At 40.5% G+C, this 40,657-nt stretch carries 41 protein-coding genes; 16 read left to right on the top strand and 25 right to left on the bottom strand.

Features of this window, described 5'->3' with window-relative positions:
- Positions 1 to 127: 127 nt before the first annotated feature.
- The 7 genes from ACE01U_RS15700 to ACE01U_RS15670 form a co-directional block, all read right to left on the bottom strand.
- Positions 128 to 535 (bottom strand): roadblock/LC7 domain-containing protein, encoded by a 408-nt coding sequence (locus ACE01U_RS15700; protein ID WP_395579898.1) that lies wholly within the window; start codon positions 533 to 535, stop codon positions 128 to 130.
- An 18-nt stretch (positions 536 to 553) separates the two neighbouring features.
- Complete coding sequence (locus tag ACE01U_RS15695; protein WP_395579897.1) at positions 554 to 1,102, bottom strand: GTP-binding protein; 549 nt, start codon at positions 1,100 to 1,102, stop codon at positions 554 to 556.
- 9 nt (positions 1,103 to 1,111) lie between these two features.
- Positions 1,112 to 2,083: a hypothetical protein gene (locus ACE01U_RS15690; RefSeq protein ID WP_395579896.1), complete on the bottom strand. Its 972-nt coding sequence runs from the start codon at positions 2,081 to 2,083 to the stop codon at positions 1,112 to 1,114.
- A gap of 83 nt (positions 2,084 to 2,166) precedes the next feature.
- Positions 2,167 to 2,526: a hypothetical protein gene (locus ACE01U_RS15685; protein WP_086208866.1), complete on the bottom strand. Its 360-nt coding sequence runs from the start codon at positions 2,524 to 2,526 to the stop codon at positions 2,167 to 2,169.
- Between the two features lie 405 nt (positions 2,527 to 2,931).
- Entirely contained in the window at positions 2,932 to 3,591 is a 660-nt protein-coding gene (locus tag ACE01U_RS15680; protein ID WP_086208865.1) for a hypothetical protein, read from the bottom strand.
- Positions 3,592 to 3,608: 17 nt separating this feature from the next.
- Positions 3,609 to 4,040, bottom strand: a complete 432-nt coding sequence (locus ACE01U_RS15675) for a ClpXP protease specificity-enhancing factor (protein WP_086208864.1) — start codon at positions 4,038 to 4,040, stop codon at positions 3,609 to 3,611.
- 8 nt (positions 4,041 to 4,048) lie between these two features.
- Positions 4,049 to 4,702, bottom strand: coding sequence for a glutathione S-transferase N-terminal domain-containing protein (locus ACE01U_RS15670; protein WP_110973903.1), 654 nt, complete (start codon positions 4,700 to 4,702; stop codon positions 4,049 to 4,051).
- 123 nt (positions 4,703 to 4,825) lie between these two features.
- Here ACE01U_RS15670 and ACE01U_RS15665 point away from each other — a divergent pair, with 123 nt between their 5' ends.
- The gene (locus tag ACE01U_RS15665) at positions 4,826 to 5,143 is read left to right on the top strand and encodes a hypothetical protein (RefSeq protein ID WP_395579895.1); all 318 of its coding nucleotides are present in this window, start codon (positions 4,826 to 4,828) and stop codon (positions 5,141 to 5,143) included.
- Between the two features lie 144 nt (positions 5,144 to 5,287).
- Here the strand turns inward: ACE01U_RS15665 and rpsI are convergent, their stop codons facing one another.
- Positions 5,288 to 5,674 carry a 30S ribosomal protein S9 gene (rpsI, locus tag ACE01U_RS15660; protein WP_086208861.1) on the bottom strand — a complete coding sequence of 129 codons (387 nt, stop codon included), beginning with the start codon at positions 5,672 to 5,674 and terminating at the stop codon, positions 5,288 to 5,290.
- Positions 5,675 to 5,686: 12 nt separating this feature from the next.
- Complete coding sequence (gene rplM, locus ACE01U_RS15655; RefSeq protein WP_004695096.1) at positions 5,687 to 6,115, bottom strand: 50S ribosomal protein L13; 429 nt, start codon at positions 6,113 to 6,115, stop codon at positions 5,687 to 5,689.
- Positions 6,116 to 6,653: 538 nt separating this feature from the next.
- Here rplM and pdxA point away from each other — a divergent pair.
- From pdxA to ACE01U_RS15640, 3 genes are read left to right on the top strand one after another with little or no spacing between them, the layout of a single operon-like run.
- Entirely contained in the window at positions 6,654 to 7,622 is a 969-nt protein-coding gene (gene pdxA / locus ACE01U_RS15650) for a 4-hydroxythreonine-4-phosphate dehydrogenase PdxA (protein ID WP_395579894.1), read from the top strand.
- A gap of 32 nt (positions 7,623 to 7,654) precedes the next feature.
- Positions 7,655 to 8,467: a 16S rRNA (adenine(1518)-N(6)/adenine(1519)-N(6))-dimethyltransferase RsmA gene (gene rsmA / locus ACE01U_RS15645; protein ID WP_110973901.1), complete on the top strand. Its 813-nt coding sequence runs from the start codon at positions 7,655 to 7,657 to the stop codon at positions 8,465 to 8,467.
- A 1-nt stretch (position 8,468) separates the two neighbouring features.
- Positions 8,469 to 9,317 (top strand): symmetrical bis(5'-nucleosyl)-tetraphosphatase, encoded by an 849-nt coding sequence (locus ACE01U_RS15640; protein WP_395579893.1) that lies wholly within the window; start codon positions 8,469 to 8,471, stop codon positions 9,315 to 9,317.
- A 43-nt stretch (positions 9,318 to 9,360) separates the two neighbouring features.
- On the opposite strand, the gene ACE01U_RS15635 is transcribed toward ACE01U_RS15640, so the two are convergent.
- From ACE01U_RS15635 to hflX, 5 genes are all read right to left on the bottom strand, one after another.
- The gene (locus ACE01U_RS15635) at positions 9,361 to 9,810 is read right to left on the bottom strand and encodes a DUF2147 domain-containing protein (RefSeq protein WP_086208857.1); all 450 of its coding nucleotides are present in this window, start codon (positions 9,808 to 9,810) and stop codon (positions 9,361 to 9,363) included.
- Positions 9,811 to 10,090: 280 nt separating this feature from the next.
- Complete coding sequence (locus ACE01U_RS15630; RefSeq protein WP_110973899.1) at positions 10,091 to 10,534, bottom strand: DUF2147 domain-containing protein; 444 nt, start codon at positions 10,532 to 10,534, stop codon at positions 10,091 to 10,093.
- Between the two features lie 87 nt (positions 10,535 to 10,621).
- Positions 10,622 to 11,296, bottom strand: coding sequence for an LrgB family protein (locus ACE01U_RS15625; RefSeq protein ID WP_086208855.1), 675 nt, complete (start codon positions 11,294 to 11,296; stop codon positions 10,622 to 10,624).
- A 10-nt stretch (positions 11,297 to 11,306) separates the two neighbouring features.
- Positions 11,307 to 11,678, bottom strand: coding sequence for a hypothetical protein (locus ACE01U_RS15620; RefSeq protein WP_086208854.1), 372 nt, complete (start codon positions 11,676 to 11,678; stop codon positions 11,307 to 11,309).
- 43 nt (positions 11,679 to 11,721) lie between these two features.
- On the bottom strand, positions 11,722 to 13,053 hold the full coding sequence (hflX, locus tag ACE01U_RS15615) for a ribosome rescue GTPase HflX (protein ID WP_395579892.1): 1,332 nt from the start codon (positions 13,051 to 13,053) through the stop codon (positions 11,722 to 11,724).
- A 389-nt stretch (positions 13,054 to 13,442) separates the two neighbouring features.
- Between hflX and ACE01U_RS15610 the strand changes: the two genes are divergently transcribed.
- Positions 13,443 to 14,267, top strand: coding sequence for a lysophospholipid acyltransferase family protein (locus ACE01U_RS15610; RefSeq protein WP_395579891.1), 825 nt, complete (start codon positions 13,443 to 13,445; stop codon positions 14,265 to 14,267).
- Between the two features lie 4 nt (positions 14,268 to 14,271).
- Here the strand turns inward: ACE01U_RS15610 and ACE01U_RS15605 are convergent, their stop codons facing one another.
- Positions 14,272 to 15,813: a phospholipase D family protein gene (locus ACE01U_RS15605; RefSeq protein WP_228146985.1), complete on the bottom strand. Its 1,542-nt coding sequence runs from the start codon at positions 15,811 to 15,813 to the stop codon at positions 14,272 to 14,274.
- 188 nt (positions 15,814 to 16,001) lie between these two features.
- Here ACE01U_RS15605 and ACE01U_RS15600 point away from each other — a divergent pair, with 188 nt between their 5' ends.
- Positions 16,002 to 17,012, top strand: coding sequence for a metallophosphoesterase (locus tag ACE01U_RS15600; protein WP_086208850.1), 1,011 nt, complete (start codon positions 16,002 to 16,004; stop codon positions 17,010 to 17,012).
- A 7-nt stretch (positions 17,013 to 17,019) separates the two neighbouring features.
- Here the strand turns inward: ACE01U_RS15600 and ACE01U_RS15595 are convergent, their stop codons facing one another.
- The 3 genes from ACE01U_RS15595 to trhA all read right to left on the bottom strand — a co-directional run bounded on the left by ACE01U_RS15595 (position 17,020) and on the right by trhA (position 19,693).
- Positions 17,020 to 17,448 carry a hypothetical protein gene (locus ACE01U_RS15595; protein ID WP_086208849.1) on the bottom strand — a complete coding sequence of 143 codons (429 nt, stop codon included), beginning with the start codon at positions 17,446 to 17,448 and terminating at the stop codon, positions 17,020 to 17,022.
- A 141-nt stretch (positions 17,449 to 17,589) separates the two neighbouring features.
- Positions 17,590 to 18,906 carry an MFS transporter gene (locus ACE01U_RS15590; RefSeq protein ID WP_110973896.1) on the bottom strand — a complete coding sequence of 439 codons (1,317 nt, stop codon included), beginning with the start codon at positions 18,904 to 18,906 and terminating at the stop codon, positions 17,590 to 17,592.
- A gap of 145 nt (positions 18,907 to 19,051) precedes the next feature.
- Positions 19,052 to 19,693 carry a PAQR family membrane homeostasis protein TrhA gene (gene trhA, locus ACE01U_RS15585; RefSeq protein WP_086208847.1) on the bottom strand — a complete coding sequence of 214 codons (642 nt, stop codon included), beginning with the start codon at positions 19,691 to 19,693 and terminating at the stop codon, positions 19,052 to 19,054.
- A 109-nt stretch (positions 19,694 to 19,802) separates the two neighbouring features.
- Here trhA and ACE01U_RS15580 point away from each other — a divergent pair, with 109 nt between their 5' ends.
- On the top strand, positions 19,803 to 21,017 hold the full coding sequence (locus ACE01U_RS15580; protein WP_395579890.1) for a class I SAM-dependent methyltransferase: 1,215 nt from the start codon (positions 19,803 to 19,805) through the stop codon (positions 21,015 to 21,017).
- 59 nt (positions 21,018 to 21,076) lie between these two features.
- Entirely contained in the window at positions 21,077 to 21,511 is a 435-nt protein-coding gene (locus ACE01U_RS15575) for a GNAT family N-acetyltransferase (protein ID WP_395579889.1), read from the top strand.
- A 30-nt stretch (positions 21,512 to 21,541) separates the two neighbouring features.
- On the opposite strand, the gene ACE01U_RS15570 is transcribed toward ACE01U_RS15575, so the two are convergent.
- The 4 genes from ACE01U_RS15570 to ACE01U_RS15555 form a co-directional block, all read right to left on the bottom strand.
- A complete protein-coding gene (locus ACE01U_RS15570) occupies positions 21,542 to 21,883 on the bottom strand; it encodes a hypothetical protein (protein ID WP_086208844.1) in 342 nt (113 codons plus the stop codon).
- A gap of 187 nt (positions 21,884 to 22,070) precedes the next feature.
- Positions 22,071 to 24,215: a 3-hydroxyacyl-CoA dehydrogenase NAD-binding domain-containing protein gene (locus ACE01U_RS15565; RefSeq protein WP_395579888.1), complete on the bottom strand. Its 2,145-nt coding sequence runs from the start codon at positions 24,213 to 24,215 to the stop codon at positions 22,071 to 22,073.
- A 360-nt stretch (positions 24,216 to 24,575) separates the two neighbouring features.
- Entirely contained in the window at positions 24,576 to 25,781 is a 1,206-nt protein-coding gene (locus ACE01U_RS15560; protein WP_395579887.1) for an acetyl-CoA C-acetyltransferase, read from the bottom strand.
- 188 nt (positions 25,782 to 25,969) lie between these two features.
- The gene (locus ACE01U_RS15555; RefSeq protein WP_086208841.1) at positions 25,970 to 26,980 is read right to left on the bottom strand and encodes an AraC family transcriptional regulator; all 1,011 of its coding nucleotides are present in this window, start codon (positions 26,978 to 26,980) and stop codon (positions 25,970 to 25,972) included.
- A 211-nt stretch (positions 26,981 to 27,191) separates the two neighbouring features.
- Between ACE01U_RS15555 and ACE01U_RS15550 the strand changes: the two genes are divergently transcribed.
- The 7 genes from ACE01U_RS15550 to ACE01U_RS15520 all read left to right on the top strand — a co-directional run bounded on the left by ACE01U_RS15550 (position 27,192) and on the right by ACE01U_RS15520 (position 36,735).
- Entirely contained in the window at positions 27,192 to 28,310 is a 1,119-nt protein-coding gene (locus ACE01U_RS15550; protein ID WP_086208840.1) for a CaiB/BaiF CoA transferase family protein, read from the top strand.
- 121 nt (positions 28,311 to 28,431) lie between these two features.
- The gene (locus ACE01U_RS15545) at positions 28,432 to 29,709 is read left to right on the top strand and encodes a carbohydrate porin (RefSeq protein WP_395579886.1); all 1,278 of its coding nucleotides are present in this window, start codon (positions 28,432 to 28,434) and stop codon (positions 29,707 to 29,709) included.
- Positions 29,710 to 29,892: 183 nt separating this feature from the next.
- Positions 29,893 to 32,295, top strand: coding sequence for a glucose/quinate/shikimate family membrane-bound PQQ-dependent dehydrogenase (locus ACE01U_RS15540; protein WP_151707140.1), 2,403 nt, complete (start codon positions 29,893 to 29,895; stop codon positions 32,293 to 32,295).
- Between the two features lie 380 nt (positions 32,296 to 32,675).
- Positions 32,676 to 34,319 (top strand): nitrite/sulfite reductase, encoded by a 1,644-nt coding sequence (locus ACE01U_RS15535; protein WP_395579885.1) that lies wholly within the window; start codon positions 32,676 to 32,678, stop codon positions 34,317 to 34,319.
- Positions 34,312 to 34,797 carry a DUF934 domain-containing protein gene (locus ACE01U_RS15530; protein ID WP_395579884.1) on the top strand — a complete coding sequence of 162 codons (486 nt, stop codon included), beginning with the start codon at positions 34,312 to 34,314 and terminating at the stop codon, positions 34,795 to 34,797. Before ACE01U_RS15535 ends, ACE01U_RS15530 begins: the two co-directional genes overlap by 8 nt.
- A gap of 105 nt (positions 34,798 to 34,902) precedes the next feature.
- A complete protein-coding gene (locus ACE01U_RS15525; protein ID WP_087528269.1) occupies positions 34,903 to 35,256 on the top strand; it encodes a DMT family transporter in 354 nt (117 codons plus the stop codon).
- A gap of 9 nt (positions 35,257 to 35,265) precedes the next feature.
- On the top strand, positions 35,266 to 36,735 hold the full coding sequence (locus ACE01U_RS15520; RefSeq protein ID WP_395579883.1) for a hypothetical protein: 1,470 nt from the start codon (positions 35,266 to 35,268) through the stop codon (positions 36,733 to 36,735).
- Positions 36,736 to 36,790: 55 nt separating this feature from the next.
- On the opposite strand, the gene ACE01U_RS15515 is transcribed toward ACE01U_RS15520, so the two are convergent.
- The 3 genes from ACE01U_RS15515 to ACE01U_RS15505 all read right to left on the bottom strand — a co-directional run bounded on the left by ACE01U_RS15515 (position 36,791) and on the right by ACE01U_RS15505 (position 39,225).
- Positions 36,791 to 37,240 carry a VOC family protein gene (locus ACE01U_RS15515; protein WP_110973888.1) on the bottom strand — a complete coding sequence of 150 codons (450 nt, stop codon included), beginning with the start codon at positions 37,238 to 37,240 and terminating at the stop codon, positions 36,791 to 36,793.
- A 183-nt stretch (positions 37,241 to 37,423) separates the two neighbouring features.
- Positions 37,424 to 38,599, bottom strand: a complete 1,176-nt coding sequence (locus ACE01U_RS15510; RefSeq protein ID WP_119063710.1) for a thiolase family protein — start codon at positions 38,597 to 38,599, stop codon at positions 37,424 to 37,426.
- A 101-nt stretch (positions 38,600 to 38,700) separates the two neighbouring features.
- Positions 38,701 to 39,225, bottom strand: coding sequence for a GspH/FimT family pseudopilin (locus ACE01U_RS15505; RefSeq protein ID WP_086208832.1), 525 nt, complete (start codon positions 39,223 to 39,225; stop codon positions 38,701 to 38,703).
- Between the two features lie 374 nt (positions 39,226 to 39,599).
- Between ACE01U_RS15505 and omp38 the strand changes: the two genes are divergently transcribed.
- Positions 39,600 to 40,607 carry an outer membrane protein Omp38 gene (omp38, locus tag ACE01U_RS15500; RefSeq protein ID WP_086208831.1) on the top strand — a complete coding sequence of 336 codons (1,008 nt, stop codon included), beginning with the start codon at positions 39,600 to 39,602 and terminating at the stop codon, positions 40,605 to 40,607.
- Positions 40,608 to 40,657 lie beyond the last annotated feature (50 nt).

Below are 40,657 nucleotides of genomic sequence, written 5' to 3'. Positions count from 1 at the left end.
ATTCAAAAGCCCCCTAACGATTAAGTTAGGGGGCTTTTTTTATTATGCGGTTAGCGAAATAGTGAATTTATTGTCATTGATTAATGCTGATGTCTTATCAGTATCTGGTTTTTGGTTGATTTTTAAATCAGTATTGCATAATGCGATTACCGGAATTTTTTAAGGTATAGAGAAGTTGGCCAAGTAAGACATCTTTTTCGGTTAAAGTCACAATAATCATAGGATGCTTTAAAGAGGGAATAGAGGTTAAGATGGCTTTACCATTATCTGCATCTAATGTAATTGATTGGCAGCCTTCAAGGTGAATTTCATGCATAAATGCAGCAACCATAGCCAAAATTGAACTGCTGACAGCCGCAAGTTTAGTCGTGTTATAACCATCTTTTTTATAAACGTGTGCTAATTCAAAACCATCAGTGCTACAGAGCATAACGTAATTGACACCGCGAACATTCATGAGAATATCTTGAATTACATTTTTTGAAAATTCAATTAACTCTTCGGGTGCAGTACGGTTTTGTGTCAATGTGAACATATAAAACCTCACGGAGGGTTAATTTGTAATATTTGAGTTAGTTTCGATCGAAGTAATTAAAGCTTCTAATAATAGCAGTACATCATCTTTGTTTCGTGCATCAATAAAGAAAAGAGGAGAAAAGAGCTCATTTTCAAGTAGCCATTCCTTATAAATATTTGTAGATTTACCTGATTCAGAATGAAGATCGGTATGGGTAATTCCAATGGCGATATTATCCGTAAAATTCTGAAAGGTTTCTAAATAGTTCTCTAATTCTTGGATAGGATCATCGGAATGGTGGTCAATAAGAATAACCGCACCGATTGCTCCTTTGGTAATAGCGGACCAAACAAAATCAAAACGGCTTTGCCCAGGTGTGCCATAGAGGCCAATAGTGAGGTTTTCTTCGAGTGTAATTTCGCCATAATCAATTCCAACAGTAGTTTCTAGTTTGCTATGGCGTTGTACATCAGTATTAAAAGCTTCCGTTTGCAGTACAGGAATCTCTGAAAGTGAGCGAATGGCCTCTGTCTTTCCTGCACCCATACCACCTACAAAAACGATTTTAAAGCGTTGTAAAATCATACACTTTTCCTATATGCCTAATTTTTTTCTTAGCTTTCCAAAAAAACTTTTAATGAAACTTGATTCTTCTGAAACTTGTGGTGTTTCTGGGGGATTGTAGTGCTTATCCCAGATATTGATTTTCGAGAGGTTGTTTGTTGCAATATTTGTTGCAATAAAGCGTTGTACTGTGTCGATAGGTAAATCAAGTTGTATTGAAATTTTGGAAATCTTTCCACCTTGTATAAAACAACTTGAAAGTTGGAAAATGTATTTTCTATCCAAGTTCTGGCTAGGTTTAGGCCACATATGAATTTTAAAATGACCATCCTCAGGTGCGATTTCTTTTAAAAATAATGGAGAATTCCAAAAAAACTGCCATAGCCAATCACTCAGTATATGTGGTTGCTTCCGTGAGACTTTCATGAAGTTGCTGGTGCTGGCAATATCATAGTCAAAGCCAAATTCGGTGAAATCTTGTTCTCTAGTCGTATTGAGCCATGCAATATTGTTCTGTACATCAATAATTGCAATAGTGCCTAATGTGTCAAAGAGATGGAGTTTTGAGTTTCGTTCTTGATCTAGCATTTTACTGAAATATTCTAATTTATGAGGGCTTTTTTTATATTGTGTGTCAGCTTCAGTAAGTGCGTGTGATTGAGTTTCAATCGGTGTATTGAGTAGATGTTGTAGAATCCAATTAGATAAGCTTTCATGGTGAATAATGGGCAAAGAAAGCGTATTTTCATGAATCAGGTTTTGCCCTTGTTGGCGTTTGGTAATTTTCAGCCAAGGGAATTTTCGGCTTTGTATGATTTTTTGTATGCTGTCTGTGTCATAAAAATTTTCATGTATGAATAAGCAATCAATGCTTGGGTCGGCAGCAGAACTCCAGTTAATTTTATACTCTTGAGGAATGAGATTACGTAGCTGTGTTTTAAGCTCTTCTGAATGATTCGAACTTAGGCCAGTAATCGCAATATTAATATATTGCTTATTCATAGTATGTCTTTAATTTAAAAGGTTGAAGAGGGCAATACAAACAACCCCTTTCCCATAATGATGAAAAAAGGGGGTAATTCAAATTAAGAAAAATCTAAGCCTTTTTCATATCCTTTAAGTTCATGACGTGCCATTGCAAGGTTGGCTTTAGAGCGTTCAAGTACAAGATATAAGAAAATCTTGTCATTGCCTTCTAATGGACGGATTAGGTGATATTGTTTGCCTAAAGTGATAAGAATGTCTTCAATCGTATCATTTAAATTTAAGGCTTGTGCAACACGACGTTTCGAGCGAACGACTTCGGTATTGCCTGCTGCTGCGAGTTCTAAATCAATGCTTCCACCGCCTTGAGTCGCGAGAGCTAAACCACTTTCTCCGTCAACCAATGCTGCTGCATAGAAACCATCAATATTTGCTAATGCTTCTAATGAGACTCTAGCCATAGTTTTTCTCTTCAATTATATGAGTTTTAGAAAATCCTTTTAACCTGTTGTTTCACAAGTCGATTTCATTATATGGATGGCGTGAAAAAATTATCAATAGAAATAAATTGAGCTACAAATATGGAAAAGGAATTGGCGATTAAATCCGAGCTTTTTAGTCAGTTTTTACTGGTTTTTTTTGTGATTTTGTTGACATTTCAATTAAAATATTTTGATTGAATTTGCAATTGAATAGAAAATTACTTAATTTATTTACAAGTGTAAGGAAATGTAAATTTTAAAAATAGCCATATGATGTTGAGGACAAGATTTATTTTTTTGATTAATTTAAGAAGATTGAATAAATATTTCTAATTTAAAAACAGAGAGATGCGTTGAATTAGAGCATCTCTCATCTTTAATCATTTAGATGAACATTTGTGAGGCTGCGCAGTAGAGTCCCCATAGAATAATAACAGCAACCACTGGTTCAAGGATTTTAGCCCACACTGGTGTTGTGTTTACTTCAGTTGCTTGGCTATGTGTGTGGTCTTGGTGGTCAGTTGTGTGTTGATTTACCATTTGATTAAACTCCTTCATCGTCTCTTCTAATGATAGCTCTTCTTCAGGCATTGGTTTAGAGCCAATCAGTTCTGTTAGGTCATTTGTTGTCCAAATCCAGTCGTCTGCTTGACCTGAAAGGTGTTCAACTTGACCCACGAGAAGTTCATGAATACCTCGTTCACCAAAATTACCTGTTTCATCAAGTTGTTTTAGTTCAGCAAACTGAAGGCTTAGCATTTCCGTTAGACTATGTTCTAAGTCTGCTTTGGCTAGCTGAGATACATTGTGAGGTGAGGTGGTAAGATGTCGAGCAAGTTCCTGAATATACAGGTGATCTTGAGTTTGAATTTCGTGGTAAAGTTTCGCGCCATCTTTACGGATAAGCGTGATAAGTTTTCCTAGTGCGAGTGTATTGGCTTCTGCTAGATACTGATTTCGTTCTTCGTGAGGAAATTTATTCAGAAGCTCAGGCTTTTGAATTTTAATCTGTTCTGAAAAATATTGTACTAAATCAAAAGCCATATACTTACTCCATTTTATTAATCTAATAGTCTGAGACTTGGTTTTTTCTTAGATGCTTCAGGTTTTTCTTCATGCTCTGATTTTAAAGCATTTTGCTCATTTTGGGTATGACCCTCATATTCAGATGGGTCGAAGAACAAGCCTTGTCCATTTTCACGGGCATAAATGCCAATCACAGCATTAAGGGGGACATAAATATCACGAGATACCCCACCAAAACGTGCAGAGAAGGTAATCGCATCGTTGCTCATATGTAGCGCATGCACGGCATGCGGGACGATGTTTAAGACAATCTGCCCATCTTGAATAAATTGTTCAGGAACGAGAGTATTGGGCTGGGTTGCATCGACCAATAAATGTGGTGTCAGCTGATTATCACAAATCCATTCATATATGGCGCGAGCTAAATATGGACGAGTCGGCGTAAGGTTTAATTCTTGATCAGACATAATATTCTCTACGGCTGTTTAAATTCAGATTGATAATGGTTTTTCTCCTGCAAAGTTAAAGACTTTAAAAATGCAGGGCGGCTAAAAATACGTTGGCAATATAAATAAATTGGGCGACATTGCTGTTTGGGTAAATGCACACCCATACTGTTTAAGCGCAGAAAGATGGGCGCGAGCATGCAATCTAAAATGCTAAAGCTTTCCGACATAAAATAGGGGAAATGCTGAAACAATGGTGTTAGGGAAATGAGTGTATCTTTCAGTTTTTTTTGTGCGTTCAGTTTTGCTTGTGCATCGAGTGTATCTGGATGGCGTAGCATCATATCGGCAAGCTTTAACCAATCTTGTTCAAAGCGCCAAATATACTGACGCTGTTCCGCACGAGGCATAGGCGCGTCGGCATAGAGCTTGTTTTGACGATAACGATCGTCTAAATACTCGGAAATGATATTGGCATTAAATAGTTTTAAATCATTTTCAATCAACATGGGCAGTTGATTATAAGGGTTTAAGCTGGCGAGATCTTCATCATCTGCATCACTTAAAACCAAATGGTATTTGATTTGCTTCTCTGCAAGTACATAACGAATCCAGTGGGAGCGAAAATCATCTGCATGGCTATACAGCGTAATTCCTTGAAGCGGAGTAGTTTCGACAGACATATTTCAAGAAACTAGGTGAAGTGAATCGGTTAGAATACTAAAAATAGCCAATAAAATCATCTTAACTTTAATATGCTTATACAATCGAATAACTTGGAAAAAATTAAAGATAAGGATAAAACTATGCAACTTATGCTCAGAATCACTCAATTGATCGCAGTGATTGTATTAATGACTTCTATCTCAAATAGTTATGCTCAAAATCAAGATACAGCCGAATCAGTAGATGTAGTGCCGCAGACTGCTGAATATGTCGCTTGTATTACTGATGAAACCTGTGATGTCGCTACCTCTGTATCTGAGGATGAGATGTATGGCGGTATTCAGCAAGAATATACGGTAAAAGGCTGTAAGGTCACTGTTTATAATGATGGAGCTGTGAAAATGGTCGATGAGCAAACAGATGAGCCGTGTAATGCACCACTTCCTAAAGATCATTAATTTTTAAAATAAGCTGGAATATGTAACTAGTAACTAGAGGGATATCATACGAATAAAGCAGAATGCATGGGTTTTAAAGTTGAAAATGACGCATAAAAAAAGCCTTGGATAAACCAAGGCTTTTTGTCCGATTCGGTAAACGAATTAACGTTTAGAGAATTGAGGACGTTTACGAGCTTTACGTAAACCAAGTTTCTTACGTTCAACTTCACGAGCATCACGAGTAACGAAACCAGCTTGACGAAGAGCAGGTTTAAGTGTTTCGTCAGAAGCGATCAACGCACGAGTAATACCGTGACGGATAGCGCCAGCTTGACCACCGATACCACCACCAGCAACAGTGATGTAAAGGTCATACTTTTCAGTAGCTTCAAGAAGCTCTAAAGGTTGACGAACAACCATACGAGCAGTTTCACGACCGAAGTATTGCTCAAGAGTACGGTTGTTAATTACGAGTTTGCCTGTACCAGCTGACAAGAAAACACGTGCAGTTGCGGTCTTACGGCGACCTGTACCATAATTAGTAGCCATGTGCTGTATCCCTTAGATGTCCAAAACTTGTGGCTGTTGAGCAGCGTGTGGATGCTCAGTACCTGCATACACTTTCATTTTCTTGATCATTGCATAACCAAGAGGACCTTTTGGTAACATACCTTTAACAGCTTTTTCTAAAACTGCTTCTGGTTTGTGAGCGATTAACTTTTCAAAGTTAGTCTCACGGATACCACCAGGGAAGCCAGTGTGGCGATAGTATTTTTTATCAAGTGCTTTTTTACCAGTCACTTGAATTTCTTCAGCATTGATTACAACGATATAATCGCCAGTGTCAACGTGAGGAGTATAAGAAGTCTTGTGCTTACCACGTAGACGACGAGCGATTTCAGTCGCAAGGCGACCTAAAGTTTTGCCAGAAGCATCAACAACGTACCAGTCGTGTTGAACTTCAGCAGGCTTAGCGCTGAGAGTTTTCATTAAACCACTACCTATTATAGTTGGTTTGGACTATGGAATCTGTCCAAACAAAAGGAGACGCGATTCTAAACGAAGTTGTTCGGAATCACAAATGAAAATATGAAATTTCAAGTGCCGTATTTTACGATATTCTGCACTATAAAGGAAGAGATTAAAGTTTATTCTTTTATTTAAATCATGAGGAAATTGGAGTGAATCGAAAATAAAAGCGGAGAGTTGGCGCTATTATCAAATTTGAAACATATTTTTATAATCTAAGATATGATATTGCTTATGAATTTTATAAAAGTGACAGTTGGAAATTTGTCCAAGAATGGGTGATTTTTCTTTATGAAGTACCAAATTCCCCGCTTCAATTTTGAAATCGCTCGATTAAACAAGTTTTACTGTTTCATTTTCTACAGAGGGTCTTCTAGCTCAAGAGCCATATCGACATGCTTAAAAAATGTCAGCTGATAGATAGGTCTTGAGTTCATCGTTACATGATGTGCTTTGATATACGTTGTATAATATTGCATGCCTTCTATTTGAGTTAGCTATGCTTCCTTTATATGTCACCAGTGGCGAACCTGCTGGAATTGGTCCAGATATTTGTTTGAGCCTTGCAGGGCGGGTAGATGAACGCCCCATTGTTGTTTTGGCGGATCTGAACTTGTTAGCTAAGCGCGCAGAGAAATTGGGAATCGACATAGAATTCATTGAATATGTAGGGCAAAAGACGTCATTGGCTCCGAGACAGCTCTATGTTGAGCATGTGCCCTTGAACCAAGCTGTGGTATTAGGTGAATTAAACCCAAGCAATGCGTCCTATGTCTTAGAACAGTTACGACGTTCGGCCGATTATGCCATGTCTGGGAAAAGTGTAGGTGTTGCAACTGCACCTGTACAAAAGTCAGTCATCAATGATGCTGGCATTCACTTTAGTGGACATACCGAATACTACCAAGAGTTTGCTGGGGTGGAACGTGTGGTGATGATGCTTGCAACCAAGACGTTGCGTGTCGCGCTAGCGACTACACATTTACCTTTGAGAGCTGTGCCTGATGCAATTACCAAAGAGCGACTGCATCAAGTGATTGATATTTTAATTCAAGATTTAAAAAGCAAATTCAAAAAAGAGCATCCGCATATTTTAGTGTGTGGCTTAAACCCACACGCAGGAGAGGATGGCTATTTGGGGATGGAGGAAATTGAGGTGATTAATCCCGTGCTAGAAAGCTACCGTGCTCAAGGCATGAATATGAGCCTGAGTTTGCCTGCCGACACTTTATTTACCCCTGAAAACTTAAAAGATGCCGATGCTGTTTTGGCGATGTATCACGATCAGGGCTTACCTGTGTTAAAATCGCAAGGGTTTGGTGAAGCCATTAATATTACTTTGGGCTTGCCGTTTATTCGTACCTCAGTTGATCATGGCACAGCTCTCTCCCTCGCAGGCACAGGTCTTGCGAAAAGCTCAAGCTTACAGGTCGCTGTTGATTTAGCGTTAGAATTAGCTCGTCACTAATGTTCAGTGATTAACTCACGTTGGAAAATTTTATGTATCAAATTAATGCCTTAAACCCTAAAGATGAAGGGCACCATACGCGTAAGCGTTTTGGGCAAAACTTCTTACATGACCAACGTGTGATTGCCAAGATTGTACGTTCAGTTGCACCCCGTTCAGGGGATAACATTGTGGAAATTGGCCCGGGTTTGGCAGCCTTAACTTCTCCGTTGATTGGCGAATGTGACGCACTCACGGTGGTTGAATTAGACCGTGATTTAGCAGCCGGTTTACCGGGGCGTGTGCCACATCCTGAACGTTTAACCATTATTGAAACGGATGCACTGAAGTACGACTTCACTAATCTATTTGAAGATGGTCGCCCTTTACGGGTTGTGGGTAATTTGCCGTATAACATCTCGACGCCACTTTTGTTTCACCTCTTGGAGTTTGGTGACAAAGTTAAAGACATGCACTTTATGCTACAAAAAGAAGTGGTGGATCGTATTACGGCTACTCCAAATAGCAAAGAGTATGGTCGTTTGTCGGTGATGATTCAGTATTTCTGTAAACCTACGTTCTTGTTTGAAGTACCGCCGGGTTCATTTAACCCACCACCTAAAGTGACTTCTGCGGTGTTCCGTTTAGAGCCGTACGCAGTTAAGCCGATTGTGGCAAAAAATGAAAAAGCTTTGGCACGGTTGGTATCACATGTCTTTACCCAGCGCCGTAAAACTTTGCGTAATAGCTTAAAAGGCATGTTGGTTGAAGATGGTTTTGAACAAGCAGGTGTTGATCCGATGGCGCGCCCAGAGACTTTAACACTGGCTCAATTTGTGGCATTAGCAGATCAAATGGTGGCTTAAGGTGGCAGGTGCAGAGATTCGATACAATTATGTCATTGGTGATGTGCAGGGTTGTTTTGAAGCACTCAAAGCCTTGCTAAAGACCATTCAGTTTGATCCTGACCAAGATTTTATTTGGTTTGCAGGGGATTTGGTTGCCCGTGGTGAAAACTCATTGGGTGCTTTACGCTTTATTAAAAAATTAGTAGAGCGTAATACTGCTGCAATAGTTTTAGGCAATCATGATTTAACTTTGCTGGCGGCTGCACGTGGCATTAAAACAATTAAAGATAAAGATAACATTCGTGATGTGATTGATGCGATTGATAGTGATGATTTGATTGATTGGTTGCGGAAACAGCCCTTGTGTGTGTTTCCAAATGCAACGACAGTTCTGACGCATGCAGGCATTCCAACTAACTGGACAGCAGAACAGGCTGCTGCTTTGGCGGCAGAAGTTGAGGCGGTCATTGCAGCGGATGATTTTGATGTTGTCGATGCCTTTTTAAAAGACATGTATGGCAAAGAACCTACTTTGTGGTCGGATGAACTCACGGGCAACGCGCGTTTACGCTGTATCGTGAATTATTTGACCCGTATGCGTTTAACCGATAGTGCTGGGCGTTTGGAGTTTAGTTTTAAGGACTCACTCAGCGACCCAATGCCTGAAGGGTTCAAACCATGGTTTGAATTCGCTTCGCAAGCAGCGCAAACCCATAAAGTTGTGTTTGGTCACTGGGCCGCTTTACAAGGCAAAACTATTTCGGACTCGATTCAAAATGTAGATGGCGGTTGTGTCTGGGGGCATCAATTAATGGCTTACCGTTTAGAAGATGAGAGCTTATTTGCCGTTGATAATCCAGTTCAATAGCCCATGCATTAAAAAAGCCACGAAGTTCGTGGCTTTTTTATTCTTAGTCGATTCTTAACCATGTTTGGTTACGACCTAAGGCAGAAACACCAATGTATGCACGTAGGGAAAGTCGCTTTCCTGTGGCATTCAGCTTCATTTTGGCATCATAGAGTTTGCCTGATAATGGATCAATCACACGACCTTTTTCATAGTTGTTGGTGCCGTCCACGTGCTTCAAATCTTTAATAATATCCATGCCTAAAATGGGTTTGTTGGTATAAGGCGATGGGCAATTTACACAAAATTCTTTAGGTGTATATCCAGGACGTGGCGTAATTTTAACAATTTTTCCAGTATAGGTGTTATTGGACTCTTTACGAATTTCAATAATGGCTTTCGGCGAGCCTGACTTATCATCAATTTGTTGCCATGTCCCTGTTAAGTCCTGTGCAAATGCTCCCCCGCAAAGCATGGACAATGTTAATCCCGCGATAAAAAACTTACTTTTCATATAAGGTTCTCTATAATTTCACAAAAATATCCAAGACACAGAAAAATAAGCAGTTAGCATAAGGCAAACTGCTTATGGTCGTTGGATATAGAATAGGCATATGCCTTTTAAAAAAATGGAAAAATCATACAGACTTAGCTGAAACCTTATTATTCATTGAATTTAAAATGATCAGTCTAAGTTTTGAAAATGTATAATTTACTCATCGTTTAGCTGTTAAATCTCAACATGGTATGATTTTACAGATGATAGCCACACGTTAGCGAGCATTAAGTCGCAATTATTCACGGATCCATGTTTGGCTACGACCCAGTGCAGATATGCCCACATATCCTCGAAGTGTTAAACGTTTACCATTCGAGCTAAGTTTTGCTTTGCAACTGTAAATATTTCCTGACAACGGGTCGATAATTTTTCCACCTGTATAATTGGTATCACCATTGTGTTTGAGCCCTTTCATGACATCCATGCCTAAAATGGGTTTATTGGTATATGGTGCTGGGCAATTGATACAATGTTCTTTGGGGGTATAGCCTGGACGAGGGGTCACTTTAACAACTTTAGCGGTATAGGTCCCGTTTGATTCTTGACGGATTTCTAGGATGGCTTTCGATGATCCAGTTTTGTCATCAATGTTTTTCCACGTACCGCTAATATCTTCAGCAAAAGCTGCACTGCCAATGACAGATGTAGCGAATGCGATTGCAAGTGTCAATTTGCTCATGAACAAAATCCTTTTATCATTTAATAAACGACAAACTCATCATAAGTTGATTTTTTAAACAATACAATTGTTTATGTGAGGAACATATCACATTTTTTGCAAGTATAGAATAAACAACGGTAACCATATTGCAGTAAACACAGCATTGACTGCCATTCCAAAGGCAGCATAGCGCCCTGCAATACTGCCTCGTTGCCATGCTTGGGCTGTTCCAATAGCATGTGCGGCAAGACCGAGTGCTAACCCTGAAGCGCGTTCATCATTGATATGTTTTAAAATCAGTGGAGAAAATGCGGCACCGATGACTCCAGATAAAATCACAATTAAAATCGCGAGACTGATGGGTGCATGGAGGAGTGTTGCGATATTAATCGCAATTGGAGTGGTGACAGCACGTGTGGCAAAAGCCATGATGGTCGGATCAGATAAATGCAGTAAATAAGCCAAACCCATAGGCAATCCGACCGCACTAATACTTGCAAAAACTAAGATGCCAACTACTGCTTTGAGAGGAAGGTCGTCATAACGCATGGACGCTAAAGGAATAGCCAGTGCAACAGTGACATAACCGAGCAAATGATTAAAAACAGGATTCACTTGCGCCATATATTGCTCATAAGGAATGTTGAGGAGGAAGAGAAGTGCAATCACAAAACACATGCCAATCACAATAATTGGAATCTGTGGCAACTTTTTATTGATTGGTTTTGCCAGTAAATAAGCAACTAAAGTCAGGAAAAAACCGAAAATGATGGGAATCATGAGCATTCTCCTAAAGCCATTTCTTAGACATTTTGGCATAAACCCAAAGTGGGATAAGTGTGCTGACAAACAGCACCACCAAAAACATTGGGATTTCGTGACCTAAATGGGTCATCATCAGCAAGGAACCTGCACTAATGGGCAGAAAGGCGAAAGCACTTTCTTTCATGATTTTATTGTTGGTATCGACCAAACGTGCTGGAATTTTTTTGAATTTCCGCCAACCTAACAGCACGATTAATAAACTAATGAGTCCAAGTAAATTGCCCATTTCGGGGTGCCCAAAGTACCCCGTGACCCATACAGCAGATTCTCGAAAGAGAACGATGAGGGCAACCGTGCCGATCCATGCGGTCCAATCAACCGTTTTTATCCATTCCATTTTGTTCTGTCATTAACATTTTACTTATCACGTTTTAACCGATTTAGTTTTTGATTTCAAATTCTTCGAGTTCACGATGAAATTGTTTTGCTTTCAAACCTAAAATTTCATCAATTGGTAAATGTGCTTGTTTAATCAGTTGTTCCAGTTTATGTGGTGCAATGTACACTTGTAGGTGAAGATTTCCTTCATCATCATAATTTTCAGATTGAATCACATTCAGGGCATACAATTGGTTGCGCAATTTTCCATAGGCTGGCTTGAGCAGAACGTCAAAGTTTTGAATTTGTCCCATTAAGCACTCTTGTACTGCTTGGCGCAGTAGATTGAGTCCTTCGCCCGTATGTGCTGACACATAAACACGCTCAGGGACATTGGGTTCAGCATAGATAATTTTGGCTTGTTCAGCACTTTGGTCAATTTTGTTATAAACACGAAGGATAGGAATATCGGCTCCAATTTCTTTGAGCACTTTTTCAACGGCTTCAATTTGTTCCATCAGATCTGGACTGTTGGAGTCAATTACATGCAGCAGTAGGCTGGCTTCTAAGGTTTCCTCTAGTGTCGCTTTAAAAGATTCGACCAAGGCGTGCGCAAGGTTACGTACAAAGCCTACAGTGTCGGCTAAGACCAAAGGGCCAATACCATCCCAGTCTAAACGTCTTAGAGTGGGGTCTAAGGTTGCAAATAGCTGATCTGCGGCATAAACATCAGATTTGGCGAGGGTGTTAAATAGAGTCGATTTTCCAGCATTGGTATAACCGACTAAAGAAATGGTTGGAATAGCAGCTTTTTGGCGTGCTGCACGACCTTGGATTCGCGTTTGTCGTACTTTCTCTAATTTATCTTTAAGTTGTCCTACACGAACACGAAGTAAACGACGGTCAGTTTCGAGTTGAGTTTCACCTGGTCCACGAAGCCCAATCCCACCTTTTTGGCTATCGAGACTAATCCCTGTACCGACTAGTCGAGAAGACAAGTGATCAAGTTGAGCCAATTCGACTTGAAGTTTACCTTCATGAGTACGCGCGCGCTGTGCAAAGATATCTAAAATAAGGCGGGTGCGGTCAATGACGCGACATTTGATAATGCGGCTCAGGTTGCGTTCCTGACTGGGGGTTAGTGCATGGTCAATAATCACCAAACTTGCTTCTAGCTCTTCCACACGTGCTGCTACTTCTTCAGCTTTGCCTGAACCAATAAAATATTTAGGGTCAGGTTTGAATCTTTGAGCGTGAATATGCTCTAGAATTTCTGCACCTGCCGACTTGGCAAGTAAGCGAAACTCTTCTGCATCAAGATCTTCCAGAATGTGGATGGCAACACTGACTAAAATCGTTTTTTCGCCACCTTGTTTCTGTTCAAAATATTCCACTCAATATAATCTCGCACCTAGAAAGCTCTAGTGTAGATGAATTTACTCAGCTTGAGCGAAATAGTTATAGCGTGGCTTTACATGGTGCGAAAGAGCTGTACCAAAAGAACCAAACTTCCAAAGTATAAGATGCTTAACCCAAGAATAAATTTAAATGCTTGAACGGGATTTAAGGGTGCAGTAGGAGGATTCATTTGATCATTCATGGGAGAACCTTATTTTGATATTTCGATTGAATTATTATAATTAATTTATTTAAACGATTAAAATTGAAAATAATCATCTAGTCTTTCGGTTTTTATGATCAATGCAAGTAAGTTAAGATCAGTATAGAATGAGTTGTAATCAATGATTAACTGTTGAATAAAGCTGTGCCAAGTGAATCCTCTATGCAATCAAATACTGAAATAAAAACAACATCATTAAGTGGACTCTCAAAACTTGCGTTGTATAGCAAGAAGCTAGTAACGGGACTCAGTGCCGTTTCTGAGGGTTTTTATTTGGTTTATCGACATGGCTTGTATAAAGACATTAATAATCCTCAAAATACCCGCTACGTGCAGTATTTTTGTCGTCGACTCTGCAAAGTTTTTAACATTGATGTGCATGTCCATGGCGATATTCCACGTAAACCTGCACTTTGGGTGAGTAATCATATTTCATGGTTAGACGTGGCAGTTTTGGGTTCTGGCGCACGGGTGTTTTTTTTAGCCAAAGCTGAAATTGAAAAATGGCCTGTGTTCGGCAAACTTGCAAAAAGTGGTGGAACCTTGTTTATCCAACGTGGGTCGGGGGATTCAATCAAGATCCGTGAACAAATTACTGAATTTTTAAAACAAGACATTCCTGTGCTGTTCTTTCCAGAAGCGACAACTACTGACGGCTCTAAAGTAAAAAAAGTCCATGGGCGTATTTTAGGGGCTGCAATTGAAGCACAGCGCGATGTCCAAATTTGTTTAATTTGTTATGTCAATCAGCAGGGCGGGCTCGACCAAGTTTCGCCTTTTATTGGTAATATTGGTTTTGCCGAACACGTCCAAAAAGTCTTGGAGATGCCTCAAGTTACAGCACATCTTGTTGCATTACCTGCAATTTGTACTGCAGGTCATACAGTCGATAGCTTAACAGCCTTGGTACAACAAAAGATGGTGCAAGGCTTGGCTGACTTACACCAAAAGGTATTGAAACCTCAAGCGAGCGCGATGGGAAGTTGAAGGCTTACATAAAGCCTTCGATCGGGAGCCATGAAATGACTTTAATACCTGCACGTTTAAACCAGTTCATTTTCGGCTCTGTGGTATAAGTCTTGATTGAGCCATCGGCCTGCTTAATTTGCCAGTTAATATTTTTGTTGGCATCCAGAACCAGTTTATAGGCATATTTACTCAAATTTTGATCCATTGTTTGATGCACAGCCTTTGCCAAAGGCGGGCTGTTGAGTAAAACACCAATTTCGGTATTTAAGTTGGCAGAACGTGGGTCAAAATTAAACGAGCCAATAAAAACTTGTTTTTCATCAATCGTCATAAGCTTGGCATGCAGGCTAGAACGGCTTAATCCTTTGATGCTGACTTTGGCTTTTTTCGAGATTTCCTCATTGTTCTCATTAAGTGCTTCAGCCGCAGGATTTGCTAAGAATTCATATAGTTGTACACCATTTTCTAGTAAGTCTTGGCGGTATTTTCCATAGAAAGCATGGACCAAAGGTACATCATTGGCTTTGAATGAGTTGGTGAGTACACGGACTTGGATATCACTTTGCGCAAGGTTGGCAAGGTGTTTTTTGCCTTTACGTTCAGGAACGAAATAGGCAGAGATAATGTCGATGCTATCTGTTGGTTTTTCTAGATGGGTTTGTAACTGGAAGTTGAGATGTTCTTCTTTTTTAGCTCGGGATTTGATTTTACTTGGTGAGTCTTTTACGACTTCGGCCTTGACCCAGTCAAATTGGATACTATCGTTCAGCCAGTGTTCAAACGCTTGTGAACGATTGGCAAGATCCAGATAATTTTGTACCGTCACTTCTTGATAGTGCTGTTGCAACTGTGTTTTTAAGCCTTCATAGCGTAAGCTGTAATGATTGGCATTGACGATCTGACGCACTGGAAAGGCATAATCATCATTCCAGTATTCATCGAATGAGTGCACAATTTCATCTGCTGCCGAACCTACAAGCATGACATCTACATCGGAAAACTGGTAATTGTCGCTGACATTATAATATTGGTTACTCATATTACGACCACCAATCAGCGCGATTTGGTTATCAGCAATAAAACTTTTGTTATGCATACGACGGTTAATGCGTTTGAGATTGAGCATCATATCCATCGCGCGATAGTGGCGGAAGCGATAGGGATTATACAGTTTGATGTCAATGTTGGTGTGTTGGTCGAGTGCGAGGTAAATGCCTTCCATTTTCTTGGCATTGTTGTCATCAATCAGTAACCGAACCTTGACCCCACGGTCTGCCGCTTTCAATATTGAATAAAGTGCCAGTGCGCCGATACGGTCATTATCCCAAATATAATATTGTAGATCTAAAGTCTTTTCTGCTTTATCAATGAGATGGATGCGCGCTGCTAATGCTTCGAGTGGGTTATAGAGAATATGGAAACCTGTCAATCCCGGATTTTGCTCACGGAGTGGTAGTACGATTTTGGCTAAGCTGGTTTGGTCCGTGGCTTGATCAAAAGCATAAACTTGAGGCTGCGGAATCTGTTTGGGCAAAGTATTACAGGCAGGAACAGAGATCACCATACAGCTGAGTAAAAGTAGTTTAGCACCTTGCTGAGTCGACGTTGAGCGGGGTAGAGCGCGCTTCACTGCGCTGTGTGGTTTTTCCATCGTCATAAAGTCTATAAATTTGGTTTGAGTATAATTCTGAGCTGTGAAAAGATAAACAGAAGATTATGTGTTCTTGATGAACTGTTTGTGAGTAAATGTCTATGCTAAATACACAATCCGTCGTGTTCTATTTTTATATTGCGATGGCCTTGCTTGCCGGTTGGGCAGTGTATCAAGCATGGATCAGTCAAACCAATACGGAGACGATTCATCCGTTTAAAGCCTTTGTGCATTTATTGGCTTTTTATTTGTCTTATTTACTGATTCCTTTATTTTTCTTTAGTTTATACGCAGGTATCCAAGGTTATTACTCATGGCATGAAGCAATTTTTGTCTTTTTAGTGAGTGGCTTATTGTGTTATGCACGTTTTATTGAGCCGCATTTTGTCCATGTTAAAACCATGCAGTATCAAATCCAAGAGGACTATAAATTACTCAAACCTGTTCGTATTGCTTTGGTTGCCGATTTACATATTGGTTTGTTTTCAGGTCATGAACGTCAGTTAAAAACCATTGTTAAACGGCTGAATGAACAAAAGCCTGATTTGGTGGTGATTGCTGGAGACTGGACCTATGAACCTGAAAATACACTGGCGGAAGAGTTAGAGGTACTACGCGAAATTAATGCACCCGTCTATTCGGTCAATGGTAACCATGATGAACAGTATCCAGGTCCCCCGATTCAAAACCTGTTAAGACATGCTTTGAAGGTCAACAATGTCATTGATATAGAGGGGCAGATTGTTGAATTTGATGAGTTTCGCTTAATCGGGGTCGGTGACTTGTGGGCAGGTAAGGCAGATATGCGTTTTATGCCACATTTACCGCAGGACAAGCCATGGGTCATTTTATCGCACAATCCTGACACGGTCGATATGGTGCCTTCTTTACCAACACGTCCTTTAATGTTGTCAGGTCATACGCATGGCGGCCAGGTTGAACTGCCGTGGTTAACGGATTTTGTGATGAAAAAGGTGTCGATCTTGGGGCACAAGAAAGGCTTGTACCGTCATGAACACGCAGATGTGTTTGTTACGGTGGGTACAGGTATGGTGGGTGTACCGTTTCGCTTCCGGGTCCCACCGACCATTGATATCATTGAGCTAATCTAAAGCTCAGCTAGAACCAATAAAAAATAAAGCTTAAAACCAAAATGACCACAGCCAAGATCATCCACAGCTTGTGGTTTTTGGGCTGTAAGGCTTGAATACCTTGTGTTCGGGTTACGTCACTATTATTCACATCTTTATGTTGTGATTTTTGCAGGGTTTGATCTTCTTTGAGAGTTAATTTCGGAGGAGTAAGACGATTTATTGTTAACTCTGCAGTTGAGATATCTTCTGAGTAAAGTTGCTCGTGGTTATACATACTTTTTAGTGCTGCATCATGACGTTTTGTGAGTTCTGTGACGATTTCTTGGGCATCGTCGTATTGAAAAGCCGTGTGTGTTGCGATGTATTGGATGGCTTGAATGATTTTGTTTTCTTCAACTAATACGATGACGTCGAGGAGTTGTTCATTGGTGAGTTGTTCTATTTTTTCATCCATTTCTGTGTCCTATTCATCAGTATTCACCTTTATTTTTGAAGTTATATGCGCAATTTTAAAGGTGGTTTTTGTAGCGTTTGTTAAAGCATTGGTATAAAAAAACCAGCATCATTGTGCTGGTTTCAAATATCAAACTTAGGGTCAAATTTGATTGTTTACATCATCATTCTTGGTCTCACGGATCATTAAGAATGCACATAAAGACAGAAGGGATGCAGCTGTGAGGTAGTAACCTACAGCATGTAGGCCATAAGTGGTTGCAAGTTTTGTTGCAATTAATGGCGCAAATGAAGCACCAAAGATGCCAGCAAGGTTAAAGGTCAGTGCTGAACCTGTATAGCGAACCGATATTGGAAAAATTTCAGAGAGCACGGTACCAATTGGCCCATAGGTTAAACCCATGATAGATAAACCAATACATAGGAATAAGAATACAACAAAAGTATTGCCTGATTCCAACATGCTGGAAAACACTAAACCAAACAGTGCCGCAGCAATACATACAGCAATAGACGTTGTTTTACGACCAAACTTTTCTGCAAATACTGCAGATAAAGGGATGAACGCAGCAAAGCAGAGTGTTGCGACCAATTGAAGTTGTAAGAACTGTTCACGAGTGTAACCCAGTTGTTTGGTGCCCCACTGTAAAGCAAAGACCGTCGTGAGGTAGAACACAACAAAGGTACAGATGGCAGCAATAGTGCCTAAAATCAGCATACCCCAGTGTTTGGTGATTACTTCTTTAAATGGAATATTAACTTCTTTTTGCTTGTCTAAAACTTTCTGGAACGCAGGAGTTTCATGGAGTTGTAAACGAATCCACAGTCCTACAATCACCAGTAGCGCACTTGATATAAATGGAATACGCCAACCCCATGTCATGAATGTTTCTTCAGACATGAAATGACCGAGTGTCAAGAATGAACCCGTTGCCAAGATAAAGCCAATCGGTGCACCTAACTGTGGAAACATACCATACCAAGCACGTTTACCTTCAGGTGCATTTTCTGTGGCAAGCAAGACCGCACCTGACCATTCACCACCTAAGCCGAGGCCTTGACCTAAACGACAGAGTGCAAGCAGTAATGGTGCAACAATTCCAATTTGTGCATAGGTTGGTAGCAAGCCAATACATACGGTTGAAAGCCCCATGGTTAGCAATGCGGCAACTAAGGTGGCTTTTCGACCAATACGATCACCTAAATGTCCAAACAGTGCAGCACCAATCGGGCGTGCAATAAAGGCAATCGCAAAGGTTGCTAATGACTGAATTGTAGCGGTCATCGGGTCGGTACTTGCTGGAAAGAACAAATATGGAAAAATGATGACTGCAGCAGTCGCATAAATATAAAAATCGAAGAATTCGATTGTGGTACCTACGAGACTGGCTGTAAGTACGCGAAATTTTGAGTTTACAGGCTGCTGTTGTTCTGCAACAGCAGTATTTAATGACGCCATGGTAGACCTTACACTTACTAAAAATAATGAGACTTAGTTTTAAAAGCGTAATCTTTTTAAAAAAGGCGTAATTTCTTAAAAAAATACGAAAACCCTGCGGACAAACTACGGGATTAGGGTTGCTAAAAAATGTAGTAGGTGCGGGTTATATCACGTAAAGATAGATAGACAAGAAATGTGATCCTGCACCGATCAATACAAAAATATGCCAGATAGCGTGAGTGTATCTTACCTTTTTTAGCGCATAAAACAATGCACCGATGGTGTAGGAAAGTCCACCAATGATTAAAAAAGTGAGTGCTTGTTTAGATAAAAAGCGTTGCATATCATCCATAACCAACACAGCCATCCATCCCATAAGTAGATAGGCAATCAGTGAGATTTTTTCAAAGCGATGGATGAAAACTAACTTGAATAGTGTGCCAATGAGTGCAATCACCCAAAGTGCAATGAGCAGGTAATGTGCTTTTTGTGTGGGTAGTGCGATAGACAAAAATGGGGTGTAGGTGCCCGCAATTAGATAATAAATGGCAGTGTGATCTAATTTTTTATACCAGCCTCGACGCTCAGGTGATTCGGCAAAATGATATAAGCTTGATGCTGCGAACAATAAAAATAGGCTCAAAGCATAGACCCACAGCCCGATCCATTGCGCTGTTTCTAAGTAAGACCCTTTGATAATCAATAATATTCCTGCTATGAGTGCAAGAGCTGCACCAATAGCATGGCTAATGAAATTGATTCGTTCTTCGACAGGATCGTAGTTTGCAACTGGATGAGCGTTCATAGGCAATCGTGCTTGTTTTTATAAAATATACAACTGTATCGTAATTCAAATTTGCATTTAGCGTAAGACGCTTTAAAATTTAATCGCAATTCTTTTTCTGGTTTCTATTATGACCACTTCGGTGTCTTCCTCTGTACAAGAGCAGCAATTCCTGCAAGCCTTTCAGCAAGCGCTTGAATCTCAATGTTTTGATCGGATGATTTTGAGCCAGTATCAGGGGGAAATGCAACAATTAGAAAAAATGACATTTCGGGTAGTGACTGTGCAAGGTCAGTCAGTATTGAGTTGTTTATATCGTTATAAAACTCAAGATGTCACTAAAAACTATTCCTTAGATCTGGCACTTGAAACGGTGACTGAACTTTTGGCACAGTGTAAACAAGCCAATTTGATGACGACTGAACAAGAGTTTCAACTGAAAAAGAACAAGAAGAAAGCCATGCTGACCCAAAGTAAAAATAAAACGCAGGCTAAAGTAGCAGAGCAGCAAGGGCATGATCGAATCAAGCAGCGTTTTGTCGATCAAGACAGTTATTTCTTACAGCCACTTGGTATTACCGATGCAAAAGCGCACATCGTTCCCAGTATGGCGCGTAAGTGGAAACAGATTAATAAATTTGTTGAAATTTTCTCAGGAGCTTTAAGTCATATTCAACTGCCTGAACAACTACGTGTGGTCGATTTTGGCTCGGGAAAAGGCTACTTAACTTTTGCTTTGTATGATTATTTGCTAAAGCAAGATCTGAATCCTTTTGTGACTGGGGTTGAGCTCAACAGCAAGATGGTGGAATTCTGTCAGGAGGTTGCACACAAGTCGGATTTTCAGCAACTTGATTTTTTTCAGGGTGATGTTCGGACGTACCAACCTGAACGTCTCGATGTGATGATTGCGCTGCATGCGTGCGATGTCGCGACTGACTTTGCGATTCATACGGGTATTCGTTTAAATGCTGAAATGATCATGTGCGCGCCGTGTTGTCATAAAGAATTACGTCCACAGTTGAAAGCTCCGCTTGTATTACAACCCATGTTGCAATTTGGCATTCATGCAGGTCAGCAAGCTGAAATGCTGACCGATACTATTCGTGCCTTATTACTCAAAGCCTATGGCTATGAAACCAAAGTGTTTGAGTTTGTAGCACTTGAGCATACCAGCAAGAATAAAATGATTTTGGCAACCAAGCGTAGGGATTATCAAGCGCCCGATGTTGCTGTCTTGGCACAAATTCAAGCTTTGAAAGAGATGTATGGCATTCAAAAGCATTCACTGGAACTGTTGTTGAATGATCAATGGGATCAGCAAGGTGTAGGGTGTAAGTGTTGATTTAGCCATAGTCGTTGAATCGGATGATACATATTCATGTTGTTTTTAAGGAAAATGAAATGCTAAGCCTAAACATCGTGCATGGAACGTGGGTTGAGCGACAACAGGCTGCGAAAATGATTCGTGAGCAGGTCTTTATTCAAGAGCAAAACATTGCTGCTGAAGATGAGTGGGATGAGCAAGATGAAATTGCAGTTCATTTTGTCGTCTATGAACAAGATCAAGCTATCGCCACGGCAAGGCTATTACAGAATCATAGTATTGGTCGTGTTGCTGTTTTAAAGTCGCATCGAGGTTTGGGTATAGGTCAGGTTTTGATGCAGGCTGTGATCGCATACGCCCAACAGCAACAGCGTCCATTTTTAGTGTTGTCTTCTCAAGTACATGCACAAGCGTTTTATCAGGCTTTGGGTTTTGTACAAGAGGGTGAGGTGTATTTAGACTGTGGTATTCCACATATTGATATGCGTTTATCGTCTATGAAAAAGCCCTGATGAATCAGGGCTTTTTCTTTTTAACGTAGATTAGTGACTATGTTCAGAAGACATCTGCGCATGTTCATCGGCACTCATACTATGTTCTTCAGCCGTTGCATGTTCGGTTATATTTTCAGAAGCAGCTTGATTGCTTGTTTCACGCGCTACTTTATCAGCCTGCGCTTTTGCCATTGACTCTTCAGACATAGCTGGTGCATTTTTAAAAGCATGTTGTTGAGTGTTCTGTTTAGCTTGCTGACTTGGCATATAGTCAGGTTCATTGGTTACTGCAAGGTAGAAGAAACCTAAGAAAAATCCGCTTAAAATGAAAGCAATGATCAGTGCTTTCCAACCCCATGGTGATTTTTCAGGAGAAGTATTGTCAGTCATGTGCAACAGCCCAATTGAATAATAATAAATCTAAAACGATGTAACTTTATAACACAAAAAGTGAGTTCGGGCGCGAAAATAATGCACTAAGATAGGTCAAAATTAAAAGATGAATCAGTATTTTAATTGGTTTCTCCAAGAGAATAAAAAAAGGGATCTATGGATCCCAGATTTTTAAGTCAGCATTTTAATGGATTTGCCCAGATGGCAATGATTGAATGAGTAATTGCGGTGCTTTAAAACGCTCACCGTATTTCGCTTCAAGCTGATTGGCACGTTGCAGAGCTTGCTCTAAACCATATTGATTTAAAAACTGAATTGCTCCCCCTGTCCACGGCGCAAAGCCAATCCCAAAGATCGAACCGATATTGGCATCAATTACAGACTCAAGGACATTTTCTTCATAACAACGTAACGTATCTAGCGATTGTACAAACAGGAAACGGTCTATCATTTCTTGTTCAGAAATATCAATCTCTTTTTTCCAGTGGTTCAAACCCTCCCAAAGCTGTTTCTTCCCACCTTCTGGGTAATCATAAAAACCTGCACCTGCGGCTTTACCTTTACGATTGAATTGATGAATCATGGTTTGAATCACATCATCTGCACCTGAGCGTGGTAAATCTTTACCCTCGGCCTGAAGCGCCTTACGCGTTTCATTGGCAACATGTTCAGAAAGGGTTAATGCAACTTCATCTTGAATGGCTAGTGGGCCAACGGGCATGCCTGCTTTGAGTGCCGCCATTTCTATACGAGCTGGATGTACACCCTCATGCAGTAAACGTAAACCTTCCTGAACAAAAGTACCAAATACGCGACTGGTGAAGAAACCACGGCTGTCATTCACAACGATCGGGGTTTTACCAATTTGCTGTACATAGTCATAGGCTTTTGCCAAAGTTTCAGCAGAGGTATTTTTGCCTTTAATGATTTCAACCAATTGCATTTTATCAACTGGACTAAAGAAATGTAGGCCAATAAAATTTGCCTGATCTTTTGAAGCTTTTGCCAAACCTGTAATCGGTAATGTCGAGGTATTTGAAGCCATCACACCACCATCCACAAGGAAAGTCTCAGCTTCTTGAGTGACTTTGGCTTTGAGTTCTTGATTTTCAAATACTGCTTCAATCATTAAATCACAGCCTTTTAAATCTTCCGCAGATGCCGTTGCAGTAATCAAGCTTAAAACCTGATCACGCTTTTCAGCCGTCATACGTCCTTGTGATACTTTTTTATCTAGCAGTTTTTGGCTATAGGCTTTACCTTTTTCTGCATTTTCAATAGAGGTATCTTTCAATACCACAGCAACACCTTTAATTGCTGTCGAGTAAGCAATGCCCGCTCCCATCATCCCTGCACCAAGCACACCCACTTTTGTTGCTTGCCATTTCAGAATATCTTTAGGGCGACTTGCACCTGCTTTAATAGCATTCAGCCCATGCCAAAAAGTACCGATCATATTTTTTGAAATTTGACCTGTCGCCAGATAGGTAAAATAACGAGATTCAATGGTCAGTGCAGTATCCACATCCACCTGTGCACCTTCAACCGCAGCCGCCATAATGGCTTCAGGTGCTGGATAACATCCTTTGGTTTTATCACGTAACATTGCTGGAGCAATCGCCAGCATTTGCGCAACCGCAGGTGTTTTAGGATCACCACCCGGAATTTTATAACCTTTCACATCAAAAGGCTGTTGTGATGCTTTTGTGGATGGGGGATGTGCTTTCACCCAAGCAATCGCTTTATCCATCAATTCTTCAGGTGTTTCCGCCGTGTCTTGGATTAAACCTAATGATTTCGCTTTATCCACACCAAACTGCTTACCTTCCATTAAAAAAGGAAAAGCATTTTGTAAACCTAAAAGGCGTACCATACGCACGATACCACCACCACCCGGCAGTAGGCCTAAAGTCACTTCTGGCAAACCGAATTTTGTTTTAGGATCATTCAATGCGATACGTGCATGACAGCCTAAAGCAATTTCCCAACCGCCACCCAAAGCCGTACCATTCAATGCTGCTACAACAGGTACACCTAAAGTTTCGATATAACGAAACTCGGTTTTCATTTTCTGAACCATTTCAAAAAAAGGCGTAGCATCTTCAAGTTGTGCTTGAATCAATTCATCTAAATCACCGCCTGCAAAGAAAGTTTTCTTCGCTGAACGGAAAATAATCCCAGTAATTGACGTTTCAGATTTCAGTTTAGAAACAATATTTTCTAAAGCTACACGGAAATCCGCATTCATAGTATTTGCTGATTGATTCGGGGAATCTAAAGTCAGAATAATAATGCCATCGTCATTTTTTAGATATTGAATTGCGCTCATAAAATTTTTATCCAAATGATTTTTTGAATTTGAAATGTATGCGTCTGCGTAGTTGTATAATTTTGTAGCATCACAGAGTCATTCCAAATTTATTTTAATTTCGGGTTTAACCTTCGGTTCGACCTACCTTGCGAAACGTTGTTTCTCATTCGGCAAAAGTAGGCAAAACCATTGTCATACGCAAAACCTGAGGTACGGCAAAAATTAATAATCTTTGCCGTACCTCAAGGCGAAAGCTATGCTTGAGCATGAACTACGCACTTTGTTTGTCTTGCGCTACACCAAAGCTTTAGCCGCTTTGGCTTGCTCAGGTTGCGTATGACTTATTTGTGTATCAAATGCTCAATAAGGTTTAGGTGGTTATACCAACTCAATAATGGTCGCAATACCCATGCCACCACCTACACATAATGTTGCCAAACCACGCTTTTTACCTTGACGCTCTAATTCATCCAGTAACGTTCCGAGAATCATCGCACCCGTCGCACCCAATGGATGCCCCATCGCAATTGCGCCACCATTTACATTAACCTTCTCAGCAGGCACTTTTAATTCCGTCATAAAACGCATCACTACAGATGCAAAAGCTTCATTGACTTCAAATAGATCAATATCGTCAACCGTTAAGCCTGTTTTTGCCAATGCTTTACGAGCAGCAGGTGCAGGCCCTGTCAGCATAATGGTTGGATCCGAACCGACCAATGCTGTCGCCAATACTTTGGCACGTGGTTTTAAACCTTGTTCTTTGACCGCTTTCTCGGAAGCAAGCAATACAAGTGCTGCACCATCGACAATACCCGATGAATTTCCTGCATGATGCACATGGTTAATTTTTTGCGCTTCTGGATATTGTTGTAATGCAATCGCATCAAACCCCATTGCTCCCATCATTTCAAAACTTGGATTGAGCTTTGCTAAACCTTCTGCTGTTGTGGTTGGTTTAATAAATTCATCTTGGTCTAAAATGATCACGCCTGCTTTATCTTTGATGGCGACGACTGATTGATTAAAATAACCTGCAGCTTGCGCCGCCGCCGCTTTACGCTGAGAATTTGCTGCAAAACGATCAACATCTGAACGCGTATAACCATCCAATGTTGCAATTAAATCAGCACCAATCCCTTGCGGAACAAAATGTGATTTTAAATTGGTTTCAGGGTCTAATGCCCATGGCCCACCATCGGAACCCATTGGGATACGTGACATCGACTCTACGCCACCAGCAACAACCACATCCTCCCAACCTGAACGTACTTTTTGAGCCGCCATATTGACTGCTTCTAAACCTGACGCACAAAAGCGATTGATTTGTACACCCGCAACATCATTGTCCCAACCTGCTGCAATTGCCGCAGTTTTCGCAATATCACCGCCTTGATCAGCTATTGGTGTGACACAACCCAAGACTATGTCATCGACTTTAGACGTATCTAAATGATGACGATCTTTGAGTTCATTCAATAATGTGGTCAGCAACGTAATAGGTTTCACTTCATACAATGAACCATCTTTCTTTCCCTTTCCGCGTGGTGTGCGAATGGCATCAATGATATAAGCCTCGCTCATAGCTGTTCCTTTTATCACTTTTAAGTTGTTATGTCCTTGAGTGTACAAATTAATCGCCGTGATGCAATGACTAGAACGGGTCAGGCTAGATGAAGATTTTTGCCAATAGCCTGAGTTTAGGGCATAAAAAAACCCAAGATCGAAATCTTGGGTTTAGCAATGTGCCGAACCGTCGTCAAACTAAAAAATTAGTGATAACCGTGTAGTTGGCGATATAAACCAGGTGTGACGCCTGTCCATTTTTTAAAGGCACGGTGGAAGGTGCTGGTTTCACTAAAGCCCACTTGTTGTGCCACATCTTCCAACGTCAAACCCGGATTTAACAGCAGGTGAATCGCGGCATCACGACGTAATGCATCTTTCACGCCTTGGTAACTTTTACCTTCAGCGGCTAAGCGACGACGCAACGTTTGAGGAGATAAATACAACATGGAAGCCACATCGTTCAGGGTTGGCATTTCCTCACCAATTTGACTTTTCAACACATCACGAATACGTGAAGTGAGGGAGTTGGTGTTTTTAAATTTCACTAACAACTGTGCAGGAGCGGCTTTTAAGAACTCTTCTAACGTTTCTTCATTCTGACGAATTGGTAAGTCCAAATAATCTGCGGCAAAAGTGATTTCTGTACGCGGCATATCGAACTGCATCACAGGTGCGAAGAATAAGGCATCATATTCATCTGCATGTGCAGGACGTTCATAGCCAAAATGTACACGTTCAAGTGGTAAACGACGTTCAATCAACCAAGAAGCAAGACCATGCCAAATCATCAACATACTTTCAGTGATAAAGTGATCTGGGTCCATTGATTTTGGAATCTGGGGAACGAGACGCGCTTCGTGCTTGTCGCGCTCTAATGTCACAGACCATTCATCACCAAAGAGCTTATAAAACTGTGAAGACAGTTCTAAAGCATCCCCTAAGGTCTTGGCATGAATAATCAACTGGCACATGATGGCAAATGTACCTAGACGACGTGGTTGTTTGTCAAAACCAACATGTTCGTCTTGGGTGACCATCCATAACATTTTAACGAAGCGAGTATATTGTTCTGGAGAAATACGGGCTTTAGGCTGACGCAGCAGTTCTGCCTCAATGCCAACGTGAGAAAGTAATGTTTCGACATCCATGCCGAGACGTTTTACGCCAGTTAAAGCCGCATTGACGAAATGGATACTAATGGTATCACGGCTCATATTTAATCCTTCAGTCTCTTTTATATTCACTTGCGTTTGACCTAAATGACGCTAAAAAAATAAGTTTAGGCAATTTACACTAAAGTTTTTTGCCTTTTTACATGTTAAATTGCCGAAATGATCAAGGTAAATGGCTGAACATGACATTGTTTTGTTGCTTTTATATTTCTAAAATAGCTAAAAAATCAACATAAAAAGAGTAAAAAGTAGCATGGATATGGCATTGAAAGGATTGAAAGTTCTCGATTTTTCTACACTTTTACCGGGACCGTTTGCAACAATGTATTTGGCAGACTTAGGTGCAGAAGTGATCCACATCGAGTCTCCAACTCGACCTGATCTGATCCGTTTAATGCCACCTTATGCCAATGGACAGGCCACAGCACACAGTTATCTCAACCGAAATAAGCATTCTGTAGCACTGGATTTAAAAGATCCTGCCAATATTGAACTGATCAAGTCGAAAATTTCAGACTATGACATTGTGATTGAGCAATTCCGCCCGGGGGTAATGCAAAGACTGGGACTTGACTATCAAACTTTATCTGAAATTAATCCGCGCTTGATCTATTGTTCCATTACGGGTTATGGGCAAACAGGTTTATATCAAAATAAAGCAGGGCACGATATCAACTATGTGGCTTTGTCTGGGATCGCAGGACATAGCGGCCGACAGCACAGTGGTCCTCCTCCTTTGGGAATTCAAATTGCGGATATTGCAGGCGGGTCATTACATAGCGTGATAGGAATACTCGCAGCTGTGATCGAAAGGCAGCGTAGTGGCATAGGGCAGTATATTGATATCTCTATGACTGACTGTGTGGTGGGGCTCAGTAGCATGGCTGCAGCGGCGAGCTTAGCAGGACAGGAAAAGCAAGGGCCGGAGCAAAGCTATCTCAATGGTGCGACTTTTTATGACTATTATGAAACGCAAGATGGCCGCTATTTGTCGATTGGGAGTTTAGAGCCACAGTTTTTACACGGACTGGCAGAAATTTTAGAGTTGCCGATTGTGGCTGAAAAAGGCGCCTCACTGGCAACTGACGACCGTCAGGTGGTGAAACAAGCGATAAAAGCCAAGATTAAAACCCAAGATTTTGCTGTATGGAACGCAATTTTTCAGTCACGGGATGTCTGTGTTGAGCCTGTATTGAAGCTGGATGAAGCACTTGATTCGCAACTGGCAAGAGACCGAAAATGGATTGTTGCTGTGCCTTTAGAAGAGGGGAGTACAAAAAGCGAACAACAATTAGCTTGTCCAATCAAGTTTTCACGTTCAAAAATAAGGTATGAATTTATAGGGAAATCTTTGGGTTTTGACTCTTTGTAAATATCATATAGCGATAATTTAACCAGTTTTAAAACAATAATCTAACAAAAACAATGGGTCTTTATACAAATAGCAAGTATCATATCAATTGGTTGTAAAATTGTAAGAAAGGTCACCAATTATGAATAAATGTAATAGAAGTTGGTGTTTAACGGTGAGTTTATTAACACTCAGCTGTTGCCTGCAAACTGTATATGCTGCAAATGCATTCGAGGTACAAAGCCCTTGGATGCTCGGTGATTGGAATGGTCAACGCACCGCATTGCAAGAAAAAGGCTACGATTTTAGCTTTGGTTATACGGGTGAGATGGCAACTTTACTCGATGCTTCACGTTCTTCAAATCATGGTACTGAATATGCAGACCAGTTTGCATTTGGTACGCACTTCGATTTAGACAAAATTTTGGGTTGGCAGGATACTGAGGCTCAAATCACCATTACTGAGCGTAATGGACGTTCACTTTCTCAAACTTCCGATGCTTTAGATGGACATTTAAGTTCTACTCAAGAAGTGTGGGGACGTGGACAAACGTGGCGTTTAACGGATTTGTGGATTAAGAAAAAGTTCATGGATCAAAAGTTGGACATCAAAGTCGGTCGTTTTGGTGAAGGTGAAGACTTCAACAGTTTCGATTGTGATTTCCAGAATCTTGCACTGTGTGGCTCTCAAGTTGGTAACTGGGTCGGTGACCAATGGTACAACTGGCCTGTCAGTCAGTGGGCTGCGCGGGTTAAATACAATATCCGTCCTGAGCTATATGCACAAGTTGGGGTATATGAATATAACCCTGAAAACTTAGAGCGTGGCAAAGGCTGGAACTTAAGTACTGATGGTTCGCATGGCGCGATTCTTCCTGCTGAAGTGGTGTGGCAACCTGCTGTAGGTATAAATAAGTTACCCGGTGAATATCGTGCGGGTTATTACTATAGTTCAGCAGATGCCACAAATATTCAAAACCCGCAGCAAACTTCACATAAACAAGGGGGCTGGGTGGTTGCCAAGCAGCAACTCACAGCACATCACGGTGATGCTGCACGTGGTTTAACAGGCTTTGTAAATCTCACGCTACATGACTCAGACACCAATACGGTTCGCGACATGCAGAACATAGGTTTGGTCTATAAAGGCGCTTTCGATGCACGTCCACAAGATGAAATTGCGATTGGCTTGGGGCGTATTAGCATCAATGATGACGTGAATGAGGCGAATATTGCCAATAACAGCGTTGATGCCCGTGGCTTACAAAGTGAAGAATATGATGCCGAGATTTACTACGGTATTCATGCAGCCAACTGGTTAACCATTCGTCCCAATATCCAATATATCCGCCATGTAGGCGCGTATAAAAATGGTGAAAATGCATGGGTCGGCGGAATTAAATTCCAGACGGCATTTTAGTTTCTAGATCTATAAGTATTTGTCCAACAAGGTTGATAAATACGTTTATGGTTATTCAAAGCATAAAACTGTTTGAAATAAGTCGTTTGGACAGATACTTAAAATCTAAAAACTGTCTAGGTGCTTATATCAATGTTGAAATGATATGAGCTTTTAACAGAATCTAAGAAAAAGGTGGTCAATATGAGTACTCCGTCTTCAGGTTCAGGACTTAAAACTTTTACAGCTGTGATTGCTGTGATCTTTGGTTTAGTCCTGCTGATAGGAGGGATTTATCTTGCAGTGCTTGGTGGGTCTTGGTACTACATCATTGCGGGTTTACTCTTCATCGCGACTGCAGTACTACTGCAAAAATTAAAAAGTACGGCATTAATCGTTTATGCCTTGTTGGTCTTGGGTACAGTGGTGTGGGGCCTTTGGGAAGTGGGTTCTGACTTCTTTGCCTTGGCGCCACGTCTAGATATCCTTGGTTTATTTGGATTATGGTTACTCATTCCAGCGGTCACACGTGGCTTTGATAACGCTAAAGGTGCAAAAATTGCTTTAACAGGTTCATTGGCAATTACCATTGCAGTGATGATCTATGCTGTATTTAATGATCCTCAAGAAATTCGAGGTGAACTGAGCAGCAAGCAACCTGCAACCGCACAGTCCATTCCAGGTGTTGCGGATGGCGACTGGCCTGCTTATGGCCGTACTCAGTCTGGTTTGCGTTATTCTCCTTTAACGCAAATTAACTCTGAGAATGTTAAAGATTTAAAAGTGGCTTGGACCTATAACACAGGTGACTTTAAAACAGAAAATGACTCTGGTGAAACCACCAATCAAGTCACCCCAATTAAAGTTGGGGACAATATGTATATCTGTACCACGCACCAAAAACTGGTTGCCCTCGACCCAGCTACAGGTAAGGCGAAATGGACTTTTGATCCGAAGTTGAAATCGGACAATACTTTCCAACATTTAACCTGTCGTGGCGTGTCTTATTATGATGCGAACAATACAGTTGGTTTTGAAGCCAGCTTGCAACATAAAAAGTCATCGTCTGAGTTGTGCCCACGTAAAGTGATCTTGCCGGTGAATGATGGTCGTTTGGTTGCCATCAATGCTGATACTGGTGAGCGTTGTACGGACTTTGGTAAAAATGGTGAAGTCGACTTACAAAAAGATATGCCATTCCCTTATCCGGGCGGTTATATCCCAACTTCACCACCTGTGGTCACAGGCACGACGATTATTATTGCGGGTTCAACCACAGATAACTATTCAACTGAAGAACCTTCAGGTGTGATTCGTGGTTATGATGTGAATACGGGTGCATTGTTGTGGGTGTTTGATACAGGTGCCGAAGATCCGAACGCGATTCCAGCTCCGGGTCAAAAGTATGTTCAAAACTCACCGAATGCATGGGCACCATTAGCTTATGATGCAGCTTTGGATATCGTTTACATTCCAACGGGTGTAGGTACGCCAGATATTTGGGGTGGTAACCGTACCGAATTACATGAGCGTTATGCCAACTCAATGCTGGCACTGAATGCCTCAACAGGTAAGTTGGTGTGGAATTTCCAAACCACGCATCATGATTTGTGGGATATGGATGTACCATCACAGCCGACATTGACGGACATCAAAGACAAATCGGGGAAAATGGTTCCTGCCATTTACGTGTTAACGAAAACAGGTAATGCCTTTGTTCTAGACCGTCGTACTGGTGCAGCCATTGTTCCAATTACGGAAAAACCTGTACCACAAACAGTGAAACGTGGGCCACAAACCAAAGGTGAGCGTTATTCTGCGACACAACCTTTCTCTGATTTTGATCTTGCACCAAAAGAGAAATTGACGGATAAGCAAATGTGGGGCGCAACCATGTTTGACCAGTTGATGTGCCGTGTGTCTTTCCACAAACTGAACTATGACGGTATTTATACCCCACCTTCAGAAAACGGAACTTTGGTTTTCCCAGGCAACTTGGGTGTATTCGAATGGGGCGGTATGTCTGTTAACCCTGACCGCCAAATTGCGGTGATGAACCCAATCGGTTTGCCGTTTGTGTCTAAGCTTATTCCAGCCGATCCAAACCGTCCGAAAACAGCCAAAGGTGCAGGCACTGAAGCGGGTGTACAACCGATGTATGGTGTGCCTTATGGTGTAGAGATCAGTGCGTTCTTGTCTCCATTTGGCTTACCATGTAAACAGCCTGCTTGGGGCTTTGTGGCAGGTGTGGATTTAAATACTCATGAAGTTGCATGGAAACGTCGTATTGGTACGATCCGCGACAGCTTACCAGGGATTCAATTGCCACCATTTAAAATGGGCGTGCCTATGCTTGGTGGTTCAATCTCAACTGCGGGTAATGTGATGTTTGTCGGTGGTACGCAGGATAATTATATCCGTGCCATCAACGTGACCAATGGTGATGAACTTTGGAAAGGTCGTTTACCAGCGGGTGGTCAAGCCACACCAATGACCTATGAAGCCAATGGCAAACAGTATGTGGTCATTATGGCGGGTGGTCATGGTTCATTTGGCACCAAGATGGGAGATGCTTTGGTGGCGTATGCCTTACCAGATGCAAAATAATTTGCTGTAGTCATTTAAACTTTCAAATAGCCTGATTCGTCAGGCTATTTTTATGTGCAGTCAGTTGAAAAGGGCAAAGTAAGAACGAGGAAGAAATAGAAAAATTGAGATCTGCCCAGAAAGCCGGGTTTAAAATTTACGCAGTAGCAATGGATGGGCTAGCGTGTATATGATAGCCTGAATGAGGTTAGCTGAATAATGTATAAGTATCTAATAAAAAATACTTTAATCAGAAAAAACCTTTAGGATTAGGGACAAACAGCACATCTACTTATCCTTATCAATAAAACAGCTATGAAATATGTAAAAAACGCATTTTGTTGATAGTTTAAATCTCGTTATGCTGTCAGCCGTTATAATGAAACTACTAGCTGTACGCCATGTATTTATATACTGATTTCGATCAGCAACTGATCAATGAACGTGTTGCACAGTTCCGTGACCAAACGGAACGTTATTTAGCTGGAAAACTCACTGAAGATGAGTACCGCCCATTACGTCTTCAAAACGGTCTCTATGTACAACGCTATGCGCCAATGTTACGTATTGCTGTGCCTTATGGCTTAATGAACTCAACGCAATTGCGCAAAGTTGCAGAACTTGCAACTGAGTTTGACCGTGGTTATGCACACGTTTCAACCCGTCAGAATATTCAGTTTAACTGGCCTGCGCTAGAAAATGTTCCAGACATGCTTCAAGAGCTTGCTTCGGTACAAATGCATGCGATCCAAACTTCGGGTAACTGTATTCGTAACACGACTACAGACCAATATGCAGGTGTGGTTGCTGGTGAAGTAGCTGACCCACGTCCTACCTGTGAATTGATCCGTCAATGGTCAACCTTCCACCCAGAATTTGCTTTCTTGCCACGTAAGTTCAAGATTGCTGTATCAGCACTTGAAGAAACCGATCGTGCAGCGACCTCATTCCATGATATTGGGGTGTATATCGTTAAAAATGCAGCGGGTGAGATCGGCTATAAAATTAAAGTTGGTGGTGGCTTAGGTCGTACCCCTGTAATTGGTAGTTTCATTCGTGATTTCTTGCCACGTGAAGACCTGATTGCTTATTTAGAAGCCGTACTACGTGTTTATAACTTACACGGTCGCCGTGATAACAAATACAAAGCACGTATTAAAATTTTGGTGAAAGCGTTAACGCCTCAAGTCTTTGCTGAAAAAGTTGAAGCTGAGTTTGCGCATACCATTAAAACTTTAAAGATTCAGCCTGAAATTTTGCAGAAATTAGACGAAGAATTTATACCGTTTGATTATCAAGATTATGCCGATGAAGATTTTTCTGAACAGTTTGCTGCGCATCCAAAATTCAAACAGTGGTTCAATATCAATACCAATGCACATAAAGTGAAGGGCTATCGTATTGTAACGATTTCGTTGAAACGTACGGGTATTGCACCGGGTGACGTGACCACGGAAGAAATGAATTTGATTGCAGATCTTGCAGACAAATACACCTTTGGTGAATTGCGGACCACGCATGAGCAAAATATTTCTTTGGTCGATGTGCCTCAGAAAGATTTGTTTGAGCTTTGGACTATTCTTGAGAAAAACAATCTAGCACGTGCACACATTGGTTTCTTAACAGATATTATCTGCTGCCCAGGCGGTGACTTCTGTTCATTGGCAAATGCAAAATCAATTCCTATTTCAGAAGCGATTTCACGACGTTTTGATGACTTAGATACCATTTATAACCTTGGCAAACTGGATCTGAATATTTCAGGTTGTATGAATGCATGTGGTCATCACCATGTGGGCAACATTGGTATTTTAGGTGTAGACAAAAAAGGTGCTGAGTTCTACCAAATCACTTTGGGTGGTAATGCAGACCATGATGCTTCAATTGGTGACATCTTAGGCCCATCATTTGCAGCTGACGTGGTACCAGACATCGTTGAAGAAATTTTAAATACCTATCTTGACCTTCGAAATGAGGGTGAAGAATTCATTGAAACTTATCGCCGTGTGGGCATCCAACCCTTTAAGGAGCGTGCATATGCTTAATACAGCACTACAAGTCCTCTCTAAAGATGGCACGATTGCCGACAACACTTACCAAGTGATTGGTGAAGATGGTGTTTTACCACAAGGTGATGTGGTTTTAACGGTTGAGCAGTTAGATCAATTGGCTCAAGTTTCGGGTAAAAAAGCACTACTGGTGACAGTCGATGCTTCACCTGAAACGCATGAGTTCCCTTTAGATCAGCTAGATGCCATATTTATTGATTTTTCTGGTTTTAACGATGGTCGTGGCTATTCATTTGCAGCGCTATTACGCCGTCAAGGTTTCCAAGGCGAACTACGCGCAACAGGTGATGTGTTTAAAGATGTCTTGAACTACATGAAACGTTCAGGCTTTGATACCTTTGTTGTTAAAGAAGGCAAAGACATTCTTGAAGCAGCAGCGGGTTTAAATGATTTTAGAAATCCGTATCAAGCATCAACAGCCGTTGCTCAAGCCAGTTATCAAACAGGCGCTTAAATTTTTAGGCAAGCATTGAAAAGCTGGACTTTAGTCCAGCTTTTTTGTATTTATACGCAGCATTTTTGATGAACAAATTGAAGAAAAAAAGCAGGAAAATTTGACATGATGGCACTCTTTGCAAAGATTAATCCTGGTGTTATTTGGCTACTCATCGCTATTGCTACAGATGTGCTTTCGACTTTTTACTCTGCAAAAGGCAATGGCTTGGTCAATAAATTGGATCAAGGCATTGCACTAGTGCTGTACATGATTTCTTTTGCATGCGCTGCCTATGCTTTAAAATTTATGCAAGCAGGCATTTTATATGTGCTGTGGTCTGGTATTGGTGTCATCGCCACTGCACTACTGGCCAAGACATTTTTAGGACAAAACATAGATCTAGCAGGATGGCTTGGTATCGGTTTTATTACTGTTGGGCTCACTATTATTGCGCAATTTTCCAATATTGATGTTTGATAATCGACAGTGAATGACAGCTATTTCATAATTTGTTATAAAAATAAAATTCTTTCATTAAAAAATAAAATGTTAAACTTTTTAAAAAAGCTCTTTGGTTTGTCTGAGCAACATATAAATGCATCTAATGTATTTGAAAAGCAGTCCGTTGAATGTTTAGAAGAACAATCTTCTTATGTAATTATGCCAAAAATAAAAAATGAAAATCTTGAAGAAAGTTCTTTAGATGAATTGCTTTGGCAGCTTAGAAGTTATGATGGGTATATACGTCAGAGTACATTAGAACAACTGCAAGACTGTTATGAGACTGCACTTTTTCCAGCTTTATTATTTCGGTTAAGTGACTATGTTCCAATTAACCAAAAGTTGGCAGCTGCACACTTGCAACGGTGGAGTGAAAGGTCTGAATTTAGTCGGCTTTGTGTTGATTATTTTTTAGATATTGCGGCGATACAAAAACGAATACGCGTTGTTACTGAAGTTGAAGAATTATTATTGAAAGAGGTTGCTAATAATAAAAGTTATTTGCAAGACACCTTGATTTCATTACAAGGAGAACTTCCTCGTATTTTGTTGGTTTATATCAAAAAATACCAATGGGTTGAACAGGATTACTTGATTGAATTATGCAAAGTTGCGAAAGACCAAATAGTCCGTAAATTTTGGCTTGATTTTATTATTGAAACTCAATCAAATCAGGAACTTTGGGTTGAACTCCAGACTTCAAAATTTCGAGATGTGCAGTATCGTTTATTTGATGTCTTGTATCATAGAGGTGTTTTAACAACGGATGATTTAATTAAGCTTTGGCACAGTCATTATTTATCTATAATGGATTATGCATATTTTGCTTTAAGGCAATGTCAATTTGATTTTAAAGAATATTTTACTCAATATTCTATTGATAGTTTAAACCGACAACAGCTGAAAATTAGAGCTTTTCAATGGATTCTATGGAAAGGTGATTTACCTCATTTTTTTCATATTATTGAAAAAATGGAATCTCAAAAAGTTGCAAATGCATTGGTCTTATTTGCATTGAAACAAAAAAATATCAAACTAAATCAATATTTAGAATATTTTCATTCTACTCAACAAATAGTGTCACCATCTCAATTTATTAAAGCAAAAGGATATTGTGATACCCAGCCTACTTTAGATGAATTAAAACAGTATTTATGCTTAGTCGAAGGAAGTTTGTCATTTCAGCAAAAATTAGACTTAACGCAAGGTTATAGTTTATGGGATCAGCTTTATTGGTTTGTTACGCAGCAAAAATTTATAGAAACTGAGAAAGATCAGCAGAGCTTTTACTATCATTTACGGTGTCGTCTACAATTTCTTAGTTATGAAACCTATCCACCGAGATGGACTGTACTTCAGAAAAATGAAGTGAAACAACATTTACCAACTTTTATGAAACAATACCCTGAGATTTTTGAAGATATTGGAGTTCGTAAAATATTAGAAAACATATAAATAGAGAAATAATAATGCAATATCAATTTGAGATTGCATTATTACAAATATGCAATTATCCATCTAGTTGGCAATTCACCATCCATTTAATTCCAAACTGATCAGTAAATGCGCCATAGAGTGCACCCCAAAAGGTTTTCTCTAGAGGCATCTCTATTTTTCCATTGATTGAAAGTGCATCAAATAAACGTTTTGCATCGGCTTGCTCATGGGCTTCCAAATTGATCGAAATATAATGGTTATTACCTACTGTAAATACAGTATTGCTTTGAGCACAAAACTGATCATTCGTGTCGGATGCCATAAGCACTGTTGTTTCGTTAATCGGTAATGAAACATGCATGATTTTTTGTTGCTCAGCTTCGGAAAGGGTGACTGAACTTTCATCTGAAGGTAAATCTCCATAACGCATGAAGGTTGCAAACTCTCCACCAAAGACAGATTTGTAAAAATTAAAAGCGGCTTCGGTTTGACCGTCAAAGTTGAGGTAGTGATTCAGTTGCATTGTCTTATCCTTATTGTTTTTTTCGTCGTTATTTTAACAAGTCGTTGAGATCGACCGTAATAGAATCTTGTAATAGAAAATCCCCCGAAGTCGAGGGATTCTCATAAATATCGCTTTTATATCAGCTAATCATCCAATCTTTTATTGTATAAAATATGTCAATAAAAGAAGGTTGCTTGCATCTTAAAGTAATTCAATCGCGACAGCAGTCGCTTCACCGCCGCCGATGCATAGTGCTGCAATCCCTTTTTGACCACCTGTGCGTTTAAGTGCATGAATTAAAGTGAGGATAATACGTGAGCCTGTTGAACCGACAGGATGACCCAGTGCGCAAGCTCCACCATTGATGTTCACTTTTGCAGGATCAAGCTTGAAGTCATCTATTGGACACATGGTCACCATTGCAAAAGCTTCATTGATTTCCCAAAGGTCGACCTCTTGTGCATCCCACCCCGTTTTTTTCAATACTTTTTCAATTGCACCAACGGGTGCAATGGTAAACTCTGATGGATGTTGTGAATTCGAAGCATAAGCCACAATTTTAGCTAATGGGGCTAAACCTTTGTTCGATGCATTTTCTGCTGAAGTTAAAACCAATGCTGATGCACCATCCGAGATTGAACTTGCATTTGCCGCAGTGATGGTGCCGTCTTTAGCAAAAGCAGGGCGAAGGCTTGGAATTTTTGCAATGTTGGCATTGAACGGTTGTTCATCTTTATCAATGACAACATCCCCTTTACGGGTTGCTACAGTCACAGGCACAATTTCATCGGCAAAGTAACCTTCGTTGACTGCTGTTTGTGCGCGCTCTAAAGAGCGAATCGCGAAGGCATCCATTTGCTCACGCGTATAGCCACGAGTATTGGCCATATCTTGTGCAAAAGAACCCATCAAACGGCCTGTTTCAGCATCTTCTAAACCATCAAGGAACATGTGGTCTTTGACATCGCCATGTCCCATACGGTAGCCCGCACGCGCTTTGGTTAAAATATAAGGTGCATTTGTCATCGACTCCATGCCACCTGCAACAACAATATTTGCAGAACCAGCTTTGATCATGTCCGCCGCTTGCATAACTGCTTTCATACCAGAACCACAGAGCTTATTAATGGTTACGGCACCTGTTGAATCAGGTAAACCAGCTTGGCGCATAGCTTGGCGTGCTGGACCTTGCTTTAAACCGGCAGGTAGAACACAGCCCATAATGACTTCTTCTACATCGTTTGCTTGTAAGCCTGCTCGAGCAATCGCTTCTTTGATGGTCACAGCACCGAGTTCAGGCGCAGTTACGCTTGCTAAACTGCCTTGAAAACCACCCATTGCGGTACGTGCACCATTTACAATCACGATGTCTGTCATTTTCTTCTCCGAAATCACTTATCTGTTTTGTTGGAAACTTAAGCAGTATATGCAAATTTTTTAGAGTGAAAAGCTGAAAACGTGATTATGGACTCATGGGTCTAGTTACAGGTATTGAGTGGTTCGGCTCGGAGCTGTCCCATTTTGCTCATGACTAGTTTAAAATGATCTGAGCTTTGCAAAGAGCAATAATAAAAAGTTCCATTTGAGCCGAGAGGGAGACCATTTTCAGCTTTAAAGCTTAAGGATGGAAGGTTGAGTGTGCCTCGCCAATCAAGATTGCCATATTTGAGCTGTTGCTGTTCTGTCCGAATAATGGTTTCGGTGGGATCTACTCGTCGGTTTTTATTATTATCGATAAATACAATAAAGCCTGTGTTCCATTGATGATTCTGGCATTGAACGAGGTCTTGACTTGGACAAATGGTGATATTTTGATGTTGTAAGTTGGCTATATTCTTGGCAGCCTGAATACTATTTCTTAATATATTCAGCGTCTTGCTTCGCTCTTGAGAGGCCATGTGTTGATGAAAATATGGCAGGGCGAGTGTGCAAATGATGGCAAGAATAGTGATGGTAATCACAAGTTCAAACAAAGTTATCCCTTTTTTATTGATATAAAACATGTATTTATCCGTATTTTTTATTTTAAGATTATTTTTTATTTATTAAAGCTTTGTTTATCAAACAAATTTTATACATAATTAGTAGTACTCAACTTGTTCAAAAAGCTGTTAAAATGTATGACAAGTGAAAATAAGCGATTCGCAACTAAAAATTGAGTAAAAAATTACCGAATTACAACGGAAATTGTAAGTAATTTTGTCAATAATTTACTTGATTAAAGTTATCAAGCACTTGGAAAAAAAATAAAGTGTTTGTATGATTCATTGCGAATAGCTTAAAAATAAAACTGGGGTATAAAAAAACCTATCTCAGAATGGTTAAATAATTTTAAGCTTAGCTTGAAAAACAATTGTTATCTCTGGAGGATAAATCCATGAAAATGAGTCGTATTGCATTAGCAATGCTCGTAGCTGCTCCTTTAGCTGCTGCAAACGCGGGCGTAACTGTTACTCCATTAATGCTTGGTTACACTTTCCAAGACAGTCAGCACAACAACGGAGTTGACCACTTAACTTCAGGTCCTGAACTTCAAGACGATTTATTCGTTGGTGCTGCTCTAGGCGTTGAATTGACTCCATGGTTAGGTTTCGAAGCTGAATACAACCAAGTTAAAGGTGATGTAGACGGTTTAGCTGCTGGCGCTGAATACAAGCAAACTCAAATCAATGGTAACTTCTATGCTACTTCTGATTTGATTACTAAAAACTACGACAGCAAAATTAAGCCGTATGTACTTTTAGGTGCTGGTCACTATAAATATGACATCGATGGTATTGCTAAAGACGAAGAAGGTACTTTAGGTAATGCTGGTCTTGGTGCTTTCTGGCGCTTAAACGACGCTTTATCTCTACGTACTGAAGCTCGTGCTACTTACAACATTGATGAAGATTTCTGGAACTACACAGCACTTGCTGGTCTTAACGTAGTTCTTGGTGGTCACTTGAAGCCTGCTGCTCCTGTAGTAGAAGTTGCTCCAGTTGAGCCTGTTGCTCCAGTTGAACCACAAGAGTTAACTGAAGACCTTAACATGGAACTTCGTGTGTTCTTTGATACAAACAAATCAAACATCAAAGACCAATACAAACCAGAAATCGCTAAAGTTGCTGAGAAGTTAGTTGAATATCCAAACGCTACTGCTCGCATCGAAGGTCACACAGACAACACTGGTCCACGTGCATTGAACGAACGTTTATCTTTAGCTCGTGCTAACTCTGTTAAATCGTCTCTAGTAAACGAATACAACGTTGACCCAGCTCGTTTGTCTACTCAAGGTTTCGCTTGGGACCAACCGATTGCTGACAACAATACTAAAGAAGGCCGTGCTATGAACCGTCGTGTATTCGCGACAATTTCTGGCAGCCGTACAGTTCAAGCTCAATAATTTGAGTCTTAACTAATAAAAAAACGACTCTTCGGAGTCGTGTTTTTTTT

Origin of the sequence: Acinetobacter halobius, assembly GCF_044130335.1 — a bacterium.
Taxonomy (GTDB): Bacteria; Pseudomonadota; Gammaproteobacteria; order Pseudomonadales; family Moraxellaceae; genus Acinetobacter.
Note: the sequence above shows the minus strand (reverse complement) of the source record. Positions and strands in the feature narration are given on the sequence as shown.

Coding starts and splice junctions, on each gene's coding strand:
- ACE01U_RS15620 (WP_086208854.1), bottom strand. CDS start 11,678: ATGGAATGGATAAAAACGGTTGATTGGACCGCATGGATCGGCACGGTT.
- ACE01U_RS15685 (WP_086208866.1), bottom strand. CDS start 2,526: ATGGCTAGAGTCTCATTAGAAGCATTAGCAAATATTGATGGTTTCTAT.
- ACE01U_RS15605 (WP_228146985.1), bottom strand. CDS start 15,813: ATGGTGATCTCTGTTCCTGCCTGTAATACTTTGCCCAAACAGATTCCG.
- ACE01U_RS15665 (WP_395579895.1), top strand. CDS start 4,826: ATGCAACTTATGCTCAGAATCACTCAATTGATCGCAGTGATTGTATTA.
- ACE01U_RS15610 (WP_395579891.1), top strand. CDS start 13,443: ATGCAATCAAATACTGAAATAAAAACAACATCATTAAGTGGACTCTCA.
- ACE01U_RS15575 (WP_395579889.1), top strand. CDS start 21,077: ATGCTAAGCCTAAACATCGTGCATGGAACGTGGGTTGAGCGACAACAG.
- ACE01U_RS15510 (WP_119063710.1), bottom strand. CDS start 38,599: ATGACAGACATCGTGATTGTAAATGGTGCACGTACCGCAATGGGTGGT.
- rsmA (WP_110973901.1), top strand. CDS start 7,655: ATGTATCAAATTAATGCCTTAAACCCTAAAGATGAAGGGCACCATACG.
- ACE01U_RS15670 (WP_110973903.1), bottom strand. CDS start 4,702: ATGTCTGTCGAAACTACTCCGCTTCAAGGAATTACGCTGTATAGCCAT.
- trhA (WP_086208847.1), bottom strand. CDS start 19,693: ATGAACGCTCATCCAGTTGCAAACTACGATCCTGTCGAAGAACGAATC.
- ACE01U_RS15530 (WP_395579884.1), top strand. CDS start 34,312: ATGCTTAATACAGCACTACAAGTCCTCTCTAAAGATGGCACGATTGCC.
- ACE01U_RS15565 (WP_395579888.1), bottom strand. CDS start 24,215: ATGAGCGCAATTCAATATCTAAAAAATGACGATGGCATTATTATTCTG.
- ACE01U_RS15680 (WP_086208865.1), bottom strand. CDS start 3,591: ATGGCTTTTGATTTAGTACAATATTTTTCAGAACAGATTAAAATTCAA.
- ACE01U_RS15690 (WP_395579896.1), bottom strand. CDS start 2,083: ATGAATAAGCAATATATTAATATTGCGATTACTGGCCTAAGTTCGAAT.
- ACE01U_RS15535 (WP_395579885.1), top strand. CDS start 32,676: ATGTATTTATATACTGATTTCGATCAGCAACTGATCAATGAACGTGTT.
- ACE01U_RS15570 (WP_086208844.1), bottom strand. CDS start 21,883: ATGACTGACAATACTTCTCCTGAAAAATCACCATGGGGTTGGAAAGCA.
- ACE01U_RS15550 (WP_086208840.1), top strand. CDS start 27,192: ATGGATATGGCATTGAAAGGATTGAAAGTTCTCGATTTTTCTACACTT.
- ACE01U_RS15555 (WP_086208841.1), bottom strand. CDS start 26,980: ATGAGCCGTGATACCATTAGTATCCATTTCGTCAATGCGGCTTTAACT.
- ACE01U_RS15525 (WP_087528269.1), top strand. CDS start 34,903: ATGATGGCACTCTTTGCAAAGATTAATCCTGGTGTTATTTGGCTACTC.
- pdxA (WP_395579894.1), top strand. CDS start 6,654: ATGCTTCCTTTATATGTCACCAGTGGCGAACCTGCTGGAATTGGTCCA.
- ACE01U_RS15590 (WP_110973896.1), bottom strand. CDS start 18,906: ATGGCGTCATTAAATACTGCTGTTGCAGAACAACAGCAGCCTGTAAAC.
- rpsI (WP_086208861.1), bottom strand. CDS start 5,674: ATGGCTACTAATTATGGTACAGGTCGCCGTAAGACCGCAACTGCACGT.
- rplM (WP_004695096.1), bottom strand. CDS start 6,115: ATGAAAACTCTCAGCGCTAAGCCTGCTGAAGTTCAACACGACTGGTAC.
- ACE01U_RS15580 (WP_395579890.1), top strand. CDS start 19,803: ATGACCACTTCGGTGTCTTCCTCTGTACAAGAGCAGCAATTCCTGCAA.
- ACE01U_RS15515 (WP_110973888.1), bottom strand. CDS start 37,240: ATGCAACTGAATCACTACCTCAACTTTGACGGTCAAACCGAAGCCGCT.
- ACE01U_RS15600 (WP_086208850.1), top strand. CDS start 16,002: ATGCTAAATACACAATCCGTCGTGTTCTATTTTTATATTGCGATGGCC.
- ACE01U_RS15635 (WP_086208857.1), bottom strand. CDS start 9,810: ATGAAAAGTAAGTTTTTTATCGCGGGATTAACATTGTCCATGCTTTGC.
- ACE01U_RS15545 (WP_395579886.1), top strand. CDS start 28,432: ATGAATAAATGTAATAGAAGTTGGTGTTTAACGGTGAGTTTATTAACA.
- ACE01U_RS15625 (WP_086208855.1), bottom strand. CDS start 11,296: ATGATTCCCATCATTTTCGGTTTTTTCCTGACTTTAGTTGCTTATTTA.
- ACE01U_RS15695 (WP_395579897.1), bottom strand. CDS start 1,102: ATGATTTTACAACGCTTTAAAATCGTTTTTGTAGGTGGTATGGGTGCA.
- ACE01U_RS15700 (WP_395579898.1), bottom strand. CDS start 535: ATGTTCACATTGACACAAAACCGTACTGCACCCGAAGAGTTAATTGAA.
- omp38 (WP_086208831.1), top strand. CDS start 39,600: ATGAAAATGAGTCGTATTGCATTAGCAATGCTCGTAGCTGCTCCTTTA.
- ACE01U_RS15675 (WP_086208864.1), bottom strand. CDS start 4,040: ATGTCTGATCAAGAATTAAACCTTACGCCGACTCGTCCATATTTAGCT.
- ACE01U_RS15505 (WP_086208832.1), bottom strand. CDS start 39,225: ATGTTTTATATCAATAAAAAAGGGATAACTTTGTTTGAACTTGTGATT.
- ACE01U_RS15595 (WP_086208849.1), bottom strand. CDS start 17,448: ATGGATGAAAAAATAGAACAACTCACCAATGAACAACTCCTCGACGTC.
- ACE01U_RS15540 (WP_151707140.1), top strand. CDS start 29,893: ATGAGTACTCCGTCTTCAGGTTCAGGACTTAAAACTTTTACAGCTGTG.
- ACE01U_RS15560 (WP_395579887.1), bottom strand. CDS start 25,781: ATGAGCGAGGCTTATATCATTGATGCCATTCGCACACCACGCGGAAAG.
- ACE01U_RS15630 (WP_110973899.1), bottom strand. CDS start 10,534: ATGAGCAAATTGACACTTGCAATCGCATTCGCTACATCTGTCATTGGC.